At 74.7% G+C, this 55807-nt stretch carries 50 protein-coding genes and 1 pseudogene (1 of these 51 running past the window's edge); 27 read left to right on the top strand and 24 right to left on the bottom strand.

Annotated features, from left to right (window positions below):
• From ACZ4K2_RS03525 to ACZ4K2_RS03540, 4 genes are all read left to right on the top strand, one after another.
• A protein-coding gene (locus ACZ4K2_RS03525; RefSeq protein ID WP_467470032.1) for a SpoIIE family protein phosphatase crosses the window boundary here: on the top strand, positions 1 to 1678 show its 3' portion. 509 nt of this gene lie to the left of the window's left edge; 1678 of the gene's 2187 nt are visible here — the last part of the coding sequence; its start codon lies off the left edge, out of view; the stop codon is at positions 1676 to 1678.
• Between the two features lie 483 nt (positions 1679 to 2161).
• Positions 2162 to 2371 (top strand): ferredoxin, encoded by a 210-nt coding sequence (locus ACZ4K2_RS03530; protein ID WP_467470472.1) that lies wholly within the window; start codon positions 2162 to 2164, stop codon positions 2369 to 2371.
• A complete protein-coding gene (locus tag ACZ4K2_RS03535) occupies positions 2361 to 3722 on the top strand; it encodes an NAD(P)/FAD-dependent oxidoreductase (RefSeq protein ID WP_467470034.1) in 1362 nt (453 codons plus the stop codon). The genes ACZ4K2_RS03530 and ACZ4K2_RS03535 overlap by 11 nt, the downstream gene beginning before the upstream one ends.
• A gap of 25 nt (positions 3723 to 3747) precedes the next feature.
• Positions 3748 to 4932 (top strand): cytochrome P450, encoded by a 1185-nt coding sequence (locus tag ACZ4K2_RS03540; RefSeq protein WP_467470036.1) that lies wholly within the window; start codon positions 3748 to 3750, stop codon positions 4930 to 4932.
• Between the two features lie 87 nt (positions 4933 to 5019).
• Here the strand turns inward: ACZ4K2_RS03540 and ACZ4K2_RS03545 are convergent, their stop codons facing one another.
• The 4 genes from ACZ4K2_RS03545 to ACZ4K2_RS03560 form a co-directional block, all read right to left on the bottom strand.
• Complete coding sequence (locus tag ACZ4K2_RS03545; RefSeq protein WP_467470038.1) at positions 5020 to 5508, bottom strand: SHOCT domain-containing protein; 489 nt, start codon at positions 5506 to 5508, stop codon at positions 5020 to 5022.
• 249 nt (positions 5509 to 5757) lie between these two features.
• Positions 5758 to 8436: a winged helix-turn-helix domain-containing protein gene (locus tag ACZ4K2_RS03550; RefSeq protein WP_467470039.1), complete on the bottom strand. Its 2679-nt coding sequence runs from the start codon at positions 8434 to 8436 to the stop codon at positions 5758 to 5760.
• A gap of 454 nt (positions 8437 to 8890) precedes the next feature.
• Positions 8891 to 9607, bottom strand: a complete 717-nt coding sequence (locus ACZ4K2_RS03555; RefSeq protein WP_467470041.1) for an ABC transporter ATP-binding protein — start codon at positions 9605 to 9607, stop codon at positions 8891 to 8893.
• The gene (locus ACZ4K2_RS03560) at positions 9604 to 10686 is read right to left on the bottom strand and encodes an ABC transporter permease (RefSeq protein ID WP_467470043.1); all 1083 of its coding nucleotides are present in this window, start codon (positions 10684 to 10686) and stop codon (positions 9604 to 9606) included. The genes ACZ4K2_RS03555 and ACZ4K2_RS03560 overlap by 4 nt, the downstream gene beginning before the upstream one ends.
• Positions 10687 to 10858: 172 nt before the next feature.
• Between ACZ4K2_RS03560 and ACZ4K2_RS03565 the strand changes: the two genes are divergently transcribed.
• From ACZ4K2_RS03565 to ACZ4K2_RS03575, 3 genes are all read left to right on the top strand, one after another.
• Positions 10859 to 12103 (top strand): sensor histidine kinase, encoded by a 1245-nt coding sequence (locus ACZ4K2_RS03565; RefSeq protein WP_467470045.1) that lies wholly within the window; start codon positions 10859 to 10861, stop codon positions 12101 to 12103.
• Positions 12100 to 12735: a response regulator gene (locus tag ACZ4K2_RS03570; RefSeq protein WP_467470047.1), complete on the top strand. Its 636-nt coding sequence runs from the start codon at positions 12100 to 12102 to the stop codon at positions 12733 to 12735. The genes ACZ4K2_RS03565 and ACZ4K2_RS03570 overlap by 4 nt, the downstream gene beginning before the upstream one ends.
• Positions 12736 to 13157: 422 nt before the next feature.
• Positions 13158 to 14054, top strand: coding sequence for an aldo/keto reductase (locus ACZ4K2_RS03575; RefSeq protein ID WP_467470049.1), 897 nt, complete (start codon positions 13158 to 13160; stop codon positions 14052 to 14054).
• 139 nt (positions 14055 to 14193) lie between these two features.
• On the opposite strand, the gene ACZ4K2_RS03580 is transcribed toward ACZ4K2_RS03575, so the two are convergent.
• Positions 14194 to 14979, bottom strand: coding sequence for a hypothetical protein (locus ACZ4K2_RS03580; protein WP_467470052.1), 786 nt, complete (start codon positions 14977 to 14979; stop codon positions 14194 to 14196).
• A gap of 265 nt (positions 14980 to 15244) precedes the next feature.
• Between ACZ4K2_RS03580 and ACZ4K2_RS03585 the strand changes: the two genes are divergently transcribed.
• Positions 15245 to 16033, top strand: a complete 789-nt coding sequence (locus tag ACZ4K2_RS03585; RefSeq protein ID WP_467470053.1) for an SAM-dependent methyltransferase — start codon at positions 15245 to 15247, stop codon at positions 16031 to 16033.
• 135 nt (positions 16034 to 16168) lie between these two features.
• Here ACZ4K2_RS03585 and ACZ4K2_RS03590 read toward each other — a convergent pair whose 3' ends face one another.
• Positions 16169 to 16828, bottom strand: coding sequence for a TetR/AcrR family transcriptional regulator (locus ACZ4K2_RS03590; RefSeq protein WP_467470055.1), 660 nt, complete (start codon positions 16826 to 16828; stop codon positions 16169 to 16171).
• A gap of 67 nt (positions 16829 to 16895) precedes the next feature.
• On the opposite strand from ACZ4K2_RS03590, the gene ACZ4K2_RS03595 reads away from it, so the two are divergent.
• The 3 genes from ACZ4K2_RS03595 (at position 16896) to ACZ4K2_RS03605 (ending at position 19248) form a co-directional block, all read left to right on the top strand.
• A complete protein-coding gene (locus ACZ4K2_RS03595) occupies positions 16896 to 17831 on the top strand; it encodes a zinc-binding dehydrogenase (protein ID WP_467470057.1) in 936 nt (311 codons plus the stop codon).
• Positions 17832 to 18030: 199 nt separating this feature from the next.
• Positions 18031 to 18903 carry an AraC family transcriptional regulator gene (locus ACZ4K2_RS03600; protein ID WP_467470060.1) on the top strand — a complete coding sequence of 291 codons (873 nt, stop codon included), beginning with the start codon at positions 18031 to 18033 and terminating at the stop codon, positions 18901 to 18903.
• A 9-nt stretch (positions 18904 to 18912) separates the two neighbouring features.
• A complete protein-coding gene (locus ACZ4K2_RS03605) occupies positions 18913 to 19248 on the top strand; it encodes a DUF6980 family protein (RefSeq protein ID WP_467470062.1) in 336 nt (111 codons plus the stop codon).
• 40 nt (positions 19249 to 19288) lie between these two features.
• On the opposite strand, the gene ACZ4K2_RS03610 is transcribed toward ACZ4K2_RS03605, so the two are convergent.
• From ACZ4K2_RS03610 to ACZ4K2_RS03625, 4 genes are all read right to left on the bottom strand, one after another.
• A complete protein-coding gene (locus ACZ4K2_RS03610) occupies positions 19289 to 20653 on the bottom strand; it encodes an alkaline phosphatase (RefSeq protein WP_467470063.1) in 1365 nt (454 codons plus the stop codon).
• Positions 20654 to 20993: 340 nt separating this feature from the next.
• Positions 20994 to 21863, bottom strand: a complete 870-nt coding sequence (locus ACZ4K2_RS03615; RefSeq protein ID WP_467470065.1) for a class II glutamine amidotransferase — start codon at positions 21861 to 21863, stop codon at positions 20994 to 20996.
• A gap of 130 nt (positions 21864 to 21993) precedes the next feature.
• Positions 21994 to 22263, bottom strand: coding sequence for a DUF6199 family natural product biosynthesis protein (locus tag ACZ4K2_RS03620; protein ID WP_467470067.1), 270 nt, complete (start codon positions 22261 to 22263; stop codon positions 21994 to 21996).
• A 132-nt stretch (positions 22264 to 22395) separates the two neighbouring features.
• Positions 22396 to 23145: a TioE family transcriptional regulator gene (locus ACZ4K2_RS03625; RefSeq protein WP_467470068.1), complete on the bottom strand. Its 750-nt coding sequence runs from the start codon at positions 23143 to 23145 to the stop codon at positions 22396 to 22398.
• A gap of 58 nt (positions 23146 to 23203) precedes the next feature.
• Here ACZ4K2_RS03625 and ACZ4K2_RS03630 point away from each other — a divergent pair, with 58 nt between their 5' ends.
• Complete coding sequence (locus tag ACZ4K2_RS03630) at positions 23204 to 24418, top strand: erythromycin esterase family protein (RefSeq protein WP_467470070.1); 1215 nt, start codon at positions 23204 to 23206, stop codon at positions 24416 to 24418.
• 24 nt (positions 24419 to 24442) lie between these two features.
• Here ACZ4K2_RS03630 and ACZ4K2_RS03635 read toward each other — a convergent pair whose 3' ends face one another.
• The 3 genes from ACZ4K2_RS03635 to ACZ4K2_RS03645 all read right to left on the bottom strand — a co-directional run bounded on the left by ACZ4K2_RS03635 (position 24443) and on the right by ACZ4K2_RS03645 (position 26805).
• Positions 24443 to 25201, bottom strand: coding sequence for a DUF2182 domain-containing protein (locus tag ACZ4K2_RS03635; protein WP_467470071.1), 759 nt, complete (start codon positions 25199 to 25201; stop codon positions 24443 to 24445).
• Positions 25198 to 25812: a DUF1326 domain-containing protein gene (locus ACZ4K2_RS03640; RefSeq protein WP_467470072.1), complete on the bottom strand. Its 615-nt coding sequence runs from the start codon at positions 25810 to 25812 to the stop codon at positions 25198 to 25200. The genes ACZ4K2_RS03635 and ACZ4K2_RS03640 overlap by 4 nt, the downstream gene beginning before the upstream one ends.
• A 159-nt stretch (positions 25813 to 25971) precedes the next feature.
• Entirely contained in the window at positions 25972 to 26805 is an 834-nt protein-coding gene (locus ACZ4K2_RS03645) for an alpha/beta fold hydrolase (protein WP_467470074.1), read from the bottom strand.
• Between the two features lie 540 nt (positions 26806 to 27345).
• Here ACZ4K2_RS03645 and ACZ4K2_RS03650 point away from each other — a divergent pair.
• Positions 27346 to 27555 (top strand): hypothetical protein, encoded by a 210-nt coding sequence (locus ACZ4K2_RS03650; RefSeq protein ID WP_467470076.1) that lies wholly within the window; start codon positions 27346 to 27348, stop codon positions 27553 to 27555.
• Positions 27556 to 27687: 132 nt separating this feature from the next.
• On the opposite strand, the gene ACZ4K2_RS03655 is transcribed toward ACZ4K2_RS03650, so the two are convergent.
• Positions 27688 to 27975, bottom strand: a complete 288-nt coding sequence (locus tag ACZ4K2_RS03655) for a hypothetical protein (protein WP_467470078.1) — start codon at positions 27973 to 27975, stop codon at positions 27688 to 27690.
• Between the two features lie 548 nt (positions 27976 to 28523).
• Here ACZ4K2_RS03655 and ACZ4K2_RS03660 point away from each other — a divergent pair.
• A complete protein-coding gene (locus tag ACZ4K2_RS03660) occupies positions 28524 to 29867 on the top strand; it encodes a phosphatase PAP2 family protein (RefSeq protein ID WP_467470079.1) in 1344 nt (447 codons plus the stop codon).
• A gap of 36 nt (positions 29868 to 29903) precedes the next feature.
• Here ACZ4K2_RS03660 and ACZ4K2_RS03665 read toward each other — a convergent pair whose 3' ends face one another.
• The 6 genes from ACZ4K2_RS03665 to ACZ4K2_RS03690 form a co-directional block, all read right to left on the bottom strand.
• Positions 29904 to 31073: an anhydro-N-acetylmuramic acid kinase gene (locus ACZ4K2_RS03665; RefSeq protein ID WP_467470081.1), complete on the bottom strand. Its 1170-nt coding sequence runs from the start codon at positions 31071 to 31073 to the stop codon at positions 29904 to 29906.
• 103 nt (positions 31074 to 31176) lie between these two features.
• Positions 31177 to 32742, bottom strand: coding sequence for a sodium:solute symporter (locus ACZ4K2_RS03670; protein ID WP_467470083.1), 1566 nt, complete (start codon positions 32740 to 32742; stop codon positions 31177 to 31179).
• A gap of 202 nt (positions 32743 to 32944) precedes the next feature.
• Complete coding sequence (locus ACZ4K2_RS03675; RefSeq protein ID WP_467470085.1) at positions 32945 to 34120, bottom strand: XdhC family protein; 1176 nt, start codon at positions 34118 to 34120, stop codon at positions 32945 to 32947.
• The gene (locus ACZ4K2_RS03680) at positions 34113 to 36251 is read right to left on the bottom strand and encodes a xanthine dehydrogenase family protein molybdopterin-binding subunit (RefSeq protein ID WP_467470087.1); all 2139 of its coding nucleotides are present in this window, start codon (positions 36249 to 36251) and stop codon (positions 34113 to 34115) included. Before ACZ4K2_RS03680 ends, ACZ4K2_RS03675 begins: the two co-directional genes overlap by 8 nt.
• Positions 36248 to 37240, bottom strand: coding sequence for an FAD binding domain-containing protein (locus ACZ4K2_RS03685; protein ID WP_467470089.1), 993 nt, complete (start codon positions 37238 to 37240; stop codon positions 36248 to 36250). Before ACZ4K2_RS03685 ends, ACZ4K2_RS03680 begins: the two co-directional genes overlap by 4 nt.
• Entirely contained in the window at positions 37237 to 37821 is a 585-nt protein-coding gene (locus ACZ4K2_RS03690) for a (2Fe-2S)-binding protein (protein ID WP_467470091.1), read from the bottom strand. Before ACZ4K2_RS03690 ends, ACZ4K2_RS03685 begins: the two co-directional genes overlap by 4 nt.
• A 266-nt stretch (positions 37822 to 38087) precedes the next feature.
• Between ACZ4K2_RS03690 and ACZ4K2_RS03695 the strand changes: the two genes are divergently transcribed.
• From ACZ4K2_RS03695 to ACZ4K2_RS03710, 4 genes are all read left to right on the top strand, one after another.
• A complete protein-coding gene (locus ACZ4K2_RS03695) occupies positions 38088 to 38666 on the top strand; it encodes a TetR/AcrR family transcriptional regulator (RefSeq protein WP_467470093.1) in 579 nt (192 codons plus the stop codon).
• A gap of 253 nt (positions 38667 to 38919) precedes the next feature.
• Entirely contained in the window at positions 38920 to 39108 is a 189-nt protein-coding gene (locus ACZ4K2_RS03700) for a hypothetical protein (protein WP_467470095.1), read from the top strand.
• A 234-nt stretch (positions 39109 to 39342) separates the two neighbouring features.
• Positions 39343 to 39843 (top strand): GNAT family N-acetyltransferase, encoded by a 501-nt coding sequence (locus tag ACZ4K2_RS03705; protein ID WP_467470097.1) that lies wholly within the window; start codon positions 39343 to 39345, stop codon positions 39841 to 39843.
• 364 nt (positions 39844 to 40207) lie between these two features.
• Positions 40208 to 41470 carry a cytochrome P450 family protein gene (locus ACZ4K2_RS03710; protein ID WP_467470098.1) on the top strand — a complete coding sequence of 421 codons (1263 nt, stop codon included), beginning with the start codon at positions 40208 to 40210 and terminating at the stop codon, positions 41468 to 41470.
• Between the two features lie 11 nt (positions 41471 to 41481).
• Here the strand turns inward: ACZ4K2_RS03710 and ACZ4K2_RS03715 are convergent.
• Positions 41482 to 41802: pseudogene (locus ACZ4K2_RS03715) on the bottom strand (5-carboxymethyl-2-hydroxymuconate Delta-isomerase); the annotation flags it as partial.
• A gap of 163 nt (positions 41803 to 41965) precedes the next feature.
• Here ACZ4K2_RS03715 and ACZ4K2_RS03720 point away from each other — a divergent pair.
• Positions 41966 to 42358, top strand: coding sequence for a hypothetical protein (locus ACZ4K2_RS03720; RefSeq protein ID WP_467470100.1), 393 nt, complete (start codon positions 41966 to 41968; stop codon positions 42356 to 42358).
• Between the two features lie 91 nt (positions 42359 to 42449).
• Here ACZ4K2_RS03720 and ACZ4K2_RS03725 read toward each other — a convergent pair whose 3' ends face one another.
• Positions 42450 to 43115: a TetR/AcrR family transcriptional regulator gene (locus ACZ4K2_RS03725; protein WP_467470474.1), complete on the bottom strand. Its 666-nt coding sequence runs from the start codon at positions 43113 to 43115 to the stop codon at positions 42450 to 42452.
• A gap of 134 nt (positions 43116 to 43249) precedes the next feature.
• On the opposite strand from ACZ4K2_RS03725, the gene ACZ4K2_RS03730 reads away from it, so the two are divergent.
• The 3 genes from ACZ4K2_RS03730 (at position 43250) to ACZ4K2_RS03740 (ending at position 46276) form a co-directional block, all read left to right on the top strand.
• Positions 43250 to 43882, top strand: a complete 633-nt coding sequence (locus ACZ4K2_RS03730) for an SRPBCC family protein (protein WP_467470102.1) — start codon at positions 43250 to 43252, stop codon at positions 43880 to 43882.
• Between the two features lie 477 nt (positions 43883 to 44359).
• Positions 44360 to 45511: a glutathione-independent formaldehyde dehydrogenase gene (locus ACZ4K2_RS03735; protein WP_467470104.1), complete on the top strand. Its 1152-nt coding sequence runs from the start codon at positions 44360 to 44362 to the stop codon at positions 45509 to 45511.
• A 159-nt stretch (positions 45512 to 45670) separates the two neighbouring features.
• Positions 45671 to 46276 (top strand): 2'-5' RNA ligase family protein, encoded by a 606-nt coding sequence (locus ACZ4K2_RS03740; RefSeq protein WP_467470106.1) that lies wholly within the window; start codon positions 45671 to 45673, stop codon positions 46274 to 46276.
• A gap of 144 nt (positions 46277 to 46420) precedes the next feature.
• On the opposite strand, the gene ACZ4K2_RS03745 is transcribed toward ACZ4K2_RS03740, so the two are convergent.
• Positions 46421 to 47380, bottom strand: a complete 960-nt coding sequence (locus tag ACZ4K2_RS03745; RefSeq protein WP_467470108.1) for a RimK family alpha-L-glutamate ligase — start codon at positions 47378 to 47380, stop codon at positions 46421 to 46423.
• 613 nt (positions 47381 to 47993) lie between these two features.
• Between ACZ4K2_RS03745 and ACZ4K2_RS03750 the strand changes: the two genes are divergently transcribed.
• From ACZ4K2_RS03750 to ACZ4K2_RS03770, 5 genes are all read left to right on the top strand, one after another.
• Entirely contained in the window at positions 47994 to 49226 is a 1233-nt protein-coding gene (locus ACZ4K2_RS03750) for an MFS transporter (protein ID WP_467470109.1), read from the top strand.
• On the top strand, positions 49223 to 51067 hold the full coding sequence (locus tag ACZ4K2_RS03755; RefSeq protein WP_467470111.1) for an alpha/beta hydrolase family protein: 1845 nt from the start codon (positions 49223 to 49225) through the stop codon (positions 51065 to 51067). Before ACZ4K2_RS03750 ends, ACZ4K2_RS03755 begins: the two co-directional genes overlap by 4 nt.
• Positions 51068 to 51208: 141 nt before the next feature.
• Positions 51209 to 53122 (top strand): RiPP maturation radical SAM C-methyltransferase, encoded by a 1914-nt coding sequence (locus tag ACZ4K2_RS03760; protein WP_467470112.1) that lies wholly within the window; start codon positions 51209 to 51211, stop codon positions 53120 to 53122.
• 25 nt (positions 53123 to 53147) lie between these two features.
• On the top strand, positions 53148 to 53816 hold the full coding sequence (locus tag ACZ4K2_RS03765; protein WP_467470114.1) for a DUF5825 family protein: 669 nt from the start codon (positions 53148 to 53150) through the stop codon (positions 53814 to 53816).
• 234 nt (positions 53817 to 54050) lie between these two features.
• The gene (locus tag ACZ4K2_RS03770; protein WP_467470477.1) at positions 54051 to 54590 is read left to right on the top strand and encodes a DoxX family membrane protein; all 540 of its coding nucleotides are present in this window, start codon (positions 54051 to 54053) and stop codon (positions 54588 to 54590) included.
• Between the two features lie 85 nt (positions 54591 to 54675).
• On the opposite strand, the gene ACZ4K2_RS03775 is transcribed toward ACZ4K2_RS03770, so the two are convergent.
• The gene (locus ACZ4K2_RS03775) at positions 54676 to 55476 is read right to left on the bottom strand and encodes a GNAT family N-acetyltransferase (RefSeq protein ID WP_467470116.1); all 801 of its coding nucleotides are present in this window, start codon (positions 55474 to 55476) and stop codon (positions 54676 to 54678) included.
• Positions 55477 to 55807 lie beyond the last annotated feature (331 nt).

The following is a 55807-nucleotide window of genomic DNA, read 5'->3' on the forward strand; positions in this document are numbered from 1 at the left end:
GTACCTCCTGCCCGCCCCGGGGAACCGCGCCGCCGCGCCGGAGGAGGCCCAGGCGGCAGTCGACTTCGCCGAGCGCCTGCCCAGCGGCTGCTGCTCCCTCGACGTGGACGGCCGCATCACCTTCCTCACCAGCGCGGCGGCCGGCCTCCTCGGCGCGACCATCCCGGACCTGCTGGGCACCCGCCCCTGGGAGGTTCTGCCGTGGCTGGACAACCCCGTCGCCGAGGACCGCTACCGGGCCGCCGTGCTCAGCCGCCGGGCCACGTCCTTCACCACCCGGCGCCCGCCGGACACATGGCTGTCCTTCCACCTCTACCCGGATGCCTCCGGGATCAGCGTGCGCATCGTCCCCACCTCCTCGGCCGGTGCCGTGGCCCCTCCGCTCCTGGTGCATCCCGCGCCCGCCGCCGAACCGGGCCGCGCGGCGGCCCTCTACCACCTGATGCACCTCGCGGCCACGCTCACCGAGGCCGTCGGCGCCCGCGACGTCGTGGAGAAGGTCGCCGACCAGGTCCTGCCCGCCTTCGGGGCCCAGGCCCTGACGCTGATGGCCGCGGAGGAGGGCCGGCTGCAGCTCATCGGGCACCGCGGCCACCCCGCCGAGCTGATGAGCCGCGTCGACGCCGCCCCGCTGTCCTCCCGCACCCCCGCCGCGCACGTCCTGAACACCGGCATCCCCGGCTTCTTCGGCGCCTTCGCCGACCTTGAGCGGGCCCACCCCCACGCCGTCCCGCAGGACGGCATGGCCGCCTGGGCCTTCCTGCCGCTGATCAGCTCGGGCCGGCCCGTCGGCTCGCTGGTCCTCGCGTACGACCGGCCCCGCACGTTCCCGCCGGAGGAGCGCGCCATCCTCACCTCGATCGCGGGGCTGATCGCCCAGGCACTGGACCGCGCCCGGCTCTACGACGTCACACACCAACTGGCCCGCAACCTCCAGGCCGGTCTGCTGCCGCCCGCCCTGCCAGGCGTCCCCGGCCTGGACGTGGCCGCCCGCTACCTTCCCGCCAGCCACGGCATGGACATCGGCGGCGACTTCTACGACCTCATCCACATCGGCGGGGCCCGGGCCGCCGCGGCCATCGGCGACGTCCAGGGCCACAACGTGCAGGCCGCCACCCTCATGGGGCAGGTCCGCACCGCCGTCCACGCCACCGCCGGCGCCCCGCCCGGCGAAGTACTCGCCCGCACCAACCGCCTGCTCACCGACCTGAACCCCGGCCTGTTCACGAGCTGTCTCTACGTCGACCTCGACCTCGCCCACCACCACGCCTGCCTCGCCACCGCCGGCCACCTGCCCCCCGTCCTGCGGCATCCGGACGGTCACACCGAGGTGCTGCGCCTGCCGCCGGGGCTCCTGCTCGGCATCGACTCCGCCGCCGACTACCCGACCGCCGAAGTCCCCCTGCCGCCCGGCTCCCTGCTCGCCCTGTACACCGACGGTCTCATCGAGGTGCCCGGGACCGACATCGAGGACGCCGCCGCCACCCTCGCCGACCACCTGGCCGACGCCGACACCGGCTCCATGGACGCCCTCGCCGACGACATCATCGACCACGCCCGGCGCACGGGGTGCCGCAGCGACGACATCGCCCTGCTCCTCATCCACCACGACGAACGACGGACCGGCGCCGACAGCAGGGAGGCACCGCCCGGGCCGCCGCCCCGCGCCGGCCCGTGAGACACCGCACCCGAGGCCCGTGGCCCACTGGTCCGCACCCCCGTGCGGTCCGGCATGGCCGAGCGGGCCGCGGGGCCTCACGAGCCGGGCCGGTGCACCCGCGGGGCGTGGCGCACGAGCCGTGGTCGTCGCTCCTCGTCGCCGTACGGTTCCGCCCGGCGCCGCCTCGCGGTCCGGGCGGGGCGGTCCCCTGCCCGGTCGGCGCCGGCCGGGCGCGGACGAAGTCCGCCCCGCCTGGCGGCGGATGGCCGCCGGGGCCGCCATCTCGGCCCCCGCACCGCCGACATCCGCCGGGGACCCGGGCAACCGGGCACCGCGGCCGGGGTGTTCCCGCGCCGGGCTCTCGCGGGTCCGGCCGGGCGCTGCCGCCTCGCGCGGGGCGGCGAGCGGCTGCCGCGGCCCCCGGGCACTCACCATGCGAGCCTCCACCGCTGCCCCCATGCTGGAGGAGAGGGGGGCGTGGCAACGGAGGATGTGATGGATATGCGGACCGTTGTCGACCTCACCCGCTGCCAGGGATACGCCCAGTGCGTCTTCCTCGCACCGGAGGTGTTCGAGCTGCACGGCGAGGAAGGGCTGCTGTACGCCACGGCCGTCCCCGAGGACCAGGTCGAGCGTGTGCGCCAGGCCGCCGCGGCGTGCCCGGTACAGGCGATCCTCCTCGGTGAGGAGGTGAGCAGCGGTGCCCGCTGACCTCAAGGACGGCCGTATCGTCATCGTCGGCGCGTCACTGGCCGGTTTGCGGGCGGCGGAGGCACTGCGCGAGGAGGGCTTCACCGGCTCCCTGACCGTGGTCGGGGACGAACCCCACGCTCCCTACGACCGGCCGCCGCTGTCCAAGCAGGTGCTGCTCGGGCAGGCGACGGCGGACACGACCGAACTGCCGATGCGCCGGGACCCGGACGCCGACTGGCGACTGGGCGTCCGCGCCACCGGTGTGGACCCGCTCGCCAAGCAGGTCCTCCTGGAGGACGGCGAGTCCCTGCCCTACGACCGGCTGCTGATCGCCACCGGAACGCGGGCGCGGCCCTGGCCCAACCCCGACGAGGCCGCGCTAGACGGGGTCTTCACCCTGCGCACCCGCGAGGAGGGCGAGCAACTGGCCGAGCGGCTGGCCGCCGGACCGGAACGGGTGCTGGTGATCGGCGCCGGCTTCACCGGCTCGGAGATCGCCTCCGCCTGCCGCGAACTGGGCCTCCAGGTCACGGTGGCCGAACGCGGCCCCGCGCCCCTGGTGGGCGCGCTCGGCGGCACCCTGTCCAAGCTGGCGGCCGTCATGCAGCGCAACCACGGGGTCGACCTGCGCACCGGGGTGACGGTCACCGCCCTCAACGGCAACGGGAGCTTCACCGGCGCGCAACTGTCCGACGGCAGCGACGTCCGCGCCGACCTGTGCGTCGTGGCGCTGGGCGCGATCCGCAACGTCGAGTGGCTGGCCGGCTCCGGACTGGCGGCGGGCCCGCGCGGGATCGCCTGCGACGCCGGGTGCCGGGCCTTCAACCAGTACGGCATCGTCACCGACGACATCTTCGTGGCCGGGGACGTCTCCCGCTTCCCCCACCCCCTCTTCGGCTACCAGATGCTCTCCCTCGAACACTGGGGGAACGCGGTCGAGCAGGCCGCGGTCGCCGCCCACAACATGGTCAGCCCCGGGCCGCTGCGACGCCCGCACCTGGCCATCCCCACGTTCTGGTCGACCCAGTTCGGGCTGAACATCAAGTCCGTGGGCGTCCCCACCTTCTCCGACCACGTGGTCATCGCCCAGGGCTCCCTGGAGGCGCGCCGGCTGGCGATGGTCTACGGCTACCAGGGCCGGGTCACCGCCGCGGTCACCGTCGACATGGCGAAGTCCATCGACTACTACCGCCATCTGATCGAGACGGCCGCTCCGTTCCCGCCCCCGCCCGGCGCCGCGGACCGCCCGCTCGCGGCCGACATCCCGATCCCGTCCGCCGTACCGGATCCCTCGGTGCTGTCCCACGGCCCGACGGTCGCACTCACCGGTTACCTCCCCGACCGCCGGCTGACGGTGGTGCATCCCTAGTGCCGTCCGACCACGAGGAGCCGTGATGGACTCCCAGACCCTGCTGGCCCGGATCACCGACTACGCCAGCCGTCCGAACCCCTACCCGCTGTACGCGGAACTGCGCGAGGCCGGTCGCGTGGTGCAGCAGGCGGACGGCAGCTACCTCGTCGGCGGTTACCACGACATCGCCGCCCTGCTGCACGATCCCCGGATGAGCGTCGACCCCCGCACCCGCGGCGAGACGACCCACGCGCTGCCCTTCCTGCGGCTGGACGACCCCGAGCACCACCGGCAGCGCAACCTGGCCATGCGACCCTTCGGGCCGCCGCACACACCCGGCCGGGTCGACGGCATGCGCGACGAGATCGCCCGTCTCACCAAGGAGTTGCTGGAGCCCTTCGAGGCGGGCCGGCAGGTCGACATCGTCGACGACTTCGCCTACCCGCTGCCGGTCAGCGTGATCTGCCGGCTGCTGGGTGTGCCGCACGAGGACGAGCCGTTGTTCCGCGCCTGGTCCGACACGCTGGTCTCGGCCGCCGACGTCAAGGCCGGGGACGACAACACCGAGCGGCGCGAGGCCGGCGACCAGGCCCAGGCGGAGATGGGCGGCTACCTGGTCGACCTCGCCGCGCAGCGGCGGGGCGGTCCGAGCGGGGACCTGCTCTCCGCCTTCGTCAACGAACCGGACCCGGAACTGCGGCTCACCCAGGAGGAACTGGCGGTGACCGCCATACTGCTCCTCATCGCGGGACACGAGACCACCGTCAACCTGATCACCAATGGTGTGCTGACCCTGCTGCGCCGGCCCGAGGAGCTGGAACTCCTCTTGCGTGAGCCCGAGTTGCTGCCCCGGGCGGTGGAGGAGCTGCTGCGTTTCGAGCCACCGGTGCACATCCGTGAGCGCTTCCCGCTCGCCGACATGGACATCGCCGGCACCCCGGTACCCGCGGCCTCGTCCGTCTACCTGGCCCTGGCCTCCGGCAACCGCGACCCGCTCCGGTTCGACGAGCCCGACCGGTTCGACCCCCGGCGCCCCGACGTCGAGCACCTCGGCTTCGGCAGCGGCATCCACCTCTGCTTCGGCGGCCCCCTCGCCCGCGTCGAGGCGCAGGACGCGCTGGGCGCGCTGCTCCCCCTCCTCGCCACGGCACGCCTGGTCGACGACCCGCCGCCCTACCGGCAGAGTGCCATGCTGCGCGGACCGCGCCACCTGCTCGTCCAGTTGTGACACCACTCCTGCCGCACGGCCGACAGGGTGCGCCCCCGGCTTCCGGAAGCCGGGGGCGCACCCTGTCGGGGTGTCGGCGTGGGGGTGTCAGCGCGCGGGGGTGGAGGGGCTCGTGGCGGAGGCGGACGGCGCGGTCTCCGTGTTCGCCGACGGGGCGCGGCCGGCGAGGACCAGTTCCTTCGCCCGGGCGAACTCGGCGTCGGTGATGTCACCGCGGGTGCGCATCTCGGACAGCTTGGCGAGTTCGTCGGCGCTGCTGGTGCGGGAGCCGCCCAGGGCGGTCTCCCGGATGTAGGTGTCGAGGGCCTGCTGCTGGGAGCGGGCGTGTGCCAGCTCGCGGTGGCCCATGCCCTTGCCGCGGGCGATCAGGTACACGAACACGCCGAGGAACGGCAGGACGCAGACGAACACCGTCCAGCCGGCCTTGCCCCAGCCGCCCAGGTCGTCGTCGCGGAAGATGTCGACGATGACCCGGAAGAGCAGGATGAACCACATGATCCACAGGAACAGGACCAGCATGGACCAGAAGAAGCCCAGCACCGGATAGTCGTACGCCAGATAGGTCTGCGCGCTCATGGATACTCCTCCGTCCAGGCTGCGGGCCCGGTAGTCGTTCTTGACCGTGTTCAGCGTGCGCCGGGTACCGGGCCGGCCGCCTCACCCGGTGCGGGTGAGGCGGCCGAGGCACCGTGGTGCCCGGCGCTCCCCCAGGGCGCGCGGGCCCGGCGACCCGCGGCGGGCCGGTTCCCGCCGGTACGATCCTGCGCCCCGCGGCCCGGCCCCGGCTTCACCCTCCGCGGGTGAGGGACCGCGGCGTGCCCGCCGTCACAGCAGGCCCAGCTCGCGCGCCCGGCGCACCGCGTCCTGGCGCCGGTTCACGGCGAGTTTCCGGTAGGCGCTCTTGGTGTGGGTCTTGACCGTGTTGACGGAGACGTAGAGGTCCGCGGCGATCTCCTCCGCCGACATCATCTCGGCGAGGCGGCGCAGCACGTCCCGTTCGCGTCCGCTGAGTTCCCGCACCACCGGCGGCGGACCCGGCCGCGCGGCCGGGTCCGGGCGGCCGGGCGGCGGGCCGGGCGTGAGCCACCCCGCGGCCAGCGCGCGCAGCGGTTCGGTGCGCAGCAGCGGCCGCAGCCACGGTCCGGCTTCGAGGAAGGGGCGCCGCAGCCGTTCGCGCCGGGCTTCGCGGAGGGCGCGGGCCACGAGTCCGCGCCGGGCGGCGGCGTCCCCGAGGGCCCCGGCGACCTGCGCCCGGGCCAGGGTGGTCCGTACCGACAGTGCGGGGCCGACGGGTCCGGGCGGCCCGTCTCGCGCCAGCCGCCGCGCCGCGGCATCGGTCCTGCCCGCCGCCAGTTCCGCCCGTACGGCCGCCACAAGGCAGACCGGGTCGGTGCCGGGCTGCTCCTCCAGCGTCTTGACGGCCAGTTCCGGGCGGCCCTCGGCGAGGTGCGCGGCGGCGGCCAGCGAGGCGGCGTGCGCCTCCGCCCAGGGGGACACGCCTTCGGCGGCGACGGCCCGGTCCGCCGCCTCCAGCGCGCCCCGCGGGTCGCCCCCGGCCAGCAGGACACGCCCGGTGACCAGGGCGTGCACCGCCCGTACGACCGGGTCCGGCGGCGGATGCGGTGCTCTGGCCGCGGCGTCGAGGAGTGCCTGGGCCCGGGCCGGCTCGTCCCGTTCGAGGGCGACCGCGGCCAGGACGAGCCGGGCCGGTCCCGGGTCGGGTGCCGGGGCCGGGCCGCAGCGGTCCGCCGCGGCCAGGGCCCTGCGTTCGGCCCGGCCCACCCAGCCGTTCAGGTAGTCGATCAGGGCCAGGTGGCCCGCGCACTCCGCGCGCAACCGCGCCGTCGACGCCGGCCGGCGGCCGTCGGCCACCGTGCGCAGGGCCGTGCGCGCGTCCTCGAACCGGCCCGCCCACAGCCGGGCCGCGCCGAGGTGCGTGGCCAGCAGCGCCATCAGCTCGGGATGCTCGTCCAGGAGATGGCCGGGCACCTCGCGGTGCAGGTCGTCGGCGGTCCGGGCGGCCATCTCCGCCCGGCCCGGGGACCCGGTCAGCCGCGCGGCCAGGGTCTCCAGGACGGCGCAGCTCAGCCGGGCCGCGGCGAGGCCGGGTCCGTCGCCGCCGGACGCCGCGGCCTGCCGGGCCAGGGCCTGCGCGGCCCGCTCCAGGCAGGACAGGCCGCGCTCGGTGTCGTACCGGGACAGTCGGTCCGCGGCGCGGACGAGGTCGGCGGCGGGGGTCGCGGGCTCGGGCCCCATGCGCGAGAACAGCGCGGACAGGGCGTCACGGCGCGGGCCGGTGAGGATCTCCCCGATGGCGAGGTCGCCGACGAGCGCGCCGGCGGCGCACTCCCAGTCGCCGGCCGCGGCCGCGTGGCCGAGCGTCTCGTCGAGCGGTCCCGAGCGCCGCAGCCACCGCCCGGCCCGGCGGTGGAGTTCGGGTTCCAGGCCGGGGCAGCGGGCCCGCAGGTGGGCACGGAGTATCTCGGCGAACAGCGGGTGGAACCGGAACCAGCCGTGCCCGGCGTACTCGACGAACGCGTTCTCCCGGTGCAGGCCGGCGAGGATCGGTTCGGCGTCGGACCGCCCGGTGAGGGCGTCGGCCAGGTCCGCGCGGAAGCGGTCCAGGATGCTGGTCCGCAGCAGCAGGTCCTGTGTCCGGGGGGCGCGCGGTTCGAGCACCTCGGCGAGCAGGTAGTCGGCGATCGTGGTGCGGTCGGCCTCGAACCCCGTCAGGTACGCCCGCGGATCGCTCTCGCGCTGTGCGGCCAGGGCGCACAGCCGCAGTCCGGCCGCCCAGCCCCGGGTGCGGTCCACCAGCGCGCCGACGGAACCGGCCGGGAGGCGCAGTCCGTGCAGGGCCAGCAGGCCGGCGGCCTCGGGAGGGGTGAAGGCCAGTTCGGCGTTCCTGATCTCCGTGATGGCGCCGGCCGCCCGGTAGCGGTGCAGCGGCAGCAGGGGCTCGGTGCGGCTGACGAGGACCAGGCGCATGCCGCGTCCCGCCTGTCGCAGCACGAAGTCCAGTTGGTCCGCGATCTCCGGGTCGGTCGGCCGGTCGTACTCGTCGATCACCACGACGGCCGGTCCCGCACCGGCGCCCAGCTCGGCGGCGAGCCGCGTGAGCAGGTCCTCGTCCACGCGGCCCGGTTCGGCGGGGGTGCCGACGTCCTCGGCCAGCGGCACGTCCGCGAGACGCAGGGCCCGGAGCAGGTACGCCCAGAAGGTGCCGCATCCCTTGCCCGCCGGAGGTGCGGTGAGCCAGGCGACGGGCCGGTCCCGGGCCGCGGCCCAGTCGGCGACCAGCAGCGTCTTGCCCGCGCCCGCCGCTCCGTCGACCAGGGTCAGGGGTGTCAGGAGTGCCTCGTCGAGGTGCCTCAGCAGCCTCTCGCGGCGCAGGAACGTGGCGGGCCGCGCCGGTACGACGAACTGGGTCGGGAGGAACGGGTTCCCCCGGGGATCGGCCCGCGGCGCGGACGGCCCCTCTCCGGTCTCTTTCCGCACGGCCATGGTCTCACCGCCACTGGTTCGTCGGGGCACGGCCGCCGCCCCTCACTCAAGCGTGGCCCGGCACGACGGCACGCGCACAACGGGCCGCCCGCCCCGCCGGGCCCGGCGCGAGCCCCCGCACGCCGTCGGGCCACCGTGGGGCGGCCGGGCTGCCGGGCTGTCGGGTGGCCGAGTGGGGGCGGGCTCAGGGCGAGCGGGCCGGGCCGGCGGTGCGGGCCGGGCCGCCCAGGGAGATGGCCGGCCCGGCGGTCCCCCATGGCCCTGGAGTCCGGGCAGCGGTCCGGTCCGCCGCCGGCGGGGGCCGGCACCGGGATCGGTCACGGCGTCGGCCGGGATCGGCGCGGCGGTTGCCGGACCCGGCCGTGCGGACGTCAGGCCCGCCCCTCGCAGCTGGACCCGGCCGTGGCCGACGCCCGCCCCCGGCTCCCGTGCCGGTGGCGCGGGCGTCGCGCCCTCACCGGGACGCCCTCCCCATCCCGTCGCCCTCGGCGGCGGCCGGCGCCCAGGTGGTGAGGCGGCCGTCGTGGATCTCGGCGATGCGGTCGGCGGCCGCCAGGTGGGTGCGGTCGTGGGTGACCAGGACGGTGGCGGTGGCCTGCCGGCGGGTGAGGCGGGTGATCAGCTCCATGACGGCCGTGCCGCGTTCGTGGTCGAGAGCGCTGGTGGGCTCGTCCACCAGCAGCACCGTCGGGTCGTTCATCAGCGCGCGGGCGATGTTGACCCGCTGGCGCTGCCCTCCGGAGAGCTGGTGGGGGCGGCGGTGGGCCAGGTCCGCCAGGCCGACGGCGTCGAGCAGTTCCATGGCCCGGCCGCGGGCCTTGGCGGGCGGGCGGCCGTCGATGTGGGCGAGGACCTGGAGCTGTTCGACCGCGGTCAGCGACGGCAGCAGGTGGGGCTGCTGGAAGACGATGCCGATCCGGCGACGGCGCAGCTCGGCCAGTTCGCCGCGGGTCATGCCGGTGGTGACCGTGCCGTCGACGGTGACCGTGCCGGTGTCGGGGCCGATCAGGGTGGCGGCGACGGCGAGCAGGCTGGACTTGCCGGAGCCGGAGGGGCCGACGACCGCGGTCAGGGTGGACCGGGGGACGTCCAGGTCGACGTGGTCGAGGGCCGTCAGACGGGAGTCGCCGTCGGGGTAGGTCAGGGTGATGCCGGTCAGGCGCAGGCTCATCGGGCGCTCCCCAGGGCGGTCAGCGGGTCGACGGAGGTGACGCGGCGGACGGCCAGGGCGGCCCCGGCCACGCCGAGCAGGACCGTCACCGCCGCCGGTACGAGGACGGTGGCGAGGTCGAGGACGAACGGCACGGCGGAGCCGGCCACGGCGGCGCCGATGCCGACGGCGATGCCGGTACCGGTCAGCGTGCCCGCGAGGAGCAGCACGGCGGCCTGGCCGAGCGCGTCCTTCAGGAGGCCGGCGGTGGACGCGCCCAGCGCCTTCAGCACGGCGACGTCGCCGCTGCGCTGGATGGTCCACACGGTGAAGAACGCGCCGATCACCAGGGCGGAGATGACGAACAGGAAGCCGCGCATCAACTGCAGGGAGCCGTTCTCGGAGCGGTACGAACCGATCGCGGCCAGCGAGTCGTCCTTGGTGAGCGTCTTCGTGCCCGCGGCCCGGTCGGCCGCCGCCACGTCCGCGCCGGAGGTGGTGGTCAGGGCGATCACGGTCGCGAACGGCGCGCCGTCGGCGGGCGGTGCGGCCCGGCGCCAGACGGCGAGGTCGGTCCAGACGACCGGGGTGTGGCTGTAGTGGGCGTCGCCCCGGACGGCGCCGACCGTCAGCCGCCGTCCGGCGAGGGTGAAGGTGTCCCCGCGTTCGAGGCCCAGTTCGCCGGCGGCCGTGGTGGACAGCACGGCGGTGCGGGCGCCGAGCGAGCCGCTGTCCGGCGCGAGGGGCGAGCCGGGCCGTACGCCGAGGACACCGACGCCGGTGCTCCGGTTCCCCGCGGTGGCCCTGGTGGTCGTGATGCCCTGTGGTTCGGCGCCGGTGACGCCGGGGGTCCCGGCCCACCGCCGCCACTGCTCCTCGGTGACGGTGGAGTCGGAGTACACCGGTTCCCGCCCGTCGCCGGGCGCGTCGAAGACGATCCTGTCGGCGGGCAGGGACGTGATCGCGGAAACGTTCTGCTGTGCCAGCCCCGCGGTCAGGCCGGACAGCAGCCCGACCAGCAGGGTGATCAGTACGATGACGGTCCCCATCAGGGCGAAGCGCCCCTTGGCGAACCTGAGGTCTCTCCAGGCGACGAACACTGCCTCGGTCCTGCCCTCTTCGGTGGTGGAAGCGTTGGGTCTCCACCGTCGCGGCCCGCCCCCCGCCCGGGCATCCGGCCGAGGACCACACTTCGGGGGCGGAAAGGCGGCACCCGAGTTGTAACTTTCGGCAGAGGCCCGAACCGTTGCGCCTGCCTAGTCTGAGAGGACCGTGAACACCACCGCTCCGCCCCCGACCCCGATCCCGACCACCCGCGCGCTGGCCTGGTGCCTGCACCTGCTGGTCGTCGCCCTGCTCGCCCTGGCCGGGGTGCGCGCCGTCGGCGGCGGCCTGCCGCACGCCGGGGCGGTCGTCGCCGTCGCGGCGCTCTGCGCGCTGGTCTACGCGGTCGGCCCGGCCCTGTCCCGCGTCCGGCGCTCCCGGCGGGCCGCCGCGCTGTGGCTGGCCGCCGTCGGCCTGGTGTGGCTGACGCTGCTGGTCCTGTCCGCCGACGCCGTCTGGGTCGCCTTCCCGCTCTACTTCCTCCAGCTGCACCTGCTGTCCCGGCGGGCGGGACTCGCCGCGGTGGCGGCCACCGCGGTCGCGGCCGTCGCGGGCTTCGCCGCCCACCAGGACGCGTTCGGCCCGGCCATGGCCATCGGGCCCGCGCTCGGTGCCGCCGTGGCCGTCGCCGTGGTGTGGGGCTACCAGGCCCTGTACCGGGAGAGCGAGCAGCGGCGCCGGCTGATCGAGGAACTCACCGCGACCCGCGCCGACCTCGCCACCGCGCAGCACACCGCCGGTGTCCTCGCCGAGCGCGAACGGCTGGCGCACGAGATCCACGACACCCTCGCCCAGGGGCTGACCAGCATCCAGTTGCTGCTGCGGGCCGCCGAGCGCTCCCTTCCCGGGCGGCCCGAGGCCGCCGCCCGGCACGTCGACCAAGCGCGGCAGACCGCCATGGACAACCTGGCCGAGGCCCGCCGTTTCGTCGCCGCCCTCGCGCCGCCCGCGCTGGAGGGCGCCACGCTCGCCGACGCGCTGCGACGCCTGTGCGCGACCACCGGCGCCCGGCACCGGCTCACCGTGCGCTGCGACCTCGCCGGCGCCCCGGCGCAGCTGCCGACCGCGTACGAGGTCGCCCTGCTGCGCATCGCCCAGTCCGCCCTCGCCGACACCGTCCGCCACGCGGGCGCCACCAGCGCCGATGTCACCCTCGGCCGCGCCGGGGACCAGGTCGTCCTCTCCGTCGTCGACGACGGCACCGGGTTCGACGCCGGCGGGCTGCCCGCCCCCGGCCCCGAGGGCGGTGGCTTCGGGCTCACCGCCATGCGGGCCCGCGCACAGGCCCTGGGCGGCACCCTGACCGTCACCTCCGCCCCCGGGCACGGCACCGCGCTGACCGCCCGGCTGCCCCTGCCCCCGCTCCCGTCCCCGTCGCCGCCCCCGGCGACCGAGCCCGAGGCCCGCCCGTGACCGACACCCCCGTCCGCCTCCTCCTGGCCGACGACCACCCCGTGGTCCGGGCCGGGCTGCGCGCCGTGCTGGAGACCGAACCCGGACTCGTGGTCGTCGCCGAGGCGGCCACCGCCGAGGAAGCCGTCGCCCGGGCCGCCGGCGGCGACATCGACGTCGTCCTCATGGACCTCCGGTTCGGCAGGGGCATGGGCGGCGCACAGGCCACCGCCGCCATCACCGCACGCCCCGGCGCACCCCGGGTGCTGATCGTCACCACCTACGACTCCGACGCCGACACCCTGCCCGCCATCGAGGCCGGAGCGACCGGCTACCTGCTCAAGGACGCGCCGCCCGAGGAGCTGGCGGCGGCCGTCCGCACCGCCGCCGCCGGCCGCACCGCGCTGGCCCCCGCGGTCGCGGCCCGGCTGATGAACCGGCTGCGGACCCCCGCGACCGCCCTGACCCCGCGTGAGACGGAGGTGCTCGCCCTGGTCGCCGAGGGCCTGTCCAACCAGGCGATCGGCGAACGCCTGCACCTCACCGAGGGCACCGTGAAGTCACACCTCGCCCGCGTCTACACGAAACTGGACGTCGACTCGCGCACCGCCGCCGTGGCCGCCGCCACCGGCCTCGGCCTCATCCGCCGCTGACCGGGGCCGCCGCCCGACGACAGGACAGGGCCACGGAGCCCGCCCGCCGCCGGGCAGCCGGTGCGCTGTCACGGGCCGGTGCGCTGTCACGGGCCGGCGCGTTGTCACGGGCCGGCGTGCGCGCCCGGGGAGGTCCGGTGGCCGGGCACCTTGGCGCTGCCCGGGCCGCTCCGGGGCCCGCCGGTACGACGGCCGGGCGCACGCGCGCGGTCTGCCCGGCCGGGTCGGCGGGAGCCTGCTAAGATACCGGCACACGCAAGCCTTCTCGGTGCGGACAGCGGTCCGCCGAGGAGGCTTTTCTCATGCCCGGGCGAGCGCCCCGGCAGCGCCGACCCGTCTCGAAGCCGTCCGGCCCGCCTCCGCGCGCCGGGGCCGCCGGGTCCCCCACCTCCGTCCCACCCCTCGCGTGAAAGAGGCTGCCCATGCACGAACGAACCCGCACCGCCGCGGCCGCCGGCACCTGGCGACTCGGTGAACTGACCGTACAACGACTGGGGTTGGGCGCGATGCACCTGACGGGTACGGCGCCGTTCGACCGCGGCGCACCGTGCGACCGGGACCGGTCGATCGGCCTGCTGCGGCGGGCCGTCGAACTGGGCGTGAACCACATCGACACCGCCGCGTTCTACTTCTCCGCGACGCGTTCCGCCAACGAGCTGATCAACCGGGCGCTGGCGCCGTACCCGGAGGACCTGGTCATCGCGACGAAGGTGTGGCCGGGCCGTGACGCCTCGCGTGCCTGGTGGTGGGCCCGCCCGGCGCAGTTGCGCGCCCAGGTGGAGGAGAACCTGCGGCAGCTCGGCCGGGACCACCTGGACGTGGTGAACCTGCGGGTGCCGCCCAGCCGGCGCCAGGGTCCGATCGGCGAGCACTTCGGCGCGCTGGCCGAGCTGCGCGCCGCGGGTCTGGTCCGGCACCTGGGCGTCTCCAACGTCACGCCGGAGCAGCTGACGGAGGCACTCGCCATCGCTCCCGTCGTCTGCGTGCAGAACCCGTACGGCGTCGGCGCGTCCGACGCGGAGCAGGCGCTGCTGGAGCGCTGCGGTGAACTGGGCATCGCCTTCGTGCCGTTCTTCGCCATCGCCGGTGCCGGGCGCGAGGCGGGCCCGGCGGCCCGGGACGGCGAGCGGGCGGAGGTGCGGTCCGTCGCCCGCGCGCACGGAGTCTCCGTCGCGCAGGTCCGCCTGGCCTGGACCCTGCACCAGGGCCCGCACGTCCTGGCGATCCCGGGGACCGGGGACCCCGGTCACCTGGAGCAGAACATCGCGGCCGGGTCGCTGAGGTTCTCGGCCGAGGAGCAGAGGCTCCTGCGGCTCTGAGCGCACCCGGCGCGAAGCGCCCGCGGTGTTCCCGGCCGGTCCTTCGGCGAGGCCCGGCACGAGGGGCCCGCACCCGCCGGCGACGCCGTCGCGGTTCCGCCGCCCCGAGCCGGTCCGGCCGGGGCGGCGGAACCCGGGGTCAGTCCTGGAGCTTCGACGCGTCCACGACCTCGCCGGGCGGCGGGGGCGTGACGGACACCGGCTCGTCGAACCCGGAGAACTCGAACGAACCGGCCTCCTCGCCACCCTCGATGGTCATCTTGAGCGCGTAGGGCTCCCCCTCGGCGGCGATGAGGAGGGTCAGCTTCTCGGCGCCGTCCTTCCCGTTGAGCGTCACCGCGCGCCTGCCGTCGACCTCGGTGTCCGCGCCCCTGGTGAGGCGAGTCTTCTTGCCGTCGTCCTCGAACATCCGGGTGACGTCGCAGAAGGGGAACTTGTCCTCGGCCTTCTCTCCCGCGGGTAACCTGAGCCAGCGTCCCTTCAGCAGCCGGGCCGTGCCTTCCGCCTCCTCGGCCGACGCGCCCTTGTCGCCGCCCGTCTCCCGCCAGAACGTGTCGCCACCCTTCACGTAGGTGACGCCACCGACCTGACGGATCTGGGCGGCCGCGCTCCCGTTGCCGAGAGTGCCCTGGCAGACACCCTTCCGGGCGACGGCGAAGTCGAGGGTCGAGCGCTCACCGTCGGTGGTCATGCCGCCTTTGACCCTGACGGAGTCCAGCTTCGTCATGGCCACGCGGGCTTTCTCGGAAATCTGGTCAGGAGTCAGCCCCTTGAGCTGATCGGCCGGCTTCGCGGGCGACGGCGTCGCGGACACGGAGTCACCCGCCCCCTTGGCGTCGGCCGTCTTGTCGTCTCCGCAGGCGGTGAGCGTCGTCACCGCCGTGGCGCAGAGGGCCGCGGCCGCCAGCAGAGTGCGCTTGTTCATCTTCATTACCCCTTAAACGATCTCGTCCATTGATCCGACCAGGGGGCGGCGCGAAGGGATGCGGTGATCGGAGCGTGATCCGGCTCACAACGGCCGTGCGGAGGTGGGTCGTAGGGCGCCGGACCTCAAGAACCTCAGTCATCGGCCCGCACCCGGACGGGAGTTGCCCCCTCCGCCCGGAGGCGGCCCGCGAACGCGCCGTGTCCACGCCCGAGTATGGTGATCACCTACCGGCTGATCTGCCCGACAGCGCCCTGGAGTTGCCATGACGACCGCCCCACAGTCACCCGCGCCGATCGACACCAGCAAGGCACACCCCGCGCGGGTCTACGACTGGCTCCTGGGCGGCAAGGACAACTATCCGGTCGACGAGGCGGTGGGGGCGCACCTGCCACCCGAGGCGAAGGCCGCGGCGCGGCAGAACCGCCAGTTCATGCACCGGGCGGCCGCCTGGCTCGCCGGGCAGGGCGTCGACCAGTTCCTGGACATCGGCACGGGCATCCCGACCGAGCCCAACCTCCACCAGATCGTGCAGAAGATCGTGCCGACGGCGAAGGTCGTCTACACCGACAACGACCCGATCGTCCTCCGGCACGCCGAGGCACTGCTGGTCAGCCGGCCCGAGGGCATGACCGACTACATCGAGGCCGACGTCCGGCAGCCGCAGGGCATCGTCGAACACGCCCAGCGGATACTGGACTTCGACCGTCCGATAGCGCTGTCCCTCATCGCGCTGATGCACTTCATCCCCGATGCTCAGGACGCGCACGGCATCGTCCGGAACCTGGTGGCCACCCTCCCTCCGGGCAGCTACCTCGTGCTGTCGCACGCCGCGTCCGACCTGTTCCCGGAACTCGCCGCGCAGGTGACCGCCGAGTACGCCAAGGGCGGCATCGAGCTCGGCTTCCGCACCCGGGCGGAGGTCGGCCGGTTCTTCGACGGCATGGAGCTGGTGGCCCCCGGCCTGGTGACGGCGACGGAGTGGGTCAAGTCCGCCCCGGCCCCGGCGCCGGAGGGCAGCGGCATCTACGCGGGCGTGGCGCGCGTCTCCTGAGGCGCCGACCGAGGCGGGCCCCGGGCCTCCCCTGCCGCGCGCCCACGGGTGCGCCGCCCTCGCGCTCCTCTGCGCCGCCAGAGCCGTCCTGGCCGTGACACACCGCCGGCCCAGCGTCCGGCGTACCGGGGCCGGTCACCGCTGTCCGTTGCCGGGGTCGCCGCTCCGCACCGCCAGGGCGGCGACCTCGGGGATCGCCGCGAAGGCCTGACGCATGTGCCGGACGAGTGCCGCACGGTCCCGTCGCGCGGCGTCCGACGCGTTCCAGGACTCCAGTGCGCAGTGCCAGGCGGCGAGCATGAGGTCCAGCAGCAGGCGGAGTTGGGTGCGGCCCGGGGAGTTCTCGGCGAGCCGGTCCGCCACGATCCGCACCACGTCCGCGGAGACCTCCGCGCAGTGGCGCAGACTGTGGGCGGTCAGCGCGGGGGTGCGGTCGGTCAGACCGCGGCTGGCCACGAAGCGCTGCTCCCACCCGTCCGTCATCCGCCCGAGCGCGGCGAACAGCGCGTCCTCGTACGCGCCGAGCAGGCGCTCGGTAGTCAGGGGCCGCGTCCGGACATCGGCCAGGTACGCGTCCCACAGCTCCTTCTCCGGGGCCAGGGCCACGTCTTCCTTCGACGTGAACACGCGAAAGAAGGTGCGTTTGGAGACCTCCACCGCATCGACGATCTCGTCCAGTGTGACGGTGTCGAAGTCCCGCTCGGTGAAGAGTGCGAGGGCCGTGACGACCAGGGCTTGGCGGGTCCGCAGCTTCTTGCGCTCACGCAGCGGCAGGTTCTCCGGGTCCTTCGGCACGAACTCGAGCCTATCAGGCTCATTTGCCACTTGTTGGCTAGTGCCCCTCAGTGGCACATTCGGGGGCGTGAAGGCACTGACGATCGATCACTCGGCCCCGGGACACCTCGCGCTCACCACGGTCGCCGACCCCCAACCCGCGGCCCACCAGGCTCTGATACAAGTCCACTCGTTCTCCCTCAACGCGGGCGAGGTCCACCATGCGGTCCCCGAGGGCGAAGCCGGCACGGTGCCCGGCTGGGACGCCGCGGGTGTCGTGATCCGCGCGGCCGCCGACGGCTCCGGTCCCCCGCCCGGCACACCCGTGGTCACCGTTGCGGCCGACGGCGCGTGGGCGGAACTGCGGGCCGTGGACACCGGTTTGATCGGCACCGTGCCCGAAGGAACCGATCTCGGCCCGATCAGCACCCTGCCGGTCGCCGCGGGGACGGCTCTGCGCGCCCTGCACCGCATCGGCCCGATCCTGGGGCGGCGCGTCCTGGTGACCGGCGCGGGCGGCGGCGTGGGCCGCTTCGCCCTCCAGCTGGCGGCCCGGGGCGGCGCCCATGTCACCGCGGTCACCGGTGATCCGGCGAAGGCGGAGGACCTGCGCGCCCTCGGCGCCGACGAGGTCGTCACGGATCCGGCCTCGCTCCAGGACATCGAGCCGGTGCACGGCGTGGTCGAACTGGTCGGCGGCGCCCACCTGGTCACCGCGCACGGTGCCCTGGCGGAGCACGGCGTGCTGGTGAGCGCGGGGCACATCTCGGGCCAGGGGGAACAGTTCCCCTTCGGCGCCCTGTTCGGCCACGGCCGCCGCCACAACCGCCAGATCGCCACCTACTACCTGCTCGACGATGCCGTGGGACTGGGCGCCGACCTCACCTGGCTCGCCGCGCTCACCGCGCGCGGTGAGTTGGATCCGCAAGTCGCGCTGCGTACGGACTGGACGGACGTGACCCGGGCGACCGCCGAACTGGCGGCCCGCCGCGTGCCGGGCAAGGCCGTGATCGACATCCGCTGAACGGCGAGACGGAAGAGCCGGTGCGGTCGCTGTCGTACCGGCCTGGGGCCCGGCCGGCCGCGGGACGCCGGACCGGACCGCTGCCGCGCGGGCGCGGACCGGCGGATCCGCCGTACCCGACCGGAGCGGGCACGGAACGTCGGGTGCGGCGGGGCCCGTCCTCCGTAGCGTCGGTGACCGGAAGGGAAGGAGGCCCGGGTTGCTGGATCGGCTGAACCAGGCCATGGAGCACATCGAGGACCGCCTCGACCAGCACATCGAGGTGTCCGCGCTGGCCCGCGTCACGGCCACGTCGGAGTACCACTTCCGGCGGCTGTTCTCGTCGCTGGCGGGGATGCCGCTGTCGGAGTACGTCCGGCGCCGGCGGCTCACCGTGGCGGGGGCCGCGGTGCTGGCCGGGGAACCGACCTTGCTGGAGATCGCGGTGCGCTACGGCTACACCTCGGGGGAGGCCTTCGCCCGGGCGTTCCGCGCCGTGCACGGGGTCGGACCCGGCGAGGCGAGGCGGACCGGCGCGGCGCTGAACTCGCAGCCCCGGCTCTCCTTCCGCCTCACCGTCGAAGGGAACAGCACCATGCGGTACCGCATCGTGGAGAAGCGGGCATTCCGGGTCGTCGGCAGGAAGGCCCGCGTCCCGCTGATCCACCGGGGCGTCAACCCGCACATCGCCGAGCACATCCGGAGCATCCCGCCGGAGACGATGCTGCGGATCGCCGCTCTGCCGGACCAGGACCCGCGGGGCGTGGTGTCGGCGACCGTGCGCCTGTCGGACGACTTCCAGGAAGGGAGCGCACTCGACTACTACCACGCCGTGACGACCACGGCCGCCGAGGTGCCCGGGGACCTCGACGTGCTGGACTGCCCGGCGGGAACCTGGGCCGTGTTCGAGAACACCGGGCCCTTCCCGCAGGCCCTCCAGCGGATGTGGGGTGACGTCGCCGCCCAGTGGATCCCGTCCAATCCGTACGAGTACCGTCCGGGGCCGGAGATCCTGCGCACCCGCCCGTCCGAGGGCGACCCGGCGCAGTCCGACGCGCAACTGTGGATCCCGGTGACCCGTACGGCGGTCTGAGCGCCGCCGGTGGCTCCGGCGATCGGCTTCGGCGCCAGGTTCCGGGAGCACGGGCTGATCACCCATGACGGCGGTACGTCGGGCGTCGGGATCGGCTTCTGCCCCTGGTGCGGACGGCGGCTCCCCGAGTCGCAGCGCGACCGGTGGTTCGACGAGCCGGCGCGGCGCGGCATCGATCCCGGGGAGGACGAGGTGCCCGCCGGGTTCCGGGATCACCGCCGGCTCACCCTCCGAGGAAGCTCCGGTGGGGCCCCGGCCCGGCACGTGGCGGGTGCCCCGGGGCCGGGCCGGTACCGGGAAGAGCGTGCCGTCGGTCCGACGGCACGCTCTTCCGAAGGGGTGTGAGGGGGGCCGGTGTGCGCCGCCCGCTCCCCCGTGCACACCGTCAGCGCAGGCGCAGCGCCTCGCGGACCGTGGTGAACAGGTCGGTCTGGTTGGTCACGCCGAGGACGCGGTAGGCCAGCGGGCCCTGGGCGGCGATGCGGACCTGGGTGCCCGTGTGCTCCTGGGACTGGCCCGGGGTGTTGGTGGAGTAGTTGACCTTGAGCTGCTGGCCCTCGTTGGTGACGAGAGTGCTGGTCAGCCCGGGCGGGGTGGCCTCCAGCGGGACGATCTGGCTGGTGTGGCCGTGGTCGGCGGTGGTGACCACGAGGGTGTCGGGGTGCTTGGCCGCGTAGGCGCGCGCGACCTTCACCGCGCGGTCGAACGCCGCGGTCTCGCCGATCTGGCCGCAGGGGTCGGCGGCGTGGTCCTGCTTGTCGATCGAGGCACCCTCGATCTGGAGGAAGAAGCCCTGCTTGGAGTGGATCCGCCGCTGCTTGTCCTCAAGGAGCTGGAGCGCCTTGGTGGCGGAGTCCGCGAGGCTCGGGGTGGTCGACGGCCGGTTCGGGTTGGCGGTGACGCACCGCTGCGGGCTGGTGCCGCCGACCGCGGCCGCCTTGCCGGTCCACTCGGTGGGCACGTTGCCCGAGGAGAGCAGGCCCAGCACCGGCTTGCCGGCCTTGGCGCCCTTCAGGGTCGCCGCGTCGGTGACGACCTGGTAGCCGAGCTTCCTGGCCTGCTGGGTGACGGTGAGGCCCTTGTACCTGCCCTGGGTGATCGTCTGGTCGAAGCGCTGCCTGCCGCCGCCGATGAGGACGTCGACCTTGTGGTTGACCTCCTGCTCGGCGATCGAGCCGGGACCGCCCGCGGCGATCGTGTCGGTGGGGCACTTGGCCATGTCGGCCGGGCCCTGGCAGGAGCGGTCCGTGGCGTGGGAGGCGAGCACGGCCGGGGTGGCGTCGGTCAGTTCGGCGGTGGTGACGTTGCCGGTGGCATAGCCGTTGCGCTGCGCCAGCTCCAGGAGGGTCTTCACCGGCTTGTCGGTGCCGGGCGTCTTGGAGATGCGGCCGTTCACGGTCTTCACACCGGTGGCCCAACCGGTGCCGCTGGCGGCGGAGTCGGTGACGTAGTCCGGGGTGCCGTCGGCGTGCACCGCGTACGTGGTGTAGGCGCCGGTGAGCGGGAACTTGTCCATGTTCAGGCGGCCGTTGGCGCCGACGGTGTAGTCACGGGCGAGGGTGATCTCCGAGTCACCCATGCCGTCACCGATGAGCAGGATGACGTTCTTCGCCTTCCCGCCCTTGATCGCGTCCTTCGCCTGCTGCGCGTTGTCGGAGGCGCCGGCGGCGGTGGTCACGGCCACGGCGGCCGTGGTCGCGGCGACGAGGGCGGTGGCGACGATGAGGTGACGGCGGGCGGGTCTGTGCATGGAATGACTCCTTGAAGCGTCCCGTTGGAACCATGTGGGCACCAACGGGAGCCAGATCACCAGGCGTTTGCGAAGCGCAGGTGAACACCCGCTCATGTGTGTGCATCGGGAACGTGACACGCGCCCGGGTGCGCCCGGCGCCGGTATGCGGAACGGACCGGCGTCCTCTCGGCGGTGAATCCGGCCGGCGGACGACGGAGCCACCACGCGAACGGCCTGCTCCGACCGTGACCGGGAGGCCGGTGGGGCCCGCCGACGGCCTCGTCACCAGCCGGGAGAACGGAGCCCGGCACGGAGGTGTTCCCTGCCCCGGTCCGTGCGAGCCCGGCCGGCGTCCGGCTCACGCGGCTTTCTGCGAGGCCGCCGCCTCGGGGCGCAGGTCGTCGAGGGTGAGCCGGTGCGACGGCGGATCGGGCAGGATCACCCGCCGGGTGGTGTGCAGGCCGGGGCCGACGTGCAGGAGTTCGCCGGGTTCCAGCAGGCGCCAGCGGGGGTTGTCGTCCATGCGTTCGCTGGCGACGACGACGGCCGGATGTTCGGCCAGGTGGGCGGAGTGGACGCGCATCCGGCCGTGGCTGCCCGTGTGGTCCAGGTGCCGGCTCCCGTGCTCGCCGCCCGCCGCTCGCTCCAGGACGTACAGCTCGTGCGTGTCCGGGTAACGCAGCGCCCACAGCCGGTCGGGGGTGATGAGGACGAGGTTGAGGGCGTAGACGGGCAGGTTCCCGGCGATCCACCGCGCGGCCTGCTCGATCCCCGCGGAGACGTCGCCGTCGTGCTTGCGCGTCTCCTCGGTGATCAGCGCGAAGAACCGCTCGGAGTCGGTGTCGCCCTTCACCAGTGACCGGCCCTCGCCCAGGTGCTCGTCGAGCCGGTCCAAGCCCTCGATGACCCCGTTGTGCGCGAACAGCCGCCCTTGCAGCTCGAAGGGGTGGGTGTTGCGGGTGTCCAGGCCGCCCGTGGAGGCGAAGCGCACATGGGCGAGGAAGGTGGCCGACCGCACATGACGTGCCTCCTGGGCGAAGGCACGGTCCTCGTAGGCCGCGAGGGGGGCCTTGTCGACGCGTGGGGTGCCGTCGTCGGCGAAGTACCCGAGGCCCGTGCCGTCCGGGTCGTGACGGCTCTGGCGGCTGAGGCTGTCGGGCGCGTCGAGGAGCCAGAAGGTGGCGTGGGTGCGGGTCGGGGCACTGCTGAGGCCGAACAGGCGGCACACGGGCTTCCTCCTCGATCGCCGGACAGGCCGATTGTCCCAGTGGCGGAGGGCGCCGACCACTTCAGCGCCGCCCGCGGCTCCGCCGTACCGCGGGCGGGCGAACGGCTCGGGTGCCGCACGGCCACCGGTTTCACGAGACCTGCTGCACCAGCATCCAGGTGGCGACCGCCAGGAACAGCACTCCGGTCACCCGCTGCACGGCGTACCCCTTCGCCGTGGGCTCGGTGGCGTCGGGGTCCTTCACCCAGCCGCGCTGGAGGTTCCTGTTCGCGCGCCACAACAGCTGCGGGCGTACGACCTGGACGAGCCCCGCGATCAGGAAGAGGCACAAGAACACGATGAGGAAGGGGTTGCCGCCACCGCCGTCCGAGGCGGCCCGTATCAGTACCTGTCGATCCATGGATCTCCGGATGCCCTGACGCGCTCTCAGGGAAACGGGGGTGCACCGAGGAAGCCGGAGAAGCGGGGAAAGTCGGGGAAGCCGGGGAAGCCGGCCGACGGGAACGGTGTGATCGGGCCGTCGCCGCGTGGGTCAAGTGCCCGACGGTTCCTGCTCACGGGCGCGCAGGTACGCCTCCAGCTCGGCCGCGCCCGACAGCATCGCGCGTCCCCGTGCGGACAGCCGCCCGCGCCAGTCGCGCAGGGCCGCTTCGAGCGGCTCCAGCCCGCCGGCCGCCCTCACCTGGGCGAGCAGCGGGGCGATCTGCTCCAGGAGGTGACCGCCGCGCCGGAGTTGGTGGACCAGCCGGGCGTCGCGCACGTCGGCCTCGGCGTAGACGCGGTACCCGGTCAGCGGGTCGCGGCGGGGGCGTACCAGTCCCGCGTGCTCCCACTTGCGCAGGGTCGCGGGACGGATCCCGAGGCTCTCCGCGAGCGGCCCGATGAACGTGCCGCCGGAACCGGGCACCGAGACCGGCCCGGGCGCCGTACCGGAGCCCAGATCGCGCAGGGCGCCCTCCACGGCCTCCAGGGTCCGGCGGTCGTCGAGGAGCTGGGCGTGGTCCCCGTCGATCAGGCGGAACGCCTCCTCCACCGCGTCCCCGTTGACCGCCCGCATGACCGCGGCCGCCGTCGGGTGGCCGTGCCCCGGCACCAGCGCGAGGAAGGCGCGCAGGGCCCCCGCGTGCAGCGGGGTGTAGGTCCGGTAGCCGTGCGGCGTGCGGTCGGCGGCCGGGAGGATGCCGGCCTCCTCGTAGTTCCTGACCGCCTGCGTGGACAGACCGTGGCCGCGGGCCAGGTCGACCGGTCGCAGCCGCTTCGGGCTTTGAGACTTTCGACCCATCAACCTGCCGATTTCCGCGAGAAGTTCCAAACGAAGGTTCAACGATACCGTTGAAGCCATGACCGCAGACATCAAGGACACCGTGCGTGCCGTCGACGCCGCGGCCGTCATGGAGCTGATCCCGGCGCGGCCGCGCCTGCTCGCCCTGGGCGAGCCGACCCACGGCGAGGACTCCCTCCTGCGCCTGCGCAACGAGCTCTTCCGGCAACTCGTCGAGCGGGAGGGCTACCGGACGATCGCCGTCGAGAGCGACTGTCTGCGGGGTCTGGTCGTGGACGACTACGTCACCGGGGGCCCGGGCTCACTCGACGACGTGATGGAGCGCGGCTTCAGTCACGGCTGGTTCAACGCCTCCCCGCCCAACCGCGAGCTGGTGCGCTGGATGCGCGCCTACAACGACGGCCGGCCCGCCGCCGAGCGGTTGCGCTTCGCCGGGTTCGACGGTCCGCTGGAGATGACGGGCGCCGCGAGCCCCCGCCAGGCCCTCACGGCATTGCACGGCTACCTGGCCGCCCGGGTCGACGCGGGCCTGCTGCCCTGTACCGCGGCGACCCTCGACCGCCTGCTCGGCGCCGACGGCCGGTGGATCGAGCCCGCCGCGATGACGGACCCGGCCCGCTCCGTGGGACGGTCGGCCGAAGCCGCGGAGCTGCGGCTGCTCGCCGACGACCTGGTGGCGCTGCTCGACGAGCAGACGCCCCACCTGCTCGCGGTGACCTCCCGGGACGACTGGGAGCGGGCGCGGCTGCACGGGCGTACCGCGACCGGCCTGCTGCGCTACCACCACTGGATGGCGGACACCTCACCGGTCCGCATGGCCCGGCTGGTGGCGGCGCGGGACCGGATGATGGCCCGCAACCTCCTCGCTCTCGCCGCGCGGGGCCCCGTCCTCGCGCACGCGCACAACGCCCACCTCCAGCGGGTGAGGAGCACGATACGGATGGACGGCCGGCCGGTGGAGTGGTGGGGCGCCGGCGCGCTGGCGGGCGCCCGGCTCGGCGCCGGGTACGCCTTCGTGGCCACGGCGCTCGGCACGATCCGGCACCGCGGTGTGGACGCGCCGCCGCCGGACACCGTCGAGGGGCTCCTGTACGGGCTGCCGGAGGAACGCTGCGTCGTGGACGCGCCCCGGCTGGCCAGCGCCCTCGCCGGCCTGCGGCCGCGGCCCCGGGTCTCCCCGTGGTTCGGCTATGCCCCGCTGGACCCGGCCCGCCTGGCGGCGAGCGACGCGCTCGTCTTCGTCAAGGATGTACCGCCGAACGCACCCCGGTGAGGCGGCGCACGGGGGCTGCCGCCGTCACATCCCGGCCGTCCCGCCACCGGTGAGGTCCGGCGCCAGGGCCGGGACCCAGAACACGGCGACGGCGAGGGCGAGCGAGGCGATCCCCGCGGCACGGGCCACCAGGCGTCCGGCCGGAGCGGTCTTCTCGACGGTGATCACGGCGGCCAGGACGGCCATGGCCCCCAGGTTCATCAGGCCGAACACGGCCAGCACCACCATCAGCGACCAGCAGCAGCCCAGGCAGAAGGCGCCGTGGTGGGCCCCGGCGCGGGCGTCCCGGGAGGGCCCCGGGTACGACGTGTAGCGCAGCATCATCCCGATCGGTGAGCGGCACCTCGCCAGACAGCGGTCCTTCAGGGGCGTCAACTGGTAGACGCCGTTCACCGCGAACGCGGCGGCGGCCACGGCCGCGCCCGCCGTGGCGGGCAGGCCGCCCGCCCGGTCCAGGGCGACGGCCAGCGCGTACGCCGGCAGCCCGGCCGCGGTCCAGACCAGCAGGTAGGCGGCCGTGAAGACCGCCATGCGCGGCGCCCGGTGCGTGGTGATGGTGCGTGCGTACAGTGCGGCCACGGGCGCCGTCGCGGGCAGCATCATCGCGGCCGTCATGAGCGTCCACACGGCCAGGAAGAGGGGCGGGTCCAGGCCCATCGTGCCGGGCGCCGCCGGCATCGCGCCCCGGCGCGCGGCGATCCAGGCCCAGCCGGCCGCCGCCACGGCCAGCAGCACGACGGCGGGGCCCGTCCCCCGGCGGGCGGTGGCCCGCCCGTCGCTCACGCGGACCACGCGAAGGGCGCCGAATGGCCGTTGCCGCCGGTGAAGTCCCAGCTCCGGCCGTACACGTCGGAGCCCGTGGCCCGGGTGGAGCGGGCGATCGTCAGTGTGCTGTTCGCCGGGTGGAACATGCCGGTCAGGCCCATCACCGGGCCGTCGCCGCCGAGCTGCGGGGCGATCTGGTCCTCGATCTCGATGTCGATGGCGTCGCCGATCCGCACGGCGTGGCGCCGGCCGTCGTCGCGGTAGTCGATCGGGGCGCGCTCCACGCCCAGGACCCGGCCGATCAGCGGGGCGAGTGCCGCCATCGGCCCGCCGGCCCGGCCGGAGAAGACCGTGCCGAGCGCCGCCGCCTGGCCGTCGTCGGCGGCGGCGTCGACGTACAGCGCCACCTGCCAGCCGCCCTCCGCCATCACCTGGGGCGCGTCGATGAAGACGGCGACGCTGCGGCCGGACACGTCGACGCCGTCCACGTCCCCGCCGTCCACGTGGAAGGCCAGGGTCACCTGACAGCGCTCCTGGTCGGCCGGTGCGGTCATGCCGGACGTGGTGCACGGGCACACCACGTCGCAGTTGCAGCTCTCCAGGTACGTCCCGTTCAGCTTCCAGGGCATGGTGGCGCCTCCCTGCTCCGCATCCCCGCGGCGACGGGACCGCATCCGGGGGGCCGCTCCCGTGCCGGTCCGCTCCACTCCAGGCTATTCCCGGGGTGCCCGGTCCCGCAGATCCGCCGGATGAACGAGGGAGCAGGGAGGCGGCGGGGCGGCGGAGCGTCAGCGGGCCGCCGCGGTGGCCCCGACGAACTCCAGCAGGTCCCGGTTGAGTTGATCGGCGTGGGTGATGAAGAGGCCGTGTCCGGCTCCGGCGTACTCCTTGTAGACGCACTCCGGCACCAGGTCCGCCAGCGGCCGGCCGCAGAGCCCGACGGGGGCGGAGGCATCGGCGTCGCCGTGGATGATCAGGGTCGGCACCCGCAGCGCGCGGGTCTCTTCGCGCAGGTCCGTGCAGCATCCTGTCCGGATCACCTCGATGGCCGCCTTGGCCGAGCAGTCGAGGCACCGCTGCACCGTCCACTCCACGAGCTCGCTGGAGATGTCGTTGCCGAGGTGGGTCGCGAAGAAGGCCTGCGCGTTCCGGGCCATCCACCTCGGCCGGTCCCGGGTCCGCTCCGCCAGTTGGGCGTCGAAGAGGTCCTGGCCGACGCCCTGGGGGTTGTCCGGGGTGCGGATCATCAGGGGCGCGGTGGGGGCGAGCAGCACCACCCGGGCGACCCGGCCGGCGCCGTGCCTGGTCAGGTAGCGGATGACCTCGCCGCCGCCCATCGAGTGCGCGACCAGGGTCACCTCGCGCAGGTCGAGTCCGTCGAGCAGTGCCGCGAGGTCGTCGGCGAGGGTGTCGTAGTCGAAGCCGTGCCCGACCCAGTCCGAGCGGCCGTGCCCCCGCTTGTCGAAGGCGACGCAGCGCAGGCCCGCTTCGGACAGCGGCAGCATCTGGAACTCCCACGAGCTGCTGCTGAGCCAGGCCCCGGCCACGAACACCACCGGCTTGCCCTGGCCCCAGTCGGTGTGGAACAGGCGGGTTCCGTCGGCTCCGGAGAAGTACGGCATGGTGGCGGGTCCTTCCGCGTCGATGAGGTGCGGTGCGTCTGAGCCGACTCTCGCCGACCGGGAGGCGCCCGGTCGATTACGCCGGACGTAAGGCGCCGGGGCGGACACGGCACGGTGTGCGGCCTGCCCGTACTCCGAGTGGTGCGGCCGGCTCCCCCGCGTACCGGCGGGCAGGGCCATGCGGGTTGCGCCCGCCGCGGGGTCGAGCCGAAAGGCGACCGCCGTCGTTGGGCAGGGCGTCCGCGACCACCGCACGAAAGGCCCGCACGATGCAACGCCACCCGCTGCTGCTCTCCCTCTGCGCCCTCCTCACCGCGGCCGCGACCGGGTTCCTCGCGACCACCGCCATCCGCAGCCGGTACCTGCCGCGCTGACGGTGGCGGACCGCGGCGACCGGGCCCGGGGGCGGCGACCGGGGCGCGCCGGCCGGGCGGGAGGCGGCGCCCGTGGCAGTTGCCCGGCGGCTATGCGAGATCACGGTTCGGTGCCGACCGGGCCCGCCGCCGCACCCGGCCGGACTCCCCCGGCGTTGACCCGCACATGCACGACTACCCCGGCTCGACCAGCACCGCCCGTCTCCTGGGCTCCTACTGGCTGGACTCCCCGTACTGGCATCCCGAGCAGCCCTGCTGCTGCTTCGCACCGCCGCCGCACCGGCGGGGGCGGGGTGCGCTCGTCGTCCGCACCGTCCTGACCGTGACCGCGTACGCCCTGGTCCTGGCCGCCCTCGCCCTGAGCTTCAGCGGCTGACCGGTCGGCAGCCGCGCGGGGCGGGGGTGCGAGTTGCTGCTCGGCCGGGGCGCTTGCGAAGCGAAGGCCGCCGGCCGAGCCGTGCGAACCGGCACGGGCCCCCGGCTCCCGGGGCGGCGGTCGCGGTGCCGGTCAGCCGAGGCGGAGGCTGTGCGTCCCGGGCACCTGCACCGCCAGGCCCGGCGGGATGATCCGGACCACCCCGCCCCGGCAGCCCGGCTGGTCGTGGACCCGGACAGGTATGTCGGTGACGTTGAAGACGCTGGACAGCCGGGGGATCTCGATGCAGCCACCGGGGCGGGTGTGCGCGACTCCGTTGATCACGATGAACCCGTTCGCGGCGCGGGCCGAGCCGGGAACGGCGAGCGTGAGCACACCGGCGGCCGCGAGTGGGGCGAGGGTCGAGCCGAGGCGACGCATGACGAACCTCCTGACGGTACGGGCCGGGGCACCTGCCGGCCCTGCAACCGACCGTACGGAATCGGGCACGCGGCGCATCCCGGCATCACCCGGGCGGACGACGCCGGCGGCCGGCCCGCCTCCCGGGCACCGGTACGGCCCCGCGGGCAGGTCGGCGGGCACGGCCGCGAGCCCACCCCCCGGCGGCGCCGCTCCTCTCCCGGCGGTCCGGGCACGGGCCCCGTCCGGTCCGCGCCCGAGCCGAGGCCGTGCTGCCGGACGACCGGCGCGAGGAATGCCTGGAGCGGGTGCGCGGCTTCGAGCGCGTGGCGGACCTGCGCACCCGGCTCGCACGGGCCGAGGAATGCGCGGCGACGCCGCGTGAGCGCCTGGCGCCGACGGCTCGCCCCCCGAAAAATCCGGGGCATTTTCCGGCACGGCCGGAACTCCGCCGCGGCAGGACACCCGTGAACGGTGAAACACACCCGCTCGGCTAGCATGTTCGGACTTACGACGATCAACTTAAAACTTACGCATCGGCTGAAACCTTGATATCGACATCATCACGGGTGTTCTCACGAATAAACCTCAAAGCCTTTTTCGCCGTGTGGCGCCGGCCACGGGCCGTGCTGTGGACCGCGGCGGGCATCGTGACCCTGGGGTTCCTCGTCGCACTGGAGATCGCGGCACGCCACTACGGCCTCCCGGGACCGATCACCAACCAGGCACAGGAGGTGGTGTTCGCCCCGAAGTCGGGCCCGCTGCTGTACGCCAGCCTGGCGTTGATGATGGTGGTGCTCACCTGGCGGCAGCGGCTCGTCGCGCTGGCCGTCGCCATCGGTGTCGACGTCGTCTTCTTCCTCGTCCGGTGGGCGCTGGACGCCAAGATGATGTTCGGCAACGGCGCCCTGTGGGTGCTCCTCGGGTACGCGGTGATCGCGGTCACGCGCCGCACCGGACGGGAGCGCGCGCTGCTCCTGAAGGGCGTGGGGCTCGGGCTGCTGCTGGTCGCCGGCCGCAAGACCGGTGACACCTGGCTCCTCATCACCTCGAAGACCCGCCCGAACGTGCTCGACCGGTACGTGGCCACAGCCGACCACGCACTGGGCGACCCGTCCTGGCTGGTGGGCCGGGCCGTCGAGGCCACCGGCACGATCGGCACCCACCTCCTCGACTACGTCTACATCCAGCTCGCGGTGGCCGCGGTCGTCGTCGCGCTGTACCAGTTGCGCAACGTGGCGGCCGAGCGCCGCTTCCCGAGCCACCACATCGTGCGTACGTTCCTGGTGATCGGCCTCGTCGGACCGGCCGTCTACATGTTCTTCCCCGTGGTGGGGCCGGTCTTCGCCTACGGCAACGGCGCCTTCGGCACGGGCGGCGGACACTGGGCGATCGCCGATATCTGGCCCGCCACACCGCCGCCGCTCCACCCGCCGCAGCCCATGCCGTACGACGGGATCACCCCCCGCAACTGCATGCCCAGTCTGCACACGGCGTGGGCGACCACGATCTTCATCCACTCCCGCAAGGGCCCGCGCGTTCTGCGGTACGCGGGCACTTTCTGGCTGATCGCGACGCTTACCGCGACCCTGGGATTCGGCTATCACTACGGCGTGGATCTCGTCGCCGGTGTGGTGTTCGCGGTCACCGTCGAGGCGGCGCTGCGCGCCGTCGACCGCGGCTGGGACCGGGCGGGCACGCAACTGGTCGCGTACGGAGCGGCCGTTTTCGTCGCGCTGCTGCTCGCCTATCGCTATCTGCCGATGCGGATGGCCGAACACCCCTGGCTGTTCGGTCCGCTCCTCCTCCTCGCGCCGGTTTCCGTGGTCTACGGCTATGTGCGCACCACCGAAGCGTGGGAACCGAAAGCCGCACCGCTCCAGCAGCCGGAACCGCAGCCCGAACCGGTCTGAGCCGCCCCGGGCCGCGTCACGGCCCGCCCGGACCGCTCAGGCCGTGACGCGCAGCAGGCGCGGCGGCCGCTCGGCGGGGTCGGGCAGGCGCAGCGGCACCAGTCCGGGGGTGATGCTGCCGAGGAGCACGGCGCGCCGGGCGCCGGTGCCCGAGGGGAGGGCGCCGGGCAGGCCATGGGCGGTGAGGAAGCCCAGGACGGCGAAGGCGAGGGCCTCCTTGGCGTCCGACGGCAGGCCCAGGGTGTCGCTGCGGCGCACCGGCACGCCGGGCAGTTCCCCGGCGAGCGAGCGCATCAGCTCCGGGTTGCGGACTCCGCCGCCCGAGACGACGAGCTCGGTGACACCGTGGGCGCGGCAGGCGTCCGCCACGGTGACGGCGGTCAGCCGGGTCAGGGTGGCCAGGACGTCGTCGGCGGCGGCCCCGGGCGCGGCGTCGAGCGCCCGCCGCAGGTAGGGCAGGTGGAAGTGCTCCTTGCCCGTGGTCTTCGGCGCGGGCCGCCGGTAGTAGGGGTCGGCCAGGAGGAGGCGCAGCAGCGCGGGGAGGACCCGGCCCGCGGCGGCCCGGCGCCCGTCCTCGTCGTGGTCGGCGGCGCCTGCGGTGAAGTGCCGTACGGCGGCGTCCAGCAGGGCGTTGGCGGGGCCGGTGTCGAAGGCCAGCGGCTCGGCGCCGGGGGTGAGCACCGTGACGTTGGCGATGCCGCCCAGGTTCAGTGCCGCGGGGGTGCCGGGGAGCGCCGCCAGCAGCAGGGCGTCGGTCAGGGCGACCAGCGGCGCGCCCTGGCCGCCCGCGGCCACGTCCCGGCTGCGCAGGTCGGAGACGACCGGGAGCCCCGTCGCCTCGGCGATCCAGGCGGGCCCGCCGAGCTGGAGGGTGCCGCGGACCCGGCCGTCCTCCACCCAGTGGTGCATGGTCTGGCCGTGCGAGACCACCAGGTCGGCGGTTCCGCCGCACAGGTCGCGCAGCGCGCGCACGGCGGCGCCGGCGAAGGCCTGGCCGATGCCGGTGTCCAGGGCGCAGACGGCCCGCGTCGTCGTGGCGGCCGGCGGCAGGGTGGCGGCGATCAGCTCCCGTACGTCGTCCGGGTAGGCGGCGGAGAGGTGCCCGAGGGGCCGCAGGAGCAGGGTGTCGCCGTCCAGGGCGAGGTCCGCCGCGGCTGCCTCGATGGCGTCGAACGAGGTGCCCGACATCAGTCCGATCACGCGCACGGCGCCTCCTGGTACGGGTTCCGCCGGGTGGGCGGGGTCGGCTGCGGCTGTCGTCCGGCTCCTGTCGGAAGCCTGTGGCACGGGGGCGTCGCCGCGCCCGGTGTCACTCCTGGGCGGCGGCCGCCGGGGCCGGGTCCGGCCCGGGTCCGGCGTCGGCGGCCGGTGCCCGGGTGCTCGCGGGGGCGCGGTGGAACAGGCTGGCCGTCCCGCCCACGGCCAGGGTGACCGCCACCCCGATGGGCACGAGCCACTGCGCGGCGATCGCGGTGGGCACGGTGGTGCCGGCCACGTCGACGTCGATCCTGACGCCGCGCACGAGGTACGTCATGACGCCGACCGTCACCAGGAACGCGGCGACGGCGTCGGCCTCGGTCGCGCGCCGGACGGCCCGTCCCAGGAGGAACGCGCCGAGGAGCGCGCCGTAGGTGTACCCGGCGATGGTCAGGCCGGTGAGGTAGACGTTGCCGGTGCTGGTGCTGAAGGCGCAGGCGAAGACCGCCATCAGCACCGCCCACACCAGGGTCGTCAGGCGGGCGAGCCGGAGCAGGAAGTCCTCGGAGGGCGTACGGCGGAAGAGGGTGTGGATGATGTCGGCGACGGTCGAGTTGGACATGGAGTTCAGCGCCGAGGACAGCGAGCCCATCGCCGCCCCGAGGATGCCGGCCACGAGCAGCCCGGAGACCACCACGGGCAGCCCGTGCAGGATGAACTCCGGGTACAGGTTGTCGGAGCTGGCCAGGCCCAGCTCGCCGAAGCTCCTGCCGTCGTTGTACGACCACAGCAGTGCGCCGACGGCGGAGAACGCGGCGAACTGCAGGGTGACGAAGACGCCGGAGGCGATCATCGCCTTCTGGCCGTCCCGGAGCGAGCGGGTGGCCAGGACGCGCTGGACGATCAACTGGTCCGAGCCGTGGCTGGCCATCGCGAAGATGGCGCCGCCGATGATCGCCGTGGGCAGGGCGAACGGGCTGGTGAGGATGTGCGCCGCGGTGAAGTCGGTGTCGAAGAGGCGGAACCGGCCCGCGTCCAGGGCGCGCTGGACGCCGTCGCCGCCGACGTGCCCGGCCAGCACGCCGATGGCGAGGAGGGCGCCGCCCAGGTACAGGACCATCTGGACGGCATCGGTCCAGATGACCGCCTTGATGCCGCCGAGGTAGGTGTAGACGACCGTGATCAGCGTGAGCGCGATGATGATCTCGCGGTAGCCGGGGTGCACGCCGAACTCGTCGAGCAGCAGCTTGATGGGGATGGCGGAGGCGAACAGCCGCACCCCCTCGGCGAGCAGCCGGGTGAAGACGAAGGTCACCGAGGCGAGCCCTTGCAGCCGTGGGCCGAATCTGCCGCCCAGGTACTGGTAGGCGCTCACGAAGCCGCCCCGCTTGTACAGCGGGATCAGCGCGGTCGCCACGACGACGCGCCCGACGACGTAGCCGAGGGCCAGTTCGACGTTGCCGAAGCCCTGCCCGCCGTACGCGCCGCCCGGCACGCTGATCACGGTGAGCACGCTGGTCTCGGTGGCCACCACGGAGAACGAGACGGTCCACCAGGGCATGTGGCCCTCGCCGACGAAGTAGTCCTTCGCCGTGCGCTGCCGTCCGGCCAGCCGCAGTCCGAGCACGGCGATCGCCACCAGATAGACGACGACCACGAGCAGGTCGAGTCGGCGCACGCTCACTCCCGTACGACGGCCGCCTGCGTCGCCGGCGGGTGCGGACAGTGGTACTCACCGTCATACCCGCGCGACGGGGAAAACGTGCGGCGCCGAGCCGTCCGGCGGTCCGGCGCGCGCCGTTCGGCGGGTGGCCCGGGCGGTGCGGGAGCGCGTGCGGGCGGTCACGCGGGCCGGGCCGTCGGTGCGTGGCCGTCGGTCCTCATGGCCTCGTGGCCCCCGCCCGGCCGCGGCGGGGCCGGGCGGCGCTTCCCGGGTGCTCGGCGGTGTCGTGGTGGATGGGTGTCGCGGCGCCGGTCAGGGGGACGCCCGTGCCGCCCCGCCGGGCGGCGACGATCTCCGCCGCGATGGACAGGGCGGTCTCCTCCGGGGTCCGGGCGCCGAGGTCGAGGCCGATCGGGGAGCGCAGCCGCGCCAGTTCCCGGTCGGTGACGCCCTCCGCGCGCAATCGCCGGTTGCGGTCCTCGTGGGTGCGGCGTGAGCCCATCGCGCCGACGAACGCCACCGGCAGGCGCAGCGCCGCCTTCAGCAGGGGCACGTCGAACCTGGCGTCGTGGGTGAGCACGCACAGGACCGTGCGGGTGTCGGTGGCGGTGCGGCGGAGGTAGCGGTGCGGCCAGTCGACGACGACCTCGTCGGCGTCGGGGAAGCGGGCCCGTGTGGCGAAGACGGGGCGGGCGTCGCAGACGGTCACGTGGTAGCCGAGGAACGCGCCGGCCCGGGTCAGGGCCGAGGCGAAGTCGACGGCGCCGAAGACGATCATGCGAGGGGCCGGCACCGCGCACTCGACCAGCAGGGTGAGGCCCCCGGGGCAGTGCGAGCCGTCCGCGGAGAGTTCGACCGTGCCGGTGCGGCCGGACTCCAGCAGGGCGCGGGCCTCGGCCGCCGCGGTGGCGTCCAGCTCCGGCCGGCCGCCGAGGCCGCCCTCGTACGTGCCGTCGGGCCGGACCAGCAGGGTGCGGCCGAGGAGCGCGGCCGGGCCGCGGCAGACCCTGGCGAGGGCCGCCGGTTCACCGCGGGCGGCGGCGGACAGGGCCGACGCGAGGACCGGCCGGACGGGCGCCCGCCCGGTCACCGGCGTGATCAGCACGTCGATCGTCCCGCCGCAGGTCAGTCCCACGGCGAAGGCGTCGTCGTCGCTGTAGCCGAACCGTTCGGTGACGCTCTCGCCCGTGCGCAGCGCCTCCAGGCACAGCTCGTAGACCGCGCCCTCCACGCACCCGCCGGAGACCGACCCGACGACGGTGCCCGCGCCGTCGACGGCGAGGGCGGCGCCGGGACCGCGTGGCGCGCTGCCCCCGACCGCCACCACGGTGGCGACGGCGAACTCCCGGCCCTCACGCGTCCAGCGGTGCAGGTCCTCGGCCAGGTCAAGCATCCGGCGCCCCCGCGGCGGCCGACAGGACCCGGTCCGGGCGGATGGGCAGGCGGCGGTGGCGGACACCGGTCGCGTGCCAGACCGCGTTGGCGACGGCCGCGGCGGCGCCCACGATGCCGATCTCGCCGACGCCCTTGATCCCGACCGGGTCGTCCGGGTCGGTGTCGTCGATCCAGTCGGCCTCGACGTGCGGCACGTCGGCGTGCGTCGCCACGTGGTATCCGGCGAGGTCGGCGCCGACGTGGCCGCCGGAGGCGCGGTCCCGGACGGCCTCCTCGTGCAGGGCCATGGAGATGCCCCAGATCATGCCGCCCCGGAGCTGGTTGCGCGCGGTGAGCGGGTTGACGATGCGGCCTGCCGCGAAGACGCCGAGCATGCGCCGCACGCGCACCTCACCGGTGCCCGTGTCCACCGCGACCTCGGCGAACTGGGCCCCGAACGAATGCCGTTCGGCGGGCGTGAGGGCTCCGACGGCGGCGGACGTGTCGGACCGCACGGTGATCCCCTCCGGCGGGATGTCGGCGCCGAGGGCCAGCCGTTCGCGCAGTTCCGCGGCGGCGGTGGCGACCGCCCAGGACCAGGAGCGGGTGCCCATGGAGCCGCCGGCGATCATGGCCGGGCCGAAGTCGCTGTCGCCGATGCGGACCCGGACCCGTTCCGGGGTCGTGCCGAGGGCGTCCGCGGCGACCAGGGTGAGGGCCGTGCGGGCGCCGGTGCCGATGTCGGCCGCGGCGATCCGGACGGTGAACCCGCCGTCCGGGTGCGCGGTGGCCGACGCGGTGGACGGTGCGGCGCCGGCGGGGAAGGAGGCCGCCGCCGTGCCGGTGCCCAGCAGCCAGCAGCCCTCCCGACGCACTCCGGGGCGCGGGTCGCGGTCCGCCCAGCCGAACCTGCGGGCGCCCTCCCGGAAGCACGCGGCCAGGTTGCGGCCGGCGAACGGCAGGCCGGACACCGGTCCCCTGTCGGGTTCGTTGCGCAGGCGCAGCTCGATCGGGTCGACGCCGCACTTCTCGGCGAGTTCGTCGAGGGCGGCCTCCAGGGCGAACGACCCCGGCGCCTCGCCCGGGGCGCGCATGAACGTCGGGGACGGCACGTCGAGCCGGACGAGGCGGTTGGCGGTGTGGTGGGCGGTGGCGTCGTACATGACCCGGGCCACCGCGGCGCTCGGTTCGACGAACTCGTACACGGTGGAGGTGAGGCTGAGGCCGCGGTGCTCCAGTGCGCGCAGGCGCCCGTCGGCGTCGGCGCCGAGCCGGACCCGCTGCGTGGTCGGGCTGCGGTAGCCGGCCAGGGAGAACATCTGACGTCGGGTCAGTACCACCCGTACGGGCCGCTGGAGGACGGTCGCCGCCATGACGGCGGCCACCTGGTGGGCGCGGACGCCCTTGCTGCCGAAGCCGCCGCCGACGTGTTCGGAACGCACCCGCACCGACGCCGGATCGAGCGAGAAGAGGGCGGCGAGTTCGCCGACGACCCAGGTGGCGCCCTGGTTGGAGTCGGTCACCTCCAGCCGGCCGGCGTCCCAGCGGGCGGTCGCCGCATGGGGTTCCATCGGGTTGTGGTGCTCTTCGGGGGTGGTGTACTCGGCGTCCACGACGACGGCGGAGGCGGCCAGTTCGGCGTCGAGATCGCCCTTGCCCGTCACCGCGGGCATATGACCGTCCGCCGGGTAGGCGTCCGGGTGCTCGCCGCCGAAGTCAACGTCGTGCGCCTGCTGTTCGTAGTGCACCACGAGCGTCTCGGCGGCCTCCCGGGCCTGTTCGGAGGTCTCGGCGACGACCAGTGCCACCGGCCAGCCCCGGTGCGGTACCCGGTCGTGCTGGAAGACGGCGCAGGTCGGGTCCGGTCGCATGCCCAGCAGGCCGGTGTAGTCGGTCTCGACGCGTGGGGCGTTGCGGTGGTCCAGGACGGCGAGGACACCCGGCATGGCGAGGACGGGTTCGGTGTCGAGGGCGCGGATGCGGCCGCGGGCGACGGTGGACAGCACCAGCCAGCCGTGGGCGAGGCCGGTGAAGGGGACCTCGGCCGCGTAGCGCGCGGCTCCGGTGACCTTGTCCCGGCCCTCGACGCGGGTGTGGGCGGTGCCGACGGCGGACGCCCGGGCGGCGGTCTCGGTGGTGAAGGCGGTCATCGTGCGGCCTCCTCGGCGAGTTCGGTGAGGACGGCCGTCACGAGGTTGCGGACGAGGTCCACCTTGTATCCGTTGTGCGGCAGCGGGCGCGCCGCGGCCAGTTCGGCGTCGGCCGCGGCGGCGAAGGCCGCCCCGTCGGCCGGGCCCCCGGTCAGGAGGCGCTCGGCGGTGCGGGCCCGCCACGGGCGGGAGGCGACGGCGCCGAAGGCCAGGCGTACGTCATGGACGACGCCGTCCCGGGTGTCGAGCGCGGCGGCGACCGAGCCCAGGGCGAAGGCGTACGAGGCGCGCTCGCGCACCTTGCGGTAGCGGGAGTGGGCGGCGGCCGGGGCGGGCGGCAGCGTGACCCCGGTGACCAGGGCGCCCGGCGGCAGGGCGGTCTCGCGGTGCGGGGTGTCACCGACCGGCAGGTAGAGGTCGGCGAGCGGCAACTCCCCCGCTCCGCCTACCGTTTCGAAGTAGACCACGGCGTCGAAGGCGGTGAGGGCCACGGCCATGTCCGAGGGGTGGACGGCCACGCAGTGCCCGGACGCGCCCAGGATCGCGTGGTTGCGGTGCTCGCCGTGGACGGCGGGGCAACCGCTGCCGGGTTCCCGCTTGTTGCAGGGCTGGGTGACGTCGGTGAAGTAGCCGCACCGGGTGCGCTGCAACAGGTTCCCGCCGACGGTGGCCATGTTGCGCAGTTGTCCCGAGGCCCCGGCCAGGACCGCCTGCGCGAGGGCAGGGTAGCGCCGCCGGACCTCGGGGTGGGCGGCGAGGTCGCCGTTGGTGACGGTGGCGCCGATGCGCAGGCCGCCGTCGGCCGTCGACTCGATGTCGTCGAGCGGGAGTTCGCGGATGTCGACGAGGTGTGCGGGGCGTTCGACGCCGGACTTCATCAAATCGACGAGGTTGGTGCCGCCGCCGAGGTAGCGGGTGCCGGGCTCGGCGCCGAGCAGTGCGACGGCGCCGGCGACGTCGGACGCCCGTCGGTAGCCGAACTCCCTCATGCCACGGTCTCCTTCGTCTCGGTGCCGAGTGGTGGCCGTGTCCCGTCGGGGCCGCCGCTGCCGGCCGCGCGGGCCACCGCCTCGACGATGGAGACGTACGCGCCGCAGCGGCACAGGTTGCCGCTCATCCGCTCCCGTATCTCGTCGGCGGTCAGGGGTGGCGGGCCCGCTTCGGGGCTGATGTCCCGGGTGACGGCGCTCGGCCAGCCCGCCGCGTGCTCCTCGATCGCGCCGATCGCCGAGCAGATCTGGCCGGGGGTGCAGTAGCCGCACTGGAAGCCGTCCAGATCGAGGAAGGCCTCCTGGACGGGGTGCAGGCGCGCGCCGTCCGCCACGCCTTCGATGGTGGTGATCTCCCGGCCCTCGGCCGCCACGGCGAGCTGGAGGCAGGCGACCGCGCGGCGCCCGTCGAGCAGCACCGTGCAGGCGCCGCACTGCCCCTGGTCGCAGCCCTTCTTGGTGCCGGTGAGGTCGAGGCGTTCGCGGAGCGCGTCGAGCAGGGTGGCGCGGTGGTCGAGGGGCAGTGTGTATTTCTCCCCGTTGATCCGCAGAGTGATGACACTGGACGTCGGTGAGGCCATGAGCTGCTTCTTTCGCGTATCCAGGACGGTGGGGCAGCCGGGTTGCGCGGGGCGCCGGTGGCGGTCGTGACGACCTGCGCCGCGCGGGCGAAGCGAAGTGCGGGTGCCGGGCCGGGAGTACGGCGGCGCCGACGGCTGCCGCGGAGCCGTGTCCGCGGCTATGGTGAACCTAAGCGGACAACTGTCCGCTACCTGTAAACGTAGCGGACAGTTGTCCGGTCAGCAAGGGCGGGGTTCGGTCGGGGACCCCGGGTCGAGGAGGACGAGTGCCGCAGCAGAAGGACTCACCCCGGCGCTCGGACGCGCAGCGCAACCGGGAACGCATCCTGGAGGTGGCCCTCGCCGAGCTCTCGCGCTGCGCGGACGCCCCGCTCAGCGTGATCGCCCGGAAGGCCGGTGTCGGGCAGGGCACGTTCTACCGCAACTTCCCCAACCGTGAAGCGCTCGTCTTCGAGATCTACCGCCACGAGATGCGGCAGGTGGCCGACAGCGCGACCCGCCTGCTGGAGACCCGGCCGCCCGACGAGGCGCTGCGCGCCTGGATGGACCGGCTCGCCGAGTTCGCCATGACCAAGGCCGGACTCGCCGACGCGATCCGGCAGGCCGCCGCCGCGCCCGGCGGGCCGGCCAGGCCGCCCCACACGCCGGTGACCTCGGCGGCCACCCGCCTGCTCCGCGCCAACGAGGACGCCGGCACCATCCGGCCCGGGGTCACCGCGGACGACTTCCTCCTCGCCATCGCGGGGCTCTGGCAACTCGAACCGGACCAGGACTGGCGGCCACGCGCCGCCCGCCTCCTCGACCTCGTGATGGCCGGCCTGCGGGCGGGAGCCCCCCGCGGCTGACCGCGTCACGCCGGGCACGCGGGGGCTGCGGGAGGCGGTGCGCGAGGCGCCCGCGGGGCTTGCCGGGAGGGCTCGGCGGCCGGGTCGCGGGCGCCGGTGCGCCGAGCCCGCACGACGTGCTCCGCCACCCCTTCGCCGACATCGCCGGATCGCCTGCCGTACTCCCGCGGCCTCCCGCGAGCCGGCCTGCCCGGCCCGCCGCCGCATCCGGGCCGCCGGGCCACCCGAGACGCCGGGGACCCACCAGGCGGGCGTGGTCAGGGACTTCCGGCGGGCGTGGGAGGCCAGGGACATCGGGCGGCTCGTCGGTCTGCCGGACCCGGACGCCACACTCACCGCGGACGGCGGGGGCCGGGTGGGCGCCGCGCTGCGTCCGGTCGAGGGCGGCGAGCGGATCGCACGGTACGCCGTCGGCGTCGGGGCGGCGGACCGGGCGCCGTGACGCTGCCGGAACGCACGGTCGACGGCCGGCCCGGCCAGGTGGTCCGGCGCGGGGCGTCCACCACGGCGGTCCGCGCGTTCGGGCTCGCGGCGGGCCGGACCACCCGGATCCGGGTGGTCCGCAACCCCGGGAGACTCCGGGCGTGGACGAGGAGTCGAGGCGGCGGACGGCGGCCGGAGCCCCGGCCACCCGCCGCGCGTACCGGTGTCAGACCCTGCCGCTACCTTCGGGCTCATGACTCTTCTCAGCCTCGCGCGGTGGTCCGGTCGGGGGCTCGACCTGCTGCACCGGCAGAACACGTCCGAGATGACCGCACACCTCGGCGGTCCGGAGACCGCCGAGCAGGTGCAACGGCGCCACGAGCGGTACCTGGACCCCACCGGCGGCCGGATGTCCCTGGTCGTCCTGGGCGACCAGGTGGTCGGATCCGTCGGGTACTGGCCCCGGGAGTGGCGCGGGGAGGACGTCTACGAGACGGGCTACGGCATCCTCCCCGAGCACCAGGGCCGGGGATTCGCCGCCCAGGCGCTTCGGCTGTGCGCCGAACGGGCCGCCCGGGACGGCACGCGCGCCCGGCTGCACGCGTTCCCCTCCGTGGACCACACCGCGTCCAACGCGGTGTGCCGCAAGGCGGGGTTCGAACTGGTGGGCGCCTGCGAGTTCGAGTACCCGCCGGGAAACCCGATGCGGTCCAACGACTGGGCGACGACGCTCACCCGGCCCGCGGCCGGCTAGCGTCCCCTCACCCGGCCGCCGCCGGGCGCGGTCACGCCCGTGGCGCCGTACGCGACGGGACGGGCCGTACGGCGGGCGGTCGGTCGTCGCGCACCCCCGTGGCCGGGGAGCCGATCCCGACGGGCTCGCACCGGCGGGTCGGCCCTCCCCCGGCGCCCGCACCGAGCCCCGCGGGACCTGCCCCGACCGCCACCCTCGCCACATCTCCGGTTCCGCGACCCATTGGTCCAAGTGGCACCGAAGGGGGCACTCCCGCGCGGCGGGCGGCGCGACGGCGGGCACCGGGCGGGACAATCGGGGTACATCACCCACACCCACGGCCGACCACCGCGACGCGCGTGTGGCGGATGCCCCGGGAGGCGCCATGAGCCAGCAGCCGGTCCTGCTCCCCTACGCCGACCCCGCCTTCGTGAGGGACCCCTTCCCGCTCTACCGGCAGCTCCGCGAGGAGGGCCCGGTACGCCGTGCCGTCCTCGCCGGCGGTCTCGACGCCTGGCTGGTCACACGGTATGAGGACGGGCTCGCCGCGCTGTCCGACCCGAGGCTGAGCAGCGACGTCCGCGACGCCTCGGACGCGCGCCTCGTGCGGCAGCTGCCCGCGTTCGAGCGCGAGTCGATGATGAGCAACATGCTGCGCTCGGACCCGCCCGACCACACACGGCTGCGCCGCCTGGTGTCGAAGGCGTTCACGGCGCGCCGGATCGCCGGACTGCAACCGCGCGTCCAGGAGATCGCCGACCGGCTGCTGGACGCGGTGGCGCCGGCCGGCCGGGCCGACCTCGTGGCGGACTTCGCCCTGCCGCTGCCGGTCACCGTGATCAGCGAGCTGCTCGGCGTGCCGGTGGAGGACCGGCACGACTTCCAGCGCTGGACCGACGCCATGCTGGTCCGCGGCGAGCGGCTGCCCGATCCGGCCGTCGTCGACGAGGCGTGGCGCCGGATGCACGCCTACGTCACGCAGCACCTCGGGGCCAAGCGCGCCCGCCCCGGCGACGACCTGCTCAGCGCCCTGATCAGCGCCCACGACGAGGAGCGGCGGCTGAGCCACGAGGAACTGATCGCCATGACCTTCCTGCTGCTGGTGGCCGGGTACGTCACGACGGTCCACCTGATCGGCGGCGGCATCGCCGCGCTGCTCGCCCACCCCGACCAGCTGGCCCTGCTGCGAGACCGCCCGGAACTGCTGCCCGACGCGGTCGAGGAGTTCCTCCGCTACGACGGCCCGGTCAGTCCGGGCATCGCCCGGTTCGCCCGCGAGGACGTGGAGATCGCCGGGGTGACCGTCCCGCGCGGCGCGACGGTGCTCGTCGCGTGCGCCATCGCCGACCGCGATCCGGCGCGCTTCCCCGATCCCGACAGCCTGGACATCACCCGGCGCGACAACGGCCACCTGGCCTTCGGACACGGCATCCACTACTGCCTGGGCGCGCCCCTCGCCCGGCTGGAGGGCCGGATCGCCATCGGAACGGCCCTGCGCCGCCTGCCCGGGCTGGCCCTGGCCGTACCGCCGGCCGAGCTGGACTGGCGGCCCGGCAGCCTGCGCGGCCCGGCCCGGCTGCCGGTCACGTTCACCGCGACCGCGCGCCCGCCGGAGGGGGATCGGCGTCCGGACGAGGACAGGCGGTAGGACCCGGCCAGCTCCCGCACCTCCACCGAGACGGTCGGCTCCGCCACACCGAACGCCCGCAGGTACCTGTCGAACAGGGCCAGGACGCTCTCGGACAGCCGCGCTTTCCGCTCCTCGGGCCGGCCGGGCATGAGCCCCACCTCCACGTGCACGAACGCGGCGTCGCCGCTCGGCACGTCCCCGACGTACGTCTGCGCCGCGCGGACCAGCGTCTTGCAGACACCGGTCGTACCGGACCCCTCGACGACGAGCCGGTGCAGCTCCTTCACCAGGGTGCCGGCCTCGAAGACCCCGGTCAGACGGGAGGAGCAGTCGATGGTGAGGTGCGGCATGCGGGGCCTTTCGCGGTCACTCTAGTTTCTTGAGGCAACCATTTTCCCCCACGGCCTCCCGGGTCCGGCACGCGGCTCCGCACCGGGCCGGCCACCACCAGGACCGGGTGCCCCGCGGGCCCTCTAGGGTGGGGGCCGTACGAGGTTCAAGGGGGCGGAGTACGTGACCACATGGGGGCTCGTCGTCGAGACGACCGTGGGCATCGGCGACCGGAAGCGCGTGGAGGCGACCGTGGTGGCGCACGTCGTCGGCTCACGCGCCGACGCGCTCGCGGAGCTGGAACGGCGGGCGCGCGGCCACGATCCCGAGCACCCCAGGAGCCCGAAGCGGCGCCGGCTGCTGCGGGACGGCGACGGCTTCCTCCTCGTCATCGACGGAGCCTGGCAGTCGTTCCTCACCCGGTTCACGGTGGCGGAACTGCTGGAGGACAGCGCGGCACCCGCGCCTCCCGTCGCCGACGTACCGCCGGCCGAGCCGGAGGCGGACGAGACCGAGCGGTACGCGGACGGGGTTCCGGTCAGACCCGCGTGGCTGGGACGCGACGACCTGTCGTGAGCGCCCTCCCGGGCCACCCGGCCCGGGAGCCCTCCGCCCGCCGGCACCGGTCCGCGCGCCACGGGTGCCGCGCGGACGAGCGGCCCCGGCGTCAGAGCGCCGCGACGGCTTCGGCCTCGTCGGTGTAGAGCCGGGCGGGGTCGAACCCCATGCCGGTGAAGTGGCCGGCGAGTTCGAGCGAGAGCACACCGTGCAGCCGGGTCCAGAAGGCCAGCGCGCGCCGCAGCGCCCACGGCGGGGCCGGGTGGTGCCGGGCCCAGACGCGGTGCTCCTCCAGATGTGCCGCCAGCGGTGCCGGGGGCGCCGCGGGAGGCTGTCCGGCGGCGCAGGCGTCGAGGACGACGGCCATGATCTCGGAGGTGATCCGGGTGGTGTCCTCGGGGGCGTGGTAGCCGGGCACCGGTGTGCCGTAGACGAGGAAGTACCGCTGGGGGTCCGCCAGCGCCCACTGCCGCAGGGTGTGCGCGAGGTCGCCGAGGCCGGCCCCCTCCTCGGCCCGGACCCGGAAGGCGTCGGCCAGGCCGCGGTAGGCGTCCGTGACGAGTTCGGTGATCAGTTCGTCCCGGCCGGCGAAGTACCGGTACAGGGCCGGCCCGCTCATGCCGATCCGCTTGGCGATGGCATTCAGGGAGAGGGCGGACGCACCGGCGGACGCGATCTGCTCCCAGGCCTGCTTCTTGATCTCCTCCCGCACCTGGGCGCGGTACCGCTCCCGGGGTGTGCCCGTCTCCGCCTTGCCCACGACCGTCTCCCACATCGCCACCGGACCGGTGGTTAGAAGGTATCACTGTCGCTATTGACCCTCACCGACGCCGTCGGTTAGAACTTCTAACGAACGCGAGAAACCCTCTGCCATCCGCAGCCCGCAACCCCGCCCCCGGAGGAACAGCCATGTCCGCGATCCGCACCGCCGGTGTCCGCGCCGCCCTGCTCGCCGTTCCGCTCGCCGTCACCCTCCTCGGTACCGCCGTCGCTCCGGCCGGGGCCGCCCCGCACCGGCCGGGAACCTCCCTCACCTGCGGCGGGAAAGGCGTCGACCCCGGTGCCCGGGTCCGGTACCGGGCCGAGACCCTGATCCACGCACCGCTGCGCACCGTGTGGCGGTTACAGACCGACGTCGCCCGCTGGCCGTCCTGGCAGACGGCGGTGACCACCGCGAACCGCCTCGACCACGGCCCCCTGCGGGCGGGTTCGGCGTTCCGCTGGACGACGCCGGTACCCCCCAACCCCACCCCCGCCACCGAGCTGGAGATCACCTCTACGGTCCGGCAACTGCGCCCCGGCACCTGCGTCCGCTGGACCGGCCCGGCGGTGGGCGACGGACTGCGCATCGACGGCGTCCACGTGTGGACCTTCGTCCCGGTGCGGGACGGCGTCCGCGTGCGCACCGAGGAGACCCACACCGGGCCCCAGGTCGACGCCGACGTCCCGACCGCGACCGGCATCCTCCGCCAGGGCCTCGACGCCTGGCTGCGCGAGCTGAGGACCGCCGCCGAGGACCCGGCCCCCGGCCGACCCCACTGACCGGGACCGGCCAGGGCTCCGAGGCCAAGGGCTCCGCAGGGCTCGGGGCAGGGGCCGGCCCCGGGCCGGAGGAGCCCTTCACCGTCCGCGGCCGGCCCTGGCACCGACGCCCGTACCGGCGTTCCCGGCGGCCCGGCGCCGGCGTGGCCCGCCGAAGGCCCTCCACGGCCAGTGTCCGAGCGGCGCCGCTCCCCGGCCACCGGACGGCCCGCACCCCCGGCGGGCACCCGCCCGCGAACCGGGTGCGACACCGGCGTTCCGGACGAAGCCCGGTGCGGAGCCGGCCCCGAGACCTCCCCGTCGCCCCCCGGCGCGGGACCAGGGTTGCACCTCCCGACGCGCGGGCGTTCCCTGGAAGTACCGGCGGTGAAGCGAGCGCCCGGGCCCGGCTCGGTCCGAGGGCCGGCCCTTCGTGCGGCCCCGGCACCGGCCTGGCCTCGCTGCCGCCTTCGATCGCTCGACGCGGAGGTGAGACAGGTGAAAGCCGTCGTCTACGAAAGGCCCTTCAGCGTCACGGTGAAGGACGTCGACGACCCGCGGATCCAGCACCCCAACGATGTGCTGGTCCGGGTCACGTCGACCGCGATCTGCGGGTCCGACCTGCACATGTACGAGGGCCGCACGGCCGCCGAGCCGGGCATCGTCTTCGGGCACGAGAACCTCGGTGTCATCGAGGAGGTCGGCGACGGCGTGACTTCCCTCTCCGTCGGCGACCGTGTCGTGATGCCCTTCAACGTCGCGTGCGGATTCTGCAAGAACTGCCTCGCCGGAGAGACGGGGTTCTGCCTGACGGTCAATCCCGGGTTCGCCGGCGGCGCGTACGGTTACGTCGCCATGGGCCCGTACAAGGGCGGTCAGGCGGAGCGGCTCCGGGTACCCTTCGCCGACTTCAACTGCCTGAAGCTGCCGCCGGGGGAAGAGTTCGAGACGGACTTCGTACTGCTCGCGGACATCTTCCCGACCGGGTACCACGGCTGCGAACTCGCCCAGGTCTCGCCCGGTGAGACCGTGGCCGTCTACGGCGCCGGACCCGTGGGCCTGATGGCCGCGTACTCGGCGCTGCTGCGCGGCGCGGCCAAGGTGTTCTCGGTCGACCGGGTGCCCGAGCGGCTCGCCAAGGCGGAGGAGATCGGGGCCGTCCCCATCGACTTCACCCAGGGGGACCCGGCGGAGCAGATCAAGGAGCACATGAACGGAGAGGGCACCGACAAGGGAGTGGACGCCGTCGGGTACCAGGCCCAGTCGCACGACACCAGCCACGAGGAACCCGCCATCGTCCTCAACGAGTTGGTCGAGACGGTGCGCGCGACCGGCAGGCTCGGCATACCGGGTCTGTACGTGCCCTCCGACCCGGGCGGCCCCGACGAGCACGCCAAGCACGGCCAGCTCCTGGTCTCGATCGGCAGGATGTTCGAGAAGGGCCAGAAGGTGGGCACCGGGCAGTGCAACGTCAAGCGGTACAACCGCCAGCTGCGCGACATGATCATCGCCGGGCGCGCCAAGCCCAGCTTCGTGGTCTCCCACGAACTGCCGCTGGACCAGGCCCCGCAGGCGTACGAGAAGTTCGACAAGCGCATCGAGGGCTACACCAAGGTCGTGCTGCACCCCGGCCACGCCCTGGCCGCGTAGGACGGTACGAGCACGGCCGGCCGGCCGCCGCACGACGACGGCCGCATCGGCCACGAGCCCCCGCGCCCCGGCCGCGTGCACCCACCCGGTGGACGCGCCCGGCGGCACGGGGGCTCGTCCACCGGGGCCGGGGGCCCGGCTGTCTGCGAGCATGGCCCGGTGGACGGGATCCAGGGCCCCGGCGGGGCCGAACCGGTGGACGCGCTCACGGTGGCGCCGACACCCCGGACCGCGGTGGCCTGGCTGCCGCCGCCGGAGCTCTGGCCGGCGATCCAGGACATCCGCCGCGAACACGACCCGCAGGTACGGCGCTGGCCGCCGCACGTGAACCTGCTGTTCGGGTTCGTGCCGGAGGAGGAGTTCGCGCGGGCCGTACCGCTACTGTGCGCCGGTGCGGCGCGGAGCACGGCGTTCACGGCGCGCCTGGCAGGGGTGCGCTTCTTTCGGCACCGGCGCTACGCCACGGTCCGGATCGATCCGGCGGCCGCCGGGGCGGCGCCCTGGCAGGGACTGCAGCGGGAGCTGGAGCGGTGGTTCCCGCTCTGCCACGGGCGCGACCGGCGTTTCACCCCGCACCTCTCCCTGGGCCGCACCCGGGACCCGGAGCGCCTGGCCCCCGAGTGCGCCGTCCGGCTCGGCGCGCTGTCGGCGGTGGTCGAGGAGGTGGTGGTGCTCTCCCGGCGCGACGACGGGCCCATGCGGCCACGGGCGGTGATCGGACTGGGCACGGGCGAGGTCCGGTACCCACCCGGCCGTCCGGTCTGAGGACGGGCTCGCGATCCGCCGGGGACCCGCCCGGCGGGGAACCATGGCCGGCACCGACGCGGGCCCGCCCGGTACGGGGGCGACAGCCGAAACGGACCGGCCCGGCCCGGCACCACGACCGACACGGCCTGGCCCGGCCCGGCACTACGGCCGACGCGGTACCGCGCGTTCGCGGGCGGCCAGGTGGCGGGCGACGCAGGCGGTGACGGCGGGGACGACCGCGGTCATCTCCGGCCGCCATCCGGGTACGGCGTTCACCTCGCAGATCGTGTAGGTGTCCGGGGAGGCGAACAGCAGGTCGACCCCGGCGATGTCCAGGCCCAGGGCGCGGGCCGCGCGTACCGCCAGTTCCTCCGCCACCGGATGGCGTCCCGGGCACGGGACGGCGGAGCCGCCCTTGGCGATGTTGGCGGCGAGGCCGCCACCGGCCGAGGTGTGCAGCGCCGCGCCGACCGGTTCGCCGTCGACCACGACCACACGCAGGGTGCGGCCGTGGGAGTGGGCCACGTGTTCCTGGAAGAGGAACGGCGTGTCCCGGGTGAGGCTGCCCGCCACCTCGCGGAGCAGGTGCGGGTCGGGGGCGAGGAAGACCTGGCCGCCCTTCGCACCGCTGACCGACTTCACCACGCACGGGGTGTCCAGGTGGGGGCTGCGGACCACGCCTTCCAGGGGAGCGGTGGCGTAGGACAGGGTGTCCGGCACCGGCAGCCCGGCCAGGGCGAGTTCCTGGAGCTGCCAGAGCTTGTTGCGGGACTTGAGCTGGGCGTCCAGCGCGTTGACGAGGGTGCTGCCCATGTGGGTCAGGTGCCGGAGCAGGGTCACCTCACGGTCGCTGTGCATCGGGCCGGCCACCTGGCGCACGCACACCACCCGGGGCGCGGGCAGTTCGACGCCGCCCAGGGTGTGGAGCGTCAGCCGGCCGCCGCGGACGCCGAAGAGCAGTTCGTCGGTGTGCCAGAGCGCGAAGCGGGGGCCGTGGGCGGCGGCGAGCGCCGTCGCCAGTTCCCGGGTGGAGCGGCGCAGCACGGTCGGCCGGTGCCGCACCAGCAGCCATACGTCGGCGGGAGCCGCGATCTCCGGCAGGGCATGGTGCTGACCGGCCACTGTGGCTCCTCGCCTCTTCGCCGCCCACCGCCCGCGGGCCGCCGAGGGGGCCAGTCTCGCAGTTCCGTGATCGGGCTGTCACGGGCGGTGGCGTACCGCTCCGCCGCACCCGGCGATCAGCGGCACGCCCGGCCACCCGCCGCCCGTACGGGCCCCGCCCGCACCGGCCACCACCACCGTCGGCAGGTGCCGTCGGCAGGTGTCCCCGACAGGCCGGTCCCGGCCGGGCGGCGAGGGCGCGCGCCCCGTTCCGGCGTCACGGCAGGGCAATCGTTCTCGGTCGAAAGCGGCGCCCCACCCGTGCTCCCGTGACACCGGCGGGGGGCCGCGCGGCCGGCCTCCCGCCTCCGTCCCCGTCGGGCGGGACGCGGGCACCGTCGCACATTCGTGCTGGAGGAAACGGGGCCGGTTTCCCCTCTTGCGCGGAATGATCACCTCTAGTTGCGCACCGGGCGGACCTTCCCCTCACGCCCCGGGCACAGCACGAATCCGGCCACCCGCGCCCGGCTCTTGTGACGCCGGTTCCCGGCCGCCTAGGATCCCGCTCGCTTCCTTCCCGCCACACATTCTGCACGCTTTCGCCACACCGGTGAGGTGCTTCGTGGAACGGCCAGTGTCACCCGCACGACCGTCCCACCACCGGGCGGAAACCGCCGACTTCCGGCTGCTGTGGTGGGCCGGCGCCGCCGACGGCGTCGGCAGCCAGGCGTCCGGTACCGTCCTGCCCCTGCTCCTGCTCGGACTGGGCAACTCGCCCCAGACCGTGGGCCTGATCGCCGGTGTCTCCACCGCCCTGGGACTGGTCCTCGGCCCGCTCGTCGCCGTCCCCGCCGACCGGGGCGCCCGCAAGCGGGTGATGGTCGGGTCCGCGGCCGTCTCCGCGCTCGCCATGGGCGGTGTCGGCCTCGCCCTCGCCACCGGGCGGCCGCCCCTCGGCCTCGTCCTCGCCGCCGTGCTGGTCGAACGGCTGGCGACCGCCTGCTTCGAGGCGGCGGCGCGGGGCACCGTCGCGCTGGTCTGCCCCGGCCCCGAGCAGCCCCGGGCCATCGCCCGGCTGACCGCCGCGGACCAGGGCGCGCTGGTCGCCGGCCCGGCGCTGGGCGGTCTCCTCTACCAGGCCGCCCGCGCCCTGCCGTTCCTCGCCGACGCGCTCTCCTACGTCGTCAGCGCCGTGTGCGTGTCCGCGATGCGCACGGACCTCACGGCGCCCGCGCCCCGCGAGGAGACCGGCCGGAGCCTGCTGAAGGAGGGCGCGGCCGGGCTGCGGCTGGTGCGTTCGTCCCCGCTGCTGCGGCTGGTGCTGGTGTGGGGGACGACCGTCAACGCGGTCGTGGTGGCGCTGTACTACGGCGCCGTGTTCACCCTCCAGCGCGACGGCCACTCCGGCGCCGTACTGGGTGCCGTCCTCGCCCTGTCGGGAGCCGCCGGGCTCGTGGGGGCGCTCGCCACCCCGGCGGTGGCGCGGCGTCTGGGCGCCCCGCGGGTGGTGACCGGCGTGACCTGGCTGCTCGTCCCGCTCGCCGTCGCGCTGGCCGCCGTCACGGACGCGTGGGCGTACGGGCTGCTGTTCGGCCTGGTCTGCCTGCTGATGCCGCCGGCCTCCGTGGTGCTCCAGTCGCGGGCCGTCCAGACCACCGCTCCCGCGCTGCAGGCACGTACCGGGGCCGTGCTGGCCACCGCGACCACGGGGGCCGCGGCGCTGGCCCCCGTCGTCGCCGGCGCCCTCGCCGACCGGGTCTCCCCCGCGGCGCCCGCGGTGTGCTGCGGGGTGCTGCTGGGCCTGCTCGCGGTGCACAGCTCCCGGCGCCGGGTGCGCGGCGTCCTGACGGCGGAGGTGCCCGCATGAGCGGCGGTTACCAGGTGTACCGGGCCGCGCTGCCGGAGGTGTGCGCCGGGGACCCGGACAAGATGGTGTTCACCTCCGACGCCGAGGGCCGCTGCGAGGTGTTCACCTGGGACGCGGACACCCGCCGGGCCCGGCAGGTCACCCGGCGCCCGCGCGGCACCCTGCACGGCGCCGTCGACCGGGACGCGCACGTGTGGTGGTTCGACGAGGACGAGCGCGGCCGGGGCTGCTGGCGGTTCCAGCCCTTCACCGGCGGCGCCGACCGGCCCGGGCTGACGGGCGTGCCGGCCGGGTTCCCCCGTGGGCTGGCGGTGAGCGACCGGGGCACGGTCGCGGTCGCCGCGGGGGACGCCGGCGTCACCACCGTCCACGTGGGCCCGCGCGGCGGCGAAGGCCGCGCGGTGCTCCGGGTCCCGGGCCACGTCACGCTCACCGGCGTCACGCCGGGCGGCCGGCTGCTCGCGCTGGCGGGGGCGGAGTCCGTCACCGTGGTCACCCGCGAGGGCGCCGTCGAGGCCGTCCTGCCCGGCGGCGACTCGGGCCGCCTGTGGTCGCTGGGCTTCTCCCCGGCCCCGGACAGCGAGGAACTCCTCCTCGTCCGGGAGGACGGCGACCGGTACGTCCTCGCGTCGTGGCGGCCCGCGACCGGGCGGACCACCCACGAGTGGTGCGCCTTCGACACCGAGATCACGGCACGCTGGGACGCGGACGGCCGCTCCGTCCTGGTCCGGCAGGACCGACACGGCCGCTCCACCCTGCACCGCGCCGACCTCGGCGCCGGCACGCTCACCCCGGTCCCCGTCCCGCCCGGCACCGTGCTGGACGCCGCCACCCGGCCCGGGGGCGACCTGCACTACCTGTGGACTGCCGCCGGTGACCCGCCCCGGCTCTGTTCCACCGGGGGCACCGCCCTGCCCGTGCTGCCCGTGCTCCCCGACCGGATGCCGGGCTCCCACCGGGACGTGTGGACGCCCGGTCCTGACGGGCCCGTGCACACCCTCCTCAGCCTGCCCGACGAGCCGCGCGGCCCGGTCCCGGCGGTCTTCCTGGTGCACGGCGGCCCCGCCGACCACGACCGGGACGCCTACGACGGCGTGGTCCACTCCCTGGTGGCGTCCGGTTTCGCCGTCGCCCGGGTGAACTACCGCGGCTCCACCGGGTACGGGCCGCGCTGGCGGCGCGCCTTCCGGGACGGGGTCGGCCTCACCCAGGTCGAGGACCTGGCGTCGGTCCGCGCGGACCTCGTCGCCCGCGGGCTGGTCCGGGGGGACGCCGTGGGGCTGTGGGGCACCTCCTGGGGCGGCTACCTCGTCCTGCTCGCCCTCGGCACCCGCCCCGGCCTGTGGCAGGCGGGGGTCGCGGTCAAGCCGGTCGCCGACTGCGTGGCCGCCCACCGCACCACCACCGCGGCGCTGCGCGCCCTGGACGAACGGCTCTTCGGCGGCACGCCCGAGGAGGTCCCCGAACGCTACGCGCGCAGCTCGCCCATCCACTACGCCGCCGCGGTCCGCTCCCCGCTGCTCGTGGTGGCGGCCCGGCACGACGCCAAGTGCCCGCCCGGCCAGATCCAGGGCTACCTCACCGCACTGCGTGCCGCCGGCGTCCGGCACGAGGCGCTGTGGCTCGACTCCGGCCACGACGGCTACGACGGCGGTGACCACGTCACCGTGCTCCGCCGGGCCGTGGTCTTCCTCGACCGCGAGCTGCGCGGCACCGCCGGACGCCACCCCCAGACGCCCCGCTCCGCCCGGAGCGGGGAGCACCACCCCGCCCTACACATCACCGAGAGGAGAAGGACCCATGCAGAAGGACGTCATTCACAACGACCCGCTCGCGGGTGACGAGGAGAACCGCAAGCCGAGTGTCGGCATCACCGTCACCGTCCCGTTCCGCAACGCCGAGGACGCGGACGAGGACTGACCCCCGCCGGCCGGCCCGGTGTCCCACCGGGCCGGCCGGTACCCGATTTCCGAGGAGCCGACATGCGTGTCCTGCTGGTCAACATGCCCTGGTCGCCCATCGACCTTCCGTCCCTCGCGCTGGGAATCCTCAAACGCAGCGTGGACGAGCGCGTGCCCGGCGCCTCGGCAGAGGTCCTGCACGCCAATCTCGAATTCACCGACTGGATCACCGCACGCACCGAGTTCACCGGTGACGACTACGAGTACTACGCCCTCTCCTCCTACTTCATGGGCTGCGGCGACTGGGTGTTCTCCTCGGCCCTCTACGACGACCCGCACTGGCGCGAGGAGGAGTTCACCGCGGTGATGCGCGGGAAGCTCAAGAAGTCGCGCATGGCCATGACCAAGGCGCTGCACCAGGTGGTGCCGGAGTTCGTCGACGAGATCGCGCGGCGGATCGTCGAGTACGCCCCCGACGTCGTCGGCTTCACCTCCACCTTCCAGCAGAACGCGGCGGCGCTCGCCGCCGCCCGCCGGGTCAAGCAGCTCGCCCCGCACATCGTCACGGTCATGGGCGGAGCCAACTGCGACGGCGCGCAGGGCGCCGCGGTGCACCGCAACTTCCCCTTCGTCGACCACGTCGTGCGCGGCGAGGGCGAGGCGGCCTTCCCCCAGTTGCTCACCGCCCTCACCGACGGCTCGGACCTCACCGAGGTGCCCGGCCTGTGCCACCGGGGGCCCGGCGGGGAGAGCGTCGCCAACGCGATGGCGACCCGCCCGCTGCCGCCCGCCGCGATCCTGCCGCCCGACTACAGCGGCTATTTCGAGCGCCTCGCCGGGTCCGTCGCCCGCAACTGGGTCGAGCCCAAACTGGTCGTCGAGGGCGCCCGCGGCTGCTGGTGGGGCGAGAAGCACCACTGCACCTTCTGCGGCCTCAACGGCTCGTTCATGGAGTTCCGCTCCAAGAGCCCGGACACCTTCTACCAGGAGATCATCGAGCTGGCCCGCCGGCACCGCGTGCTGGACATGTACGTCGTCGACAACATCCTCGACATGGGCTACCTGACGACCGTCCTGCCCCGGATCATCGACAGCGAGTACGACCTGCGGCTGCACATCGAGATCAAGGCGAACATGCGCCGCGCCCAGCTCCGGACGCTCGCCGACGCGGGGATGATCTACGTCCAGCCGGGCATCGAATCGCTCAACCACCGGGTGCTGGACCTGATGGACAAGGGCGTCAGCGGCTGCCAGAACGTCCGGATGCTGCGGGACGGGGCCGAGACCGGCCTGTCCGTCGCCTGGAACTACCTGCACGGCTTCCCGGGCGAGACCGCGCAGGACTACGACCCGGTGATCGCCCAGATCCCGGCGCTCGAGCACCTCGACCCGCCGGTCGACCTGTCGGCCCGGATCGCCATCGAACGCTTCAGCCCGTACTTCGAGCGCCCCGAACTCGGCTTCACCGGCCTGCGGCCCGAGGAGCACTACCGCTTCACCTACGACCTGCCGGAGGAGGAGCTGTACGACCTCGCGTACGTCTTCGAGGCGCCGGCACGGGGCATCGGCGAGCCCACGGTCACCGCGCTGAACGACGCCCTGGCCGCGTGGAAGAAGCACCACGCCGACGCCCGGCTCACCCACACCGACCTGGGCGAGCGGATCGTGCTGGTCTCCCGGCGGCGCGCCTTCGACTGGCGGACGGCGGAGCTGACCGACCCCTTCGAGCTGGCCCTGTTCCGCCTGCTCGACCAGCCGCACGCGGTCAGCGCCCTCACCCGGAAGGCCGCGGGCAAGGCCCCCGGTGCCGCCCGCGACGAGGCCGCCGTGCAGCGGCTCCTGGACTCCTGGACCGCGCTCGGGATCGTCTTCACCGACGGCGGGCAGTACGTGCACATCGCCCCGGCCGCCGTCAACGAGGACCTGCTGCGGCTCGACTTCATGCGCCACACGCACGCGGCGCGGTCCACGCCCGCCGAGCCCGTCCACGCCTGACCGCGCCCCGAGGAGGAGTACGTCCATGAGCACGACCAGCACATCGAGCCCGCCCACCGTCCTCGCCTGGCGCGACTACGACGCCTCCGCCTGCGAACTCCCCGGCATGTTCCTCGGCGAACTCGCCCTGCCGGGCCCGGTGCGGGGCGAGAGCGAGCGGCTCTGGCAGCTCGGCGCCCGGCGGGTACGGCTGGACGCGGTCGTGGACCTCGGTGACCCGGCCGGCCCCGAGGAGGCCGCCGAGGCGGTGGCCGCGCTGAGCCTGGTGCGCGATCTGACCGCGCGAGCCGTCCTCGTCGAGTGGGACCTGCGGCTGCCCGCGGCCCCCGGGGACGGCTGGCAGGTCCTCAGCCACCTCCAGCCGCCCCGGAGCATCGAGGGTCCCGCCGGGGCCGAGGAGGCGCTGCGCGCCTGGCGGCAGGGCCACTACCTGTGCAAGTGCCTGTGGCGCAAGGGTCCCGGCTTCGTGCAGATCCGGGACCGCCGGTGGGGGGAGCTGCGCCGCTTCACCGCCGACGAGCCGCACTACCGGGAGGCGATCGAGCGGCTTGCGTACGGGACACCGGCGGACTCGGTGCCGGCGGACGCCCTCGACGACTTCCGGGGCGAGAAGCTCGTACTGGACGTCGGGCCGCTGGCCTGGTGGCTGCCGTACCGGATCAGTCGCTGGCTCCAGGAGTCGATGACCATCTGATCCGGCCGCGGGTCCGGGCCGCCCGAGGGGCGGCCCGGCGTCCCCGGGCGGGAGCCGGACGGGCGGCCGTCTCCCGATGTGCGGACACCGCGCCCTTGCGGAAGCATCGGTAGGGGCGGTGGGCACTCCGCGGGACGTGCGGGCGCGCCGCCGACCGGTGGAACGACGCCCTACCCGGCTGGGGGAGCACCCGTCCCGGCGTCCGTACCGGAGACTCACATGACCAAGCACGACATGGGCCGGGCCTCGGTCTTCCTGCGTCAGCCGGCCCCGCAGGGCCCTGAGCGGCGGGTGACCGCCGGCGACTGCGGGCTGCTGCTCCTGAGGCTGGCGTTCGGACTGTTCATGGCCGGGCACGGCTCACAGAAGCTGTTCGGGCTGTTCGGCGGGCAGGGACTGACGGCCACCGGCAAGGGACTCGACGCCCTCGGCTACCACCCGGGGAAGGTCTTCGCCGTGATCGGCGGCCTCTCCGAGTTCTTCGGGGGTCTCGGCCTGGCCGTCGGCCTGCTCACGCCGCTGGCGGCGGCCGCCCTGATCGGCGTGATGATCAACGCCATGGTCACCGTCACCTGGGCGCACGGCCTGTGGGACACGGACGGCGGCGTGGAGTACAACATCGCCATCGCCGTCGTCGCCCTCGCCGTCGCCGCGATCGGCCCGGGCCGGCTGGCGGCCGACCGGTTCTTCCGCTGGGGCGCGGGCGGCTGGACCGCCGCCGCCGTCGCCCTGGGCCTCGGCGGTGTCGCCGCCGCGGTCTCCCTCCTCGTGTGAGGTCTCCCTCCTCGTGTGAGGTCGGCGGCGACCCGGCGGCGGTCAGGGCCGAACGCGCGAACGGCGGGGGCGCGTCCGCGAGCTGTCAGCCCGCCAGGCCGTAGAAGTGCACCGGCGAGTTCGGCCGGAAGCCGATGCGCGGGTACACGGGGGCGCCCGCCTCGGTCGCGTGCAGGGTGGCGCGGGTCGCGCCGGTGGCCCGGCCCCCCTCGTACAGCGCCTTGCGGGTCACCGCCTCGCCGTACCCCCGGCGCTCCCACTCCGGTGCCGTGGCGACGAGGACCACGAACAGCCGGCCGTCCGCCTCCACGGTGGCGGCGCACGTCACCGGGACGCCGTCCCGGACCCCGAGGTAGGCATGCACCCGGTCCTTCCACAGGGTGGAGCCGAGGAGCCCGTCCCGGCCGTCCTCCAGCGGGAACCCGTAGGCGCGCGAGTTCAGGTCCGCGTACGCCCGGAGCCGCTCGTCGGTGGTCACGCGCGCGAACGCCAGGTCCGGGTGGGACGGCTCGGGGACGGGCAGGAGGTCCCCGGCCATGCCGGTGCCGGGGAAGGCGTACGCGAGGCCGGCCTGCGCGGCGGCCGAGCGGACCCGCGCGCGGGCCTCGTCGTCGAGGAGGTCCTCGAAGAGCCACAGGAACCCGGGGTGCCGCTTGCCGCGCATGATGTCCGCCGCCTCGCCCAGGCGCCGCTCGACGAGTGCCGGGTCGGCGCCCACGTCGGTCAGCGTGACGCAGTTCCAGAACGCGAAGCGGCAGTCCGCCCAGCGCACGGCGATGCCCGGCAGGTCGCGCACGTCGGCGTCCGGGTCGCGGTCGAGCACCATGGCCCGCCAGACCACCGCGAGCTGCTCCATCGATTCGATCGACTCCGTACGGTCCGTCATCGGCGCCCCTTGCCTGGTGGAGTTTGCGGAAACCCACCCAGTAATACGGCACCCGGTGAGCACGGTGCCAGGCTGCCGGCCACTCGTGACCCGCGCGCCCCCGCGGGCCGTCGTCCCGGCCCGTGGGGGCCGGGCCGGGTGGTACGGGGTTCGCCCACGCGGTGCGCCGAGCGGGCCGCACGCGTGGGTTCGGTCGGCGGGCGTTCCGCGTGCGCGGCCGGGGCTCCCTTCCGCTTTCGGCCACAGGAAGCACCTCTCTCCGCACGCACCCTGGGCCCACCCCGCCCCACGCGCCGTCCGCGGACGGCCGCCGGACCCGCTCCCGGCCGCG

The organism is Streptomyces sp. NPDC025833 (assembly GCF_055558055.1).

What these genes read in the sequence shown, in the direction of transcription:
- ACZ4K2_RS03655 (WP_467470078.1), bottom strand. Translation starts at nt 27,975, where the DNA reads ATGCGTCGCCTCGGCTCGACCCTCGCCCCACTCGCGGCCGCCGGTGTG.
- ACZ4K2_RS03625 (WP_467470068.1), bottom strand. Translation starts at nt 23,145, where the DNA reads ATGGGTCGAAAGTCTCAAAGCCCGAAGCGGCTGCGACCGGTCGACCTG.
- ACZ4K2_RS03685 (WP_467470089.1), bottom strand. Translation starts at nt 37,240, where the DNA reads ATGAGGGAGTTCGGCTACCGACGGGCGTCCGACGTCGCCGGCGCCGTC.
- ACZ4K2_RS03650 (WP_467470076.1), top strand. Translation starts at nt 27,346, where the DNA reads ATGCACGACTACCCCGGCTCGACCAGCACCGCCCGTCTCCTGGGCTCC.
- ACZ4K2_RS03630 (WP_467470070.1), top strand. Translation starts at nt 23,204, where the DNA reads ATGACCGCAGACATCAAGGACACCGTGCGTGCCGTCGACGCCGCGGCC.
- ACZ4K2_RS03725 (WP_467470474.1), bottom strand. Translation starts at nt 43,115, where the DNA reads ATGTGGGAGACGGTCGTGGGCAAGGCGGAGACGGGCACACCCCGGGAG.
- ACZ4K2_RS03640 (WP_467470072.1), bottom strand. Translation starts at nt 25,812, where the DNA reads ATGCCCTGGAAGCTGAACGGGACGTACCTGGAGAGCTGCAACTGCGAC.
- ACZ4K2_RS03765 (WP_467470114.1), top strand. Translation starts at nt 53,148, where the DNA reads ATGAGCACGACCAGCACATCGAGCCCGCCCACCGTCCTCGCCTGGCGC.
- ACZ4K2_RS03680 (WP_467470087.1), bottom strand. Translation starts at nt 36,251, where the DNA reads ATGACCGCCTTCACCACCGAGACCGCCGCCCGGGCGTCCGCCGTCGGC.
- ACZ4K2_RS03530 (WP_467470472.1), top strand. Translation starts at nt 2,162, where the DNA reads ATGCGGACCGTTGTCGACCTCACCCGCTGCCAGGGATACGCCCAGTGC.
- ACZ4K2_RS03585 (WP_467470053.1), top strand. Translation starts at nt 15,245, where the DNA reads ATGACGACCGCCCCACAGTCACCCGCGCCGATCGACACCAGCAAGGCA.
- ACZ4K2_RS03575 (WP_467470049.1), top strand. Translation starts at nt 13,158, where the DNA reads ATGCACGAACGAACCCGCACCGCCGCGGCCGCCGGCACCTGGCGACTC.
- ACZ4K2_RS03620 (WP_467470067.1), bottom strand. Translation starts at nt 22,263, where the DNA reads ATGGATCGACAGGTACTGATACGGGCCGCCTCGGACGGCGGTGGCGGC.
- ACZ4K2_RS03555 (WP_467470041.1), bottom strand. Translation starts at nt 9,607, where the DNA reads ATGAGCCTGCGCCTGACCGGCATCACCCTGACCTACCCCGACGGCGAC.
- ACZ4K2_RS03770 (WP_467470477.1), top strand. Translation starts at nt 54,051, where the DNA reads ATGGGCCGGGCCTCGGTCTTCCTGCGTCAGCCGGCCCCGCAGGGCCCT.
- ACZ4K2_RS03760 (WP_467470112.1), top strand. Translation starts at nt 51,209, where the DNA reads ATGCGTGTCCTGCTGGTCAACATGCCCTGGTCGCCCATCGACCTTCCG.
- ACZ4K2_RS03775 (WP_467470116.1), bottom strand. Translation starts at nt 55,476, where the DNA reads ATGACGGACCGTACGGAGTCGATCGAATCGATGGAGCAGCTCGCGGTG.
- ACZ4K2_RS03675 (WP_467470085.1), bottom strand. Translation starts at nt 34,120, where the DNA reads ATGCTTGACCTGGCCGAGGACCTGCACCGCTGGACGCGTGAGGGCCGG.
- ACZ4K2_RS03550 (WP_467470039.1), bottom strand. Translation starts at nt 8,436, where the DNA reads ATGGCCGTGCGGAAAGAGACCGGAGAGGGGCCGTCCGCGCCGCGGGCC.
- ACZ4K2_RS03710 (WP_467470098.1), top strand. Translation starts at nt 40,208, where the DNA reads ATGAGCCAGCAGCCGGTCCTGCTCCCCTACGCCGACCCCGCCTTCGTG.
- ACZ4K2_RS03705 (WP_467470097.1), top strand. Translation starts at nt 39,343, where the DNA reads ATGACTCTTCTCAGCCTCGCGCGGTGGTCCGGTCGGGGGCTCGACCTG.
- ACZ4K2_RS03690 (WP_467470091.1), bottom strand. Translation starts at nt 37,821, where the DNA reads ATGGCCTCACCGACGTCCAGTGTCATCACTCTGCGGATCAACGGGGAG.
- ACZ4K2_RS03755 (WP_467470111.1), top strand. Translation starts at nt 49,223, where the DNA reads ATGAGCGGCGGTTACCAGGTGTACCGGGCCGCGCTGCCGGAGGTGTGC.
- ACZ4K2_RS03610 (WP_467470063.1), bottom strand. Translation starts at nt 20,653, where the DNA reads ATGCACAGACCCGCCCGCCGTCACCTCATCGTCGCCACCGCCCTCGTC.
- ACZ4K2_RS03540 (WP_467470036.1), top strand. Translation starts at nt 3,748, where the DNA reads ATGGACTCCCAGACCCTGCTGGCCCGGATCACCGACTACGCCAGCCGT.
- ACZ4K2_RS03730 (WP_467470102.1), top strand. Translation starts at nt 43,250, where the DNA reads ATGTCCGCGATCCGCACCGCCGGTGTCCGCGCCGCCCTGCTCGCCGTT.
- ACZ4K2_RS03580 (WP_467470052.1), bottom strand. Translation starts at nt 14,979, where the DNA reads ATGAACAAGCGCACTCTGCTGGCGGCCGCGGCCCTCTGCGCCACGGCG.
- ACZ4K2_RS03645 (WP_467470074.1), bottom strand. Translation starts at nt 26,805, where the DNA reads ATGCCGTACTTCTCCGGAGCCGACGGAACCCGCCTGTTCCACACCGAC.
- ACZ4K2_RS03545 (WP_467470038.1), bottom strand. Translation starts at nt 5,508, where the DNA reads ATGAGCGCGCAGACCTATCTGGCGTACGACTATCCGGTGCTGGGCTTC.